The 56,317-nt window shown below is 65.9% G+C and carries 49 protein-coding genes and 1 pseudogene (2 of these 50 cut by a window edge); 23 read left to right on the top strand and 27 right to left on the bottom strand.

The genetic code is table 11. The features are described from left to right. A protein-coding gene (locus ACTHQX_RS10790; protein ID WP_440157507.1) for a DMT family transporter crosses the window boundary here: on the top strand, positions 1-55 show its final stretch. The gene continues 854 nt to the left of window position 1, outside the view; the window shows 55 of its 909 coding nt (coding positions 855-909); its start codon lies off the left edge, out of view; it ends in the stop codon at positions 53-55. 17 nt (positions 56-72) lie between these two features. Here ACTHQX_RS10790 and ACTHQX_RS10785 read toward each other — a convergent pair whose 3' ends face one another. From ACTHQX_RS10785 to ACTHQX_RS10735, 11 genes and pseudogenes are all read right to left on the bottom strand, one after another. Continuing rightward, positions 73-1,155, bottom strand: coding sequence for an SDR family oxidoreductase (locus ACTHQX_RS10785; protein WP_440157505.1), 1,083 nt, complete (start codon positions 1,153-1,155; stop codon positions 73-75). A 130-nt stretch (positions 1,156-1,285) separates the two neighbouring features. Further along, a complete protein-coding gene (locus ACTHQX_RS10780) occupies positions 1,286-1,591 on the bottom strand; it encodes a hypothetical protein (protein ID WP_440157503.1) in 306 nt (101 codons plus the stop codon). Between the two features lie 330 nt (positions 1,592-1,921). Then, complete coding sequence (locus ACTHQX_RS10775) at positions 1,922-2,125, bottom strand: rhodanese-like domain-containing protein (protein WP_440157501.1); 204 nt, start codon at positions 2,123-2,125, stop codon at positions 1,922-1,924. Between the two features lie 428 nt (positions 2,126-2,553). Then, positions 2,554-2,655 (bottom strand): annotated as a pseudogene (locus ACTHQX_RS10770) (TetR/AcrR family transcriptional regulator); the annotation flags it as partial. A 71-nt stretch (positions 2,656-2,726) separates the two neighbouring features. After that, positions 2,727-3,023, bottom strand: coding sequence for a hypothetical protein (locus tag ACTHQX_RS10765; RefSeq protein WP_236806204.1), 297 nt, complete (start codon positions 3,021-3,023; stop codon positions 2,727-2,729). A 79-nt stretch (positions 3,024-3,102) separates the two neighbouring features. Continuing rightward, the gene (locus tag ACTHQX_RS10760; RefSeq protein ID WP_440157499.1) at positions 3,103-4,158 is read right to left on the bottom strand and encodes an LLM class flavin-dependent oxidoreductase; all 1,056 of its coding nucleotides are present in this window, start codon (positions 4,156-4,158) and stop codon (positions 3,103-3,105) included. A 211-nt stretch (positions 4,159-4,369) separates the two neighbouring features. After that, positions 4,370-5,827 carry a family 43 glycosylhydrolase gene (locus ACTHQX_RS10755; RefSeq protein ID WP_440157497.1) on the bottom strand — a complete coding sequence of 486 codons (1,458 nt, stop codon included), beginning with the start codon at positions 5,825-5,827 and terminating at the stop codon, positions 4,370-4,372. Positions 5,828-5,896: 69 nt separating this feature from the next. Then, positions 5,897-6,913 carry a galactofuranose ABC transporter, permease protein YjfF gene (gene yjfF, locus ACTHQX_RS10750; protein WP_440157495.1) on the bottom strand — a complete coding sequence of 339 codons (1,017 nt, stop codon included), beginning with the start codon at positions 6,911-6,913 and terminating at the stop codon, positions 5,897-5,899. Continuing rightward, positions 6,913-7,956: an ABC transporter permease gene (locus ACTHQX_RS10745; RefSeq protein WP_440157493.1), complete on the bottom strand. Its 1,044-nt coding sequence runs from the start codon at positions 7,954-7,956 to the stop codon at positions 6,913-6,915. The genes yjfF and ACTHQX_RS10745 overlap by 1 nt, the downstream gene beginning before the upstream one ends. Next, a complete protein-coding gene (locus ACTHQX_RS10740; RefSeq protein WP_440157563.1) occupies positions 7,953-9,479 on the bottom strand; it encodes a sugar ABC transporter ATP-binding protein in 1,527 nt (508 codons plus the stop codon). Before ACTHQX_RS10740 ends, ACTHQX_RS10745 begins: the two co-directional genes overlap by 4 nt. A 138-nt stretch (positions 9,480-9,617) precedes the next feature. After that, entirely contained in the window at positions 9,618-10,598 is a 981-nt protein-coding gene (locus ACTHQX_RS10735; protein WP_440157491.1) for an ABC transporter substrate-binding protein, read from the bottom strand. A gap of 355 nt (positions 10,599-10,953) precedes the next feature. Here ACTHQX_RS10735 and ACTHQX_RS10730 point away from each other — a divergent pair, with 355 nt between their 5' ends. Both ACTHQX_RS10730 and ACTHQX_RS10725 read left to right on the top strand, forming a co-directional pair. Continuing rightward, the gene (locus tag ACTHQX_RS10730; protein WP_440157489.1) at positions 10,954-13,449 is read left to right on the top strand and encodes an alpha-L-arabinofuranosidase C-terminal domain-containing protein; all 2,496 of its coding nucleotides are present in this window, start codon (positions 10,954-10,956) and stop codon (positions 13,447-13,449) included. 210 nt (positions 13,450-13,659) lie between these two features. Beyond that, positions 13,660-15,897 carry an immunoglobulin-like domain-containing protein gene (locus ACTHQX_RS10725; RefSeq protein WP_440157487.1) on the top strand — a complete coding sequence of 746 codons (2,238 nt, stop codon included), beginning with the start codon at positions 13,660-13,662 and terminating at the stop codon, positions 15,895-15,897. A gap of 124 nt (positions 15,898-16,021) precedes the next feature. Here the strand turns inward: ACTHQX_RS10725 and ACTHQX_RS10720 are convergent, their stop codons facing one another. Beyond that, positions 16,022-16,237: an AsnC family protein gene (locus ACTHQX_RS10720; protein ID WP_236806207.1), complete on the bottom strand. Its 216-nt coding sequence runs from the start codon at positions 16,235-16,237 to the stop codon at positions 16,022-16,024. A 110-nt stretch (positions 16,238-16,347) separates the two neighbouring features. On the opposite strand from ACTHQX_RS10720, the gene ACTHQX_RS10715 reads away from it, so the two are divergent. After that, complete coding sequence (locus tag ACTHQX_RS10715) at positions 16,348-16,881, top strand: GNAT family N-acetyltransferase (RefSeq protein ID WP_440157485.1); 534 nt, start codon at positions 16,348-16,350, stop codon at positions 16,879-16,881. Here ACTHQX_RS10715 and ACTHQX_RS10710 read toward each other — a convergent pair. The 3 genes from ACTHQX_RS10710 to ACTHQX_RS10700 form a co-directional block, all read right to left on the bottom strand. Continuing rightward, positions 16,847-18,148 (bottom strand): MFS transporter, encoded by a 1,302-nt coding sequence (locus ACTHQX_RS10710; protein ID WP_440157483.1) that lies wholly within the window; start codon positions 18,146-18,148, stop codon positions 16,847-16,849. The two genes, ACTHQX_RS10715 and ACTHQX_RS10710, sit on opposite strands and share 35 nt — an antisense overlap. After that, positions 18,145-18,606, bottom strand: a complete 462-nt coding sequence (locus ACTHQX_RS10705; protein ID WP_440157481.1) for a MarR family winged helix-turn-helix transcriptional regulator — start codon at positions 18,604-18,606, stop codon at positions 18,145-18,147. The genes ACTHQX_RS10710 and ACTHQX_RS10705 overlap by 4 nt, the downstream gene beginning before the upstream one ends. Before the next feature lie 138 nt (positions 18,607-18,744). Then, complete coding sequence (locus ACTHQX_RS10700) at positions 18,745-19,827, bottom strand: LacI family DNA-binding transcriptional regulator (protein WP_440157479.1); 1,083 nt, start codon at positions 19,825-19,827, stop codon at positions 18,745-18,747. Between the two features lie 123 nt (positions 19,828-19,950). On the opposite strand from ACTHQX_RS10700, the gene ACTHQX_RS10695 reads away from it, so the two are divergent. The 5 genes from ACTHQX_RS10695 (at position 19,951) to ACTHQX_RS10675 (ending at position 28,655) form a co-directional block, all read left to right on the top strand. Continuing rightward, a complete protein-coding gene (locus ACTHQX_RS10695) occupies positions 19,951-20,883 on the top strand; it encodes a carbohydrate ABC transporter permease (RefSeq protein ID WP_440157561.1) in 933 nt (310 codons plus the stop codon). Between the two features lie 2 nt (positions 20,884-20,885). Beyond that, positions 20,886-21,824: a carbohydrate ABC transporter permease gene (locus ACTHQX_RS10690; protein ID WP_440157477.1), complete on the top strand. Its 939-nt coding sequence runs from the start codon at positions 20,886-20,888 to the stop codon at positions 21,822-21,824. A gap of 43 nt (positions 21,825-21,867) precedes the next feature. Continuing rightward, the gene (locus ACTHQX_RS10685) at positions 21,868-23,211 is read left to right on the top strand and encodes an ABC transporter substrate-binding protein (RefSeq protein WP_440157475.1); all 1,344 of its coding nucleotides are present in this window, start codon (positions 21,868-21,870) and stop codon (positions 23,209-23,211) included. 143 nt (positions 23,212-23,354) lie between these two features. Next, positions 23,355-25,394, top strand: a complete 2,040-nt coding sequence (locus ACTHQX_RS10680) for a beta-galactosidase (protein ID WP_440157473.1) — start codon at positions 23,355-23,357, stop codon at positions 25,392-25,394. Positions 25,395-25,460: 66 nt separating this feature from the next. Continuing rightward, positions 25,461-28,655, top strand: coding sequence for a glycoside hydrolase (locus tag ACTHQX_RS10675; protein ID WP_440157471.1), 3,195 nt, complete (start codon positions 25,461-25,463; stop codon positions 28,653-28,655). Between the two features lie 105 nt (positions 28,656-28,760). On the opposite strand, the gene ACTHQX_RS10670 is transcribed toward ACTHQX_RS10675, so the two are convergent. Then, the gene (locus ACTHQX_RS10670; protein ID WP_440157469.1) at positions 28,761-29,975 is read right to left on the bottom strand and encodes an ROK family protein; all 1,215 of its coding nucleotides are present in this window, start codon (positions 29,973-29,975) and stop codon (positions 28,761-28,763) included. A 10-nt stretch (positions 29,976-29,985) separates the two neighbouring features. Continuing rightward, a complete protein-coding gene (locus ACTHQX_RS10665) occupies positions 29,986-31,272 on the bottom strand; it encodes an FAD-binding protein (protein WP_440157467.1) in 1,287 nt (428 codons plus the stop codon). A 207-nt stretch (positions 31,273-31,479) separates the two neighbouring features. On the opposite strand from ACTHQX_RS10665, the gene xylA reads away from it, so the two are divergent. From xylA to ACTHQX_RS10650, 3 genes are all read left to right on the top strand, one after another. Beyond that, positions 31,480-32,670: a xylose isomerase gene (xylA, locus tag ACTHQX_RS10660; protein ID WP_440157465.1), complete on the top strand. Its 1,191-nt coding sequence runs from the start codon at positions 31,480-31,482 to the stop codon at positions 32,668-32,670. A 37-nt stretch (positions 32,671-32,707) separates the two neighbouring features. Then, positions 32,708-34,180 (top strand): xylulokinase, encoded by a 1,473-nt coding sequence (locus tag ACTHQX_RS10655; RefSeq protein WP_440157463.1) that lies wholly within the window; start codon positions 32,708-32,710, stop codon positions 34,178-34,180. Between the two features lie 204 nt (positions 34,181-34,384). After that, positions 34,385-35,983, top strand: a complete 1,599-nt coding sequence (locus ACTHQX_RS10650; RefSeq protein WP_440157461.1) for an HNH endonuclease — start codon at positions 34,385-34,387, stop codon at positions 35,981-35,983. Positions 35,984-36,036: 53 nt separating this feature from the next. On the opposite strand, the gene ACTHQX_RS10645 is transcribed toward ACTHQX_RS10650, so the two are convergent. From ACTHQX_RS10645 to ACTHQX_RS10615, 7 genes are read right to left on the bottom strand one after another with little or no spacing between them, the layout of a single operon-like run. Then, the gene (locus ACTHQX_RS10645) at positions 36,037-37,170 is read right to left on the bottom strand and encodes a Gfo/Idh/MocA family protein (RefSeq protein ID WP_440157459.1); all 1,134 of its coding nucleotides are present in this window, start codon (positions 37,168-37,170) and stop codon (positions 36,037-36,039) included. Beyond that, entirely contained in the window at positions 37,155-37,856 is a 702-nt protein-coding gene (locus tag ACTHQX_RS10640) for a ThuA domain-containing protein (RefSeq protein WP_440157457.1), read from the bottom strand. Before ACTHQX_RS10640 ends, ACTHQX_RS10645 begins: the two co-directional genes overlap by 16 nt. Positions 37,857-37,905: 49 nt before the next feature. Next, positions 37,906-38,910, bottom strand: a complete 1,005-nt coding sequence (locus ACTHQX_RS10635; RefSeq protein WP_440157455.1) for a sugar phosphate isomerase/epimerase family protein — start codon at positions 38,908-38,910, stop codon at positions 37,906-37,908. Next, the gene (locus ACTHQX_RS10630) at positions 38,907-40,136 is read right to left on the bottom strand and encodes a Gfo/Idh/MocA family protein (protein ID WP_440157453.1); all 1,230 of its coding nucleotides are present in this window, start codon (positions 40,134-40,136) and stop codon (positions 38,907-38,909) included. Before ACTHQX_RS10630 ends, ACTHQX_RS10635 begins: the two co-directional genes overlap by 4 nt. 41 nt (positions 40,137-40,177) lie before the next feature. Further along, complete coding sequence (locus ACTHQX_RS10625) at positions 40,178-41,077, bottom strand: carbohydrate ABC transporter permease (protein ID WP_440157451.1); 900 nt, start codon at positions 41,075-41,077, stop codon at positions 40,178-40,180. A gap of 1 nt (position 41,078) precedes the next feature. After that, entirely contained in the window at positions 41,079-41,996 is a 918-nt protein-coding gene (locus ACTHQX_RS10620) for a carbohydrate ABC transporter permease (protein ID WP_440157449.1), read from the bottom strand. Positions 41,997-41,998: 2 nt separating this feature from the next. Beyond that, positions 41,999-43,318, bottom strand: a complete 1,320-nt coding sequence (locus ACTHQX_RS10615; protein WP_440157447.1) for an extracellular solute-binding protein — start codon at positions 43,316-43,318, stop codon at positions 41,999-42,001. Positions 43,319-43,580: 262 nt separating this feature from the next. Here ACTHQX_RS10615 and ACTHQX_RS10610 point away from each other — a divergent pair, with 262 nt between their 5' ends. The 5 genes from ACTHQX_RS10610 (at position 43,581) to ACTHQX_RS10590 (ending at position 48,478) form a co-directional block, all read left to right on the top strand. Then, the gene (locus ACTHQX_RS10610) at positions 43,581-44,666 is read left to right on the top strand and encodes a LacI family DNA-binding transcriptional regulator (protein ID WP_440157445.1); all 1,086 of its coding nucleotides are present in this window, start codon (positions 43,581-43,583) and stop codon (positions 44,664-44,666) included. Positions 44,667-44,760: 94 nt separating this feature from the next. Continuing rightward, complete coding sequence (locus tag ACTHQX_RS10605) at positions 44,761-46,440, top strand: sensor histidine kinase (protein WP_440157443.1); 1,680 nt, start codon at positions 44,761-44,763, stop codon at positions 46,438-46,440. Between the two features lie 30 nt (positions 46,441-46,470). Continuing rightward, positions 46,471-47,289, top strand: a complete 819-nt coding sequence (locus ACTHQX_RS10600) for an HAD family hydrolase (protein ID WP_440157441.1) — start codon at positions 46,471-46,473, stop codon at positions 47,287-47,289. A gap of 107 nt (positions 47,290-47,396) precedes the next feature. Then, entirely contained in the window at positions 47,397-47,639 is a 243-nt protein-coding gene (locus tag ACTHQX_RS10595; RefSeq protein ID WP_236806226.1) for a DUF2397 domain-containing protein, read from the top strand. 20 nt (positions 47,640-47,659) lie between these two features. Continuing rightward, complete coding sequence (locus ACTHQX_RS10590) at positions 47,660-48,478, top strand: glycerophosphodiester phosphodiesterase (RefSeq protein ID WP_440157439.1); 819 nt, start codon at positions 47,660-47,662, stop codon at positions 48,476-48,478. Here the strand turns inward: ACTHQX_RS10590 and ACTHQX_RS10585 are convergent. Beyond that, positions 48,475-48,888, bottom strand: coding sequence for a hypothetical protein (locus ACTHQX_RS10585; RefSeq protein WP_440157437.1), 414 nt, complete (start codon positions 48,886-48,888; stop codon positions 48,475-48,477). The genes ACTHQX_RS10590 and ACTHQX_RS10585 overlap by 4 nt on opposite strands. A 174-nt stretch (positions 48,889-49,062) precedes the next feature. On the opposite strand from ACTHQX_RS10585, the gene ACTHQX_RS10580 reads away from it, so the two are divergent. The 3 genes from ACTHQX_RS10580 (at position 49,063) to ACTHQX_RS10570 (ending at position 52,418) form a co-directional block, all read left to right on the top strand. Next, a complete protein-coding gene (locus ACTHQX_RS10580) occupies positions 49,063-49,320 on the top strand; it encodes a DUF6480 family protein (protein WP_440157435.1) in 258 nt (85 codons plus the stop codon). 26 nt (positions 49,321-49,346) lie between these two features. After that, positions 49,347-51,221 (top strand): thiamine pyrophosphate-requiring protein, encoded by a 1,875-nt coding sequence (locus ACTHQX_RS10575; protein WP_440157433.1) that lies wholly within the window; start codon positions 49,347-49,349, stop codon positions 51,219-51,221. 72 nt (positions 51,222-51,293) lie between these two features. Beyond that, positions 51,294-52,418, top strand: a complete 1,125-nt coding sequence (locus tag ACTHQX_RS10570) for a glycerate kinase (RefSeq protein WP_236806231.1) — start codon at positions 51,294-51,296, stop codon at positions 52,416-52,418. On the opposite strand, the gene ACTHQX_RS10565 is transcribed toward ACTHQX_RS10570, so the two are convergent. Continuing rightward, positions 52,415-52,912 carry a DUF6328 family protein gene (locus tag ACTHQX_RS10565; RefSeq protein WP_440157431.1) on the bottom strand — a complete coding sequence of 166 codons (498 nt, stop codon included), beginning with the start codon at positions 52,910-52,912 and terminating at the stop codon, positions 52,415-52,417. The genes ACTHQX_RS10570 and ACTHQX_RS10565 overlap by 4 nt on opposite strands. 176 nt (positions 52,913-53,088) lie before the next feature. Between ACTHQX_RS10565 and ACTHQX_RS10560 the strand changes: the two genes are divergently transcribed. Together ACTHQX_RS10560 and ACTHQX_RS10555 are read left to right on the top strand one after the other, a co-directional pair. Further along, positions 53,089-53,988, top strand: a complete 900-nt coding sequence (locus ACTHQX_RS10560; RefSeq protein WP_440157429.1) for an SDR family oxidoreductase — start codon at positions 53,089-53,091, stop codon at positions 53,986-53,988. A gap of 50 nt (positions 53,989-54,038) precedes the next feature. Beyond that, positions 54,039-54,587, top strand: coding sequence for a hypothetical protein (locus ACTHQX_RS10555; protein WP_440157427.1), 549 nt, complete (start codon positions 54,039-54,041; stop codon positions 54,585-54,587). A 40-nt stretch (positions 54,588-54,627) separates the two neighbouring features. Here ACTHQX_RS10555 and ACTHQX_RS10550 read toward each other — a convergent pair whose 3' ends face one another. After that, on the bottom strand, positions 54,628-55,980 hold the full coding sequence (locus ACTHQX_RS10550; protein ID WP_236806235.1) for a uracil-xanthine permease family protein: 1,353 nt from the start codon (positions 55,978-55,980) through the stop codon (positions 54,628-54,630). Between the two features lie 276 nt (positions 55,981-56,256). Here ACTHQX_RS10550 and ACTHQX_RS10545 point away from each other — a divergent pair, with 276 nt between their 5' ends. Further along, a protein-coding gene (locus ACTHQX_RS10545; protein ID WP_440157425.1) for a malonic semialdehyde reductase crosses the window boundary here: on the top strand, positions 56,257-56,317 show its start. Its footprint extends 545 nt past the window's final position; 61 of the gene's 606 nt are visible here — the first part of the coding sequence; the start codon lies at positions 56,257-56,259; the stop codon falls past the right edge of the window.

Below are 56,317 nucleotides of genomic sequence, written 5' to 3'. Positions count from 1 at the left end.
GCTGGGAAGTCTGTTCGTCCTGACGCCCCGGGAGCCCGCCAGCGCGCTCCCCTGACCGCTTCTGTCAAGCGGTCAGGGGATTATCTTCTCTGCGCGGTAACGGTCGAAAAGCCGCTGGAAAGAGTCTTCCGTGCGTCTGTAGCCGGTAAAGCCGGCCAGGCGGCTCTTGCTCATGTCTGCGAGAACCTCCATTTGGCGTCCCAGGTCGGCGTCCGTGTGCCACCACGATGCCACACGTGACAAGTCGGCCTCGGCGAGACCGTGCGTGGCGGCGATTTTGCCCCATTCCTGGTTCATGCTGTGCATCTGTTCCTCGAGCGGCCTTGGTGAACGCTCGTAGCCTTCGGCTGTTACGCCAAAGTAAGCAGCCAGCTTCGGCCACATCCAGCGCCACCTGAAGACGTCACCGTTGACCACGTTGTAGGCCTGATTGCCCGCGTTTTCTGTGGTGGCGGCCCAGATCATGTGCTCGGCAAGGAGTTCACCGTCGGTCATGTCCGTGAGGCCGTTCCATTGCGTCTCGGATCCGGGAAAGACGAAGGGCTTGCCGAGCTCCTTGCATAAGGTTGCCTGTGCCGCCAATGTCAGGCCCATGTTCATTGCGTTACCCACGGCATGACCGATCACAGTGTGCGAACGGTGCACGGACCAACGGAAACCCTGACGTTCCGCTGCCGCCCACAGCTCGTCCTCCTGCGCGTAATAGAAGTTCGGTGCCGGCAACCGGGGCTCTTCCTCGCGGAAGGGGGTGTCCGGAACAGGGCCGGCCCCGTATGACTCGAACGGGCCCAGGTAGTGCTTTAGGCCGGTCATCAGTGCCACGTGTTCGACGGGGGCATCCCTCAAAGCATCGAGCAGGTTGCGAAGCATCGCTGCGTTGACGGCGATGTTTTCTTGCTCGGTGTCCTGCCTCGCCCACGCGGTGAAAAACACGTGCGTGGGTTTCTCATTGCCAAGTGCCATGGCGAGGCTGTCCGCTGACAACAGATCCGCCGCGATGTGCCTGGCGGGCGAACCGGTTACCGGATTCCTGGACAGCGAAAGAACTGTCCAGCCACCATTTCGATTCAGTTGCTCGACAATGGCCGAGCCAGCGATGCCGCTTGCGCCTACAACCAGCGCAGTCCTCTGGTGATTGACGGTGGGGGTGGTCATCGGTACCTGACTTTCATGCTCATGCCCGCCAGTGTAGCCTTCGGGGCACGGCCGCCGCGGGGTCAGTTCCCTTGCCTGTTTCAACCCGTCCTACTTGGATCCCGATAACGGGATTCCGGCGGCTAGAGGATCAGGACGCCATGGTGGTCTGGAGTGCACCCGGCCGCCGAATACAGAGCGCGAGGTGGGGACCGGCCTGGAGGGCTTTCTGCAGGCGCGGAAGGTGGAGTTCGATGTCTCGTGCGACGGCACTTGCGGCGGCCCAGTCGCCCAGTGCCAAGGCCAGCTCAAGTTCACTGCACAGCTGGTTCATTCGTAGCGCACCGACCAGCCACGATTTCGTCTTCAAGTTCAGTGAAGCATCCAGCGCCACATCCCTGTCCCGGGCACGAACGGTGCACATGATCTGTTCAACGAGCCCGGGGAGAAGGGCCATGTAATCAGCGGTAAATGACTCTGCCGCCTCCCGTGAAGCTTGCCCCACGAGTTTCTGGAGGTGCTGTACTTCCAGCGTCAGCCTAACTCCCTCGTTCAGTTGTTTCCCCCTGCGCACTACGCAACTCCTTCCCCGCCCACATCGGGTGTGCGTCACGGCCCCAAAGGTGCCGGAAGCCGTATCACTTCGGCGGCTGTCAGCCTGATGTCCTGCACCCTTGCAGGCTATGGCCAGTGTGCTTGGCCGGCATCAATAATGGCGCAGCCAACGCGCAGTATGAGATCAAGAAATTGCAAGCCTTAGAGCCGGGTGCATCTTGTCCGGCGTGGTTTAGTCGGACTGCCTGCACAGTGCTGCCCAGGCTTGAAAACCGCCGATAAGGTCGGTCGCGCGGGTCAGCCCCAGCCGCTGCAGGGTGTGTGCTGCGAGGCTGGAGCTGTAGCCCTCATTGCAGACGACTACGATGCGCCGTGCGGGGTCGTCAGCGATCGGGAGGCGGTGGGGGCTGGAAGGGTCGAGCCGCCACTCGAGCACGTTCGGTCAATGACGACGGCACCGGGCAGCTCACCGTCGCGGTCTCGCTGATCGGCCGGCCGTGTGTCAACAACAAGGGCGCCCGCTGCCATCTCCCGCTCAAGATCCGAAGCATGAACACGCTCGAGCCCGATGCGGCTCTCAAGCAGCAACTGGTTGATCGTAAGAGTCCCGGGGGAGTGGCTCGGATCTAAACTGCGTTGGCGGGCCGCGTCGCCGTCGTCGGAGATAGGACCCTGCTTCACCGTTTTCCTCGCTTTTTCTGCCGGTCTATCGGTCGTTCCACCATGAAGCGAAATGATGAGCTACTTTGGGCGTCAATTTCAAGGGTATGGAGGGAGTCAGGTCAAGTGGAGATGCGATCGAGCCTCCGGGTTCAAGATTGAAACGGCGACGCTGGAGATGAATTTGCGGTCGGGTCGCGGTGGCGCGAGGACGAGATCGTCCTTGGATGGGAAGTGACGGTAGAACGTCGACTTGGCAACCCCTGATGACTGGATCAATTCGTTGACGCCGACATCCCGTAGACCGCCGGGAGGGTGATTGTGGCATCAGTCAGTGTTGGTGCCTTCATGACACAGCCGACGGCAGGCGCCCGTCCCTAGGGCATGATTTTGTATACGTCGATAACAGTTTCCTCAGGCATGGAGGTAAAACCACCCTCGATTCCCTGCTGGAAACGAGGAAGAAGCGTATTGTCCCGGAACTGTTCCCAGCTCGCCTTGGAATCGTGGACAGCCATAATCGTCCAGCCGCCCGTCGAAGGACCGGCGGCATGAAAGATCTGCCCGGCGGGCAAGCGCCCTTCCCCCGGATGAACAGCGGCAATAGAGGCTTCGTACTGCTCCTTAGTGCCCTCTGCAAAGAAATGCACAATCCCGTATGCGGTGGCGTTCATAGCTGCTCCTCTGGATGATATGAATGGCCGGTGCAACCCATGCTGGACCCTTCCCGACTCCGCGGCAATGGGTACCAGATCATCCACTGCAGGTGGGCAAGGTCCCCGGAGTCCATCCCAGGGCGGGACCCAATTTGCCGGCGATGTCGGTGAGGATCTGGACGTAATCCTCGTGGTCGAAGCTGAAGGGCAGTGCGAAGGCCACCTCGTCGACTTCCCGGAATCCTGCGTGGGCGTACAGCTGCTGGGCGATGTCATCGCTGGTGCCGATGAGATCCGGGGCGAACAGCATGCCCTTTGGCCCCTGCAGCGCCCGTGTGCGGGGAGTCCGCTCATCGACGTACCGCTGGTACTTTTCCCGCTGACCAGTCGACGCTGAATCGGTCGGGATCACCACCAAGCCCTGGGAGACCCGGGCCGGCGCATGCGTGTGGGCTGACGCGGCGGCTTCCCGGAAGGCCCGGATCTGCGATTGCTGAACTATGGCAAAGTCCGGTTCCTGATCCGTGCCGGGAAAGAGCACACTGCTGGAGAGCAGATTGAAGCCGTTTGCCCCGGCCCAGACGGCCGACTTCATGCTGCCCGCCCCGTACCAAAGGCGGTCCCGCAGCCCGGGAGAGTGCGGCTCGACGCGGTTGGAGAATTCCTCGACCACGCCTTGCTTGCCGGAAAAGTCCCGCACCGGTTCCCCTGCGATCAGGCGGGCAAGCCGATCCACGCGGCCGTAGCCGAAGTCCTCCAGCTCTGAGGAATCCGGGTACAGCTCGTGCTTGACTGTGTCGTAGTGCATTGGTTCCCCCACGCTCAGCCCCGGATTGATGCGTCCCCCGGCGAGCAGGTCCACGGTGGCCAGGTCTTCGGCCAGGCGCAAGGGGTTTTCCCAGCCCAGCGGGGTTACCGCGGTTCCAAGCTCGATCCGGGAGGTGCGCTGGCTGGCGGCGGCCATCATCGCAATGGGGGAGGAGATGCCGAACTGCAGATGGCGGTGCCGCAGCCAGGCGCTGTCGAATCCAAGCCGCTCACCAAGTTCGATGATGTCTAAAGTGGATTGGTGGCCCGCGGCGGGAGCCGCCGGATCGAACAGGCCAATAGTCAGGAATCCAAGCTTTTGTAAGGGACGTGAGGCGTCGGGCATGGGCTTCCTTCGGGATCGGAGTACGGCTAATCCTCAGAATATGCGCCCGACCTGGCGGTTCTGCCGGCGGACACAAGAATGCAGGGCCGGCGGATTAACCGCCGGCCCTGCATTCATCGCAACCTGCATCAGGCAATTACCACATCACCAGCGAGTCACACTTACCAACGCGCCCCGGAGCCGGAGTGTGCCGGAGTCTAGGAGCGCAGCCTCAGGAGCGCAGGAAGAACGTGGCCGCAGCCCGCTCGTCCTTCCCCACCTTCGCCAAAACGAGGGCCCCGTTCCGAAGCAGCAGATAGGAACCCGGCATATCGACCGACTCGAACGAGACGCCGGCAGCATCGGAGAGGCCGCCCCGCTGCAGCAAGGCCGACGACGACCCCTCCGTAGTAGCGATCGAAACCGCTGACCCCTGCATCCGGAGATAACGGCCCTTGGTCAGGATCGGTTCGATGACCACCGAGTTCTTTTTGGCGTACCCCGGGGCGAGCCGGAACTGGGACGCGCCCAGCGCCGGGGAAGAAGCGGCGGTGACGGTGACGCCGTCGTGCGCCAGGAAAGTGCCGGAAGCCGAGGCGGGTTCCAGGCGGACCGGCAGTTCGCCGTCGCCCACCGGTACACCGAAGTTTGGTGTACCGTCCGCGTTCCAGTACAGCCGCTGGACCCGGGCGTGCCGGTTGGGGTCGTACAGCGGATCGCCCACGATGTTCCGGTAGGACCGCGCGTGATACACGAGCACGTCGTTGCCGGCCTCATCGACGGTGAAGGAGTTGTGGCCCGGGCCGTACTGCTTCGAGCCCTCGTTGGTGGTGAACACCGGAGTGGGTGTCTTCGTCCAGGATGCTGCGTTGAGCAGGTCGGCGCCGGCGTCGGCCGTCAGGAGGCCCATGCAGTAGTTGGCGTCCGTGGCGCTCGCGGAGAAGGTGACGAAGATGCGGCCGTTCCGCTTGATCACCGCGGCGCCTTCATTGACCTTGTAGCCGCGGGTCTCCCAGTCCAGCGTCGGCACGGCAATGCGGACCGGGGTGCTGGAGAGCGTCGACGGCGACGACATGGAGGCGATGTACAGGCTGGAGTTCACGCCGGTGTCGCTCTGCGCCCAGAGCAGGTAGCGCGTGCCGGCGTGCTCGAACGTCGTGGCGTCCAGGGAGAACGTGTCGGCGTGCGTGTAGACGCGGACCGGTGCTCCCCAGACGGCGTTGGTCGGGTCCGCCGCATCGGTGGAAATCACGTAGATCCGCACCCGGAACACGTCGTTGCTGTCGCCGGCGGCGAAGTAGATGTGCCACTTTCCGTCGAAGTGGTGCAGCTCGGGCGCCCAGATGTGGCCGCCCATGGTTCCGGAAGCGGGCCGGGTCCACACCACCGCTTCGGAAGCGCTGCCCAGTCCGGCAATGGTGGGGGAGGAGCGCACGACGATGCGGTTGTACTCGGGCACCGAGCCGGTGAAGTAGTACTTGCCGTCCGTGTGCTTCATGAGCCACGGGTCCGCCCGCTGCGGCACCACCGGGTTGATCAGCGGAGCCGAGCCGGCAGGAGCTGCGGCGGCTGGGGACGCAGCCGCCAGGGCCCCCCCTCCGGCACCCGCGACAGCGAAGGCGGCGGCTGCGGCGGTTCCGGAGCCGAGGAAGAGCCGGCGGGAGAACGGGCGGTTGACGGAATCATTCATGCTGAAAAACGTCCTTTCGACGTGCGGAGATGACGTGCGGGAAGGTGAGGTGCGGGAAGGGGACAGCAGTTAGCCGGCTTTCCGGGCGAAGAGCCGCTGCAGCAGGATGAAGACGAGGAGCAGGCCGCCGATGACGATCTTCGTCCACCAGGAACTGAGGGTTCCGTCATAGGCGATGAAGGTCTGGACGATCCCCAGGACCAGGACGCCGACGACCGATCCCAGGACGTAGCCGGTGCCGCCGGTGAGCAGTGTGCCGCCGATGACCACGGCCGCGATGGCGTCGAGCTCCATGCCCTGGGCCGCGAGACTGTAGCCGGAGAGGCTGTAGAAGGAGAACAGGATGCCGGCGATCGCCGAGCACAGGCCGCTCAGGGCGTAGACCAGGATCTTGGTGGCCTTTACCGGCAGGCCCATCAGCATCGCGGAGTGTTCGTTGCCGCCGATCGCGTAGACCGTGCGGCCGAAGCGCGTGTGGTGCAGGACGAAGAAGGCCACGGCCACGATTCCGAGGGCCAGCAATACGCCGGGGGAGACGAAGAGGTCCCCGGGCAGCGGGATCTGCGCTTGCGCCATGCCGGTGAAGAATGCCTCGTTAACCGGGATCGAGTCGAGGCTGATGACGTAGCAGAGGCCGCGGGCCAGGAACATGCCGGCCAGGGTGACGATGAAGGGCTGGATGTCGAAGTACTGGATGATCAGCCCCATCAGGAGCCCCAGCCCGCCGCCGATGAGCAGCACCAGGACGATGACAGCCCCTGGGTTCCAGCCCTGCTGCAGGAGCGTGGCGCTCACCATCATGGACAGCGCGACGACGGCCCCCACCGAAAGGTCGATGCCGCCGGTGAGGATCACGAAGGTCATGCCGACGGCGAGCACGATCAGGAAGGTGTTGTCGATGAACAGGTTCAGGAAGACCTGGCCGGAGAGGAAGCTCGGGTACATTCCAGCACCCACGGCGAACATGGCGATGAACAGACCCACGGTGGCAAGCGTCGGCGCATAGCGTGCACCCCCGCGGAGGCGGTTGCGCGCCGGTGAGGGTTTCTTGACGGTCAGGGGCGTAAGCGTGGACAGCGGGGACATCAGATGGCGACCTTTTCCTTTGCGGCTTCCTGAGCGGCGGGCTTGGGTGCCGCCTTGAGGCGGCTGAGCAGGTTCCGCGCCTTCGACGCCTGCAGCAGGCACACGGTGATGACCACGAGTGCCTTGAACACCAGCGTCACTTCCGGCGGGATGCCCAGGGTGTAGACGGTGGTGGTCAGGGTCTGGATGATGAAGGCCCCGACGACGGTCCCCACCAGGGTGTACCGCCCGCCTGCCAGCGACGTGCCGCCGATGACCACCGCCAGGATCGCGTCCATCTCGATGTACAGGCCGGCGTTGTTGGCGTCGGCCGCCGTGACATTGGAGCTGATCATCAGGCCGGCGATGGCGGCGCAGACTGCACTGAAGACGTAGACGATCCACATGATGTTCCGGGCACGGAGCCCGGCCAGACGGCTGGCGACCGGATTGATCCCGACCGCCTCGATCAGGGTTCCCAGCGCGGTCCGCCGGGTGAGGACCGCCGCCAGGGCGAAGACAGCCGCGGTGATCAGAATGGAGATCGGAAGAGTGAACAGGTACCCGGCGCCGATCGACTTGTAGGAGTCGTTCGACACGGAGACGATCTGGCCGCCAGTGATGAGCTGGGCCACGCCTCGCCCGGCCGTCATGAGCACCAGCGTGGCGATGATCGGCTGCACGCCGATGGTGGACACCAGGAAACCGTTCCAGACTCCCAAGACAAGGCCGGCGACGACGGAGATAAGGACCGCCATTGCGGCCGTCACCGGGGATCCGGGCTCGGGGGAAGCGGCAATGTAGGCGCAGGATGCCGCGCCGGCAATCGCCACCACCGCACCCACCGAAAGGTCGATGCCGCGGGTGGCGATGACCAGCGTCATGCCGAGGGCGATGAGGATGGTCGGGGCGCCGTTGCGCATGATGTCGATCAGGCTGCCGTAGAGGTGCCCGTCCTGCATCCGAAGGCTCATGAAATCGGGCCTGAAAACCTGGTTCAGCAGCAGCAGCGCTGCGAGGGCAATCACCGGCCACGCAAGGCGGTGTTTCAATAGGGATTTCACTGTGTACCTCCGGCGATGACCGTCATGACGTCTTCCACGGAGACGCCGTCGTTGTTGATTTCGGCGACCATTGCCCTGTCCTTGATGACCGCAACGCGGTCGCTCACGCGCAGCACTTCCTCGAGCTCGGAGGAGATGAAGAGGATGGACATCCCGCCGGCCGCCAGTTTGTTGACGAGCTTCTGGATCTGGGTCTTGGCGCCGATGTCGATGCCGCGGGTGGGCTCGTCGAGGATCATGAGTTCCGGGTGGGTCACCAGCCAGCGGGCCAGGAGCACCTTCTGCTGGTTTCCGCCGCTGAGGTTGCGGATGAGGGCCTCGGGGTTGGCCGGCCGGATGTCGAGGGCTTCGATGTATTCGGCCACCAGCTCGTCCTGGACGCGGCGGGGGATGCGGCGCGCCCAGCCCTTGCTGGCCTGCATGGCCAGCACCAGGTTGACGCGGACGGTGAGGTCGCCGATAAGGCCTTCCTCCTTGCGGTCCTCCGAGCAGAAACCGATGCGCTTGTCGATGGCCGTGCGCGGGGAGCGGATCTTCTGGCCCGCGCCCTTGATTTTGATGGAACCTTCGTCGGCCTTGTCGGCGCCGAAGAAGAGCCGCGCGATCTCCGTCCGTCCGGCACCGAGCAGGCCGGCCAGACCCACCACCTCACCCGGATAGATGGACAGGTCCACGTTGGAAACCGAGCCCTTCCGGCCAAGGCCCTTGGCCTCGATGAAGGGCGTTACGCCGGCGCCATTGCTGGCGCGCGTCCGGGCGGGGGCCTGGTCCAGTTCCGCCAATGCTTCCATGTCCTTGCCGATCATCTTGGAGATGAGGCTCATCCGGGACAGGTCGCGGGTCAGGTATTCGCCCACGAGTTTGCCGTTGCGCAGGACGGTCATCCGGTCCGAGATCTCGTAGACCTGTTCCAGGAAGTGGGAGACAAACAGGATGGCGACACCGCGGTTGCGCAGGTCCCGAATGACACGGAAAAGCTGACTGACCTCGTCGGCGTCCAGGCTCGACGTCGGCTCGTCCAGGATGAGGACCTTGGCGTTGATCTCCACCGAGCGGGCGATGGCGATCAGCTGCTGGACGGCGATGGAATGGGTGGACAGCAGCGATCCGGGATCGATGTGGTCCAGCTGCAGTTCGGCGAGGACCTCCCGGGTCCGGGACCGCACGCCTTTCCAGTCGATGGAACCCCGACGGCGGGGCTCGCGGCCCAGCAGGACGTTTTCCTCAACGGTGAGGTTGGGGCAGAGGTTGACTTCCTGGTAGACGGTGCTGATGCCGGCCGCCTGGGATTCGCCCGGCGTCGAGAACCGCTTCGGTTCGCCGAGTACCGTGATGGCACCGGAGTCGATGGTGTACACGCCGGTGAGGGCCTTGATCAGCGTGGACTTGCCGGCGCCGTTCTCGCCCATCAGGGCGTGGACTTCACCCTGGAAGAGGCGGAAGTCGACGCCGTCGAGCGCCTTAACTCCTGGGAATCCAATAGCTATGTCGGTCATCTCGACGACCGGAACGATTTCGTTCATCCTCATGTCTTTTCTGTGCGAGGTCTGCCATGCAACTGGCTGCCATGCGACGGGCTGTGTCTTGCCATGCGGCGGTCCGTGCGGCGGCGGTGATCCGCCGCCGCACGGACGAACAGGAGATCGCGGTTCAGTTATGGATCAGTAGGGGCGGCTGGCAAGAACCTGCTTGGCCTGCTCCTGGGTGAAGGTGGTCTCCTCAGTGACCACGCGCTCGGGCACGCTTTCGCCGGCGATGACCTTCTTGGCCAGATCCATGAGCTGGTCGCCCAGCATGGGGCTGCACTCGACGATGTAGTTGATCTTGCCGTTGCTCAGGGCGGTCATGCCGTCCTTGACAGCGTCGATCGTGATGATCTTGATGTCCTTGCCCGGAACCTTGCCGGCGGCTTCGATCGCCTCGATGGCGCCCAGGCCCTCGTCGTCGTTATGGGCGAACACGACGTCGATGTCGGCGTTGTTTTTCAGGAAGGCCTCCATCACCTGCTTGCCGCCGCTGCGGGTGAAGTCACCGCTCTGCGAGGCGACGATCTTCAGGTCCGGGTCAGCCTTGATGGCCTCCGCGAACCCTTCCTTCCGGTCGTTCGCCGGCGCGGATCCGGTGGTGCCCTGGATCTCGACGATGTTGACAGGTTCGCTCGCCTTGGATTGCTCCACAAGCCATTGGCCGGCCTTCTTGCCTTCCTCCACGAAGTCCGAGCCGAGGAACGTCTTGTACAGCGTCTTGTCCGAGGAGTCGACGGCGCGGTCGGTCAGGATGACAGGAATCTTCGCGTTCTTGGCTTCCTTCAGCACCGTGTCCCAGCCTGACTCCACCACGGGGGAGAAAGCGATGACGTCGACCTTCTGCTGGATGTAGGAGCGGATCGCCTTGATCTGGTTCTCCTGCTTCTGCTGCGCATCGGAGAACTTCAGGTCCACTCCGGCCTTCTTCGCCGAATCCTGGACGGACTTGGTGTTGGCGGTGCGCCAACCGCTCTCCGCGCCGACCTGGGCGAAGCCCATGGTGATCTTGTCATCGCCGGAGTTACCGGCAGCACTGCCGGCGCCCGCGGTTCCACCGCACGCAGTGAGGGTAAGCATTGATGCGGCGGCCACCGCAAGCAGGGATTTCTTAAACACAACATCCTCCCGGAAGCGTTAGTTACATGCAGGCGGGAGACTTCAACACCGCCATTGCTGCAAGTGAGCTGATGCGCTCTGTGGATCATTGTGAACGCTAACAATCTGGCCCGTCAAGTAGCTTCAGTCACAATTTCGAAGCACTCGCGGAATGTCTGTCGATTTTGGGAATGCCCTTTACAAGAGCAGAAAGATGTCGAATACTCGACTCCGGTCGGCGATTTGTTAGCGTTCACAAAGGAGGCTGCTTTACACCGCAGCCCGGTCAAGCCCGCGCCGGCGAACCGTTCAATGGAGAAAGGCCTTTCCTTCCATGCCATCAAAACCATCAAGTCCCGCCAGGCGGACCTGCACCATGGTGCTAGCCGGGTCCCTGACGGCCGCGCTGCTGTCCATGACGCCGGCCCTGGGCGCCAATGCTGAAGCGGGTGAGAACCGGACCATCAGCATCGACGCCGCCGGCTCCGGGCCTTCGATCGATTCGACCATGTACGGAGCCTTTTACGAGGACATCAACCAGGGCGCCGACGGCGGCATCTACGCGGAACTCGTCCAGAACCGGTCCTTTGAATTCAACTCCGGGGACAACCGCACTTACACCGCGATGACCGCCTGGGAAACCCTGAAGCGTGGCAGCGACGGAACAGTCGCCGTCGTCAATGACGGCAACCGGCTGAATGAAAACAACCGGAACTACCTGCAGATCGACGCCACCGCCGCCGGCGCGGGAAGCGGCGCCGGAGTGGGGGTGCGCAACAGCGGCTGGAACGCCGGGCAGAAGCTCGAGGCGCACAAAAAGTACAACTATTCGGTGTGGGCACGCACGTCCAACCCGGCCGGATCCACCCTCGCCGTGACGCTGGAGACCCCGGAGGGCACCCGCCTGGACATCGCCACCATCAAGGTCAAGGGCGACAGCTGGGCCAAGTATGAGGTGACCCTGTCGCCCAAGTCCTCCACGGGCGCCGGCCGGCTCACCACCCTCGTCCAGGGAACCGGCACCGTCCGGCTCGACATGGTTTCGCTGTTCCCCAAGGACACCTGGAACGGCAGGGAAAACGGGCTCCGCAAGGACCTCGCCGAGAAGATCAATGACCTGAACCCCGGATTCCTGCGCTTCCCCGGCGGCTGCATCGTCAACACCGGCAGCTACGACACCTACTCGGCGCCTGACTACACGCGGGCTCGCACCTACCAGTGGAAAGACACCATCGGGCCGGTTGAACAGCGTCCGGCCAACCGCAACTTCTGGGGTTACAACCAGACCTACGGCCTCGGGTACATGGAGTACTTCCAGTGGGCCGAGGACATGGGCGCCGTCCCCGTACCGGTGGTCCCGGTGGGCGTGACGGGCTGCGGCGACACCAACCAGGCCCCGGACCAGGCCACGCTTGACCGCTACATCCAGGACACGCTGGACCTGATCGAGTTCGCCAACGGCGACGCGAGCACCGAGTGGGGCGCCAAGCGGATCGCCTACGGCCACCCGGCACCGTACAACCTGGACCGCATCAGCCTGGGCAACGAGGAGTACAAGCCGGCGTTCAAGCAGTACTTCACCCAGTTCTACAACGCCGTCCGGAAGGCCCACCCCGAGATCAAGATCATCGGAAACACCGGACCGTTCAGCCAGGGCCCGGAGTTCGAGGACCTCGCCAACTTCAACGCCACAACAGGCGTGGACCTCGTGGATGAGCACTACTACAACGAGCCGTCCTGGTTCCTGAACAACAACCACCGCTACGACTCCTACGACCGCAACAGCTACAAGGTTTTCCTCGGCGAATACGCCTCCAAGGGAAACAAGCCGGAGAACGCCCTGGCCGAAGCCTCCTACATGACCGGCCTGGAACGGAACGCGGATGTGGTCAAGATGGCGTCCTACGCGCCGCTGATCGCGAACGAGGCCAACACGCAGTGGAGCCCGGACATGATGTTCTTCAACGGAACGTCCGTGCGGACCACCCCCAACTACGAGGTCCAGAAGCTGTTCATGAACAATGTGGGCACCCAGGTGGTTCCGAGCACGCAGGACAACCCTGCCTCCACCGTGGCGCCCATTTCCGGCAAGATCGGCCTGTCCACTTGGGCCACCTCCGCCCGGTACGACGACGTCAAGGTCACCGGGGCGGACGGCGGCACCCTGTTCAGCGACGACTTCTCGGGAACGGCGTCTGCCTGGACCGGCAACGGCACCGGATCCTGGTCCATCCAGGACGGCGGTTACGTCCAGTCCAGCACTACTGCCCAGAACACGATGGTCACCGCCGGAAACGCCGACTGGAGCAACTACACGCTCAGCACCAAGGCCACGAAGCTCGCCGGATCTGAAGGCTTCCTGGTTTCCTTCGGTGTCAAGGACACCGGAAACTACTTCTGGTGGAACCTGGGTGGCTGGAACAACACGAAGTCCGTCGTCGAAAAGGCCGTCAACGGCGGCAAGACGAACGTCATCGAAAAGAACACCACCATCCAGACCGGGCATGAATACGACATCCGGATCGAGGTCTCCGGGCGCACGGCAAAGCTCTACCTGGACAACGTCCTGTGGGGCACGGTGGACGACACCCAGGCCGACCCCGTCTACTCCGTGGTCACCAAGGACGCCAAGTCCGGCGACACCATCGTGAAGGTGGTCAACACGAAGGCCGAAAAGACGCCGGTGGACATCAAGGTGGCAGGCGGAGCCAACATCAGCTCCTCGGCCGCGGTGACCACGCTGACCCAGACGGCCGACGGGCAGAACCTGGCTCCGGCGTCGAGCACCTTCAGCGGGGCCGGAGCGGCATTCACCTACGAGTTCGAGCCCAACTCGGTGACCTTCATCCGGCTCGCCCAAGCCCGCAAGTAGCCGAGCCCGCAAGTAAACAGCACACCAAAGCCATGGCTTTGACCGGGAAGGCCCGGCTGGATTGCACAGCCGGGCCTTCCCCTTTGAGCCAGCCAGTCCGACGTCGTCCGTACCCGATTGCTTTTTCCCACCATTTCAACAGCGTTCCCAGTCCAACAGCCTTCCCATTTCAAGCAGCGGCCTTCGGGCCGCCCGAACGAAAGAGTCTCAATGTCCCCTACCTCCGCACGGGTCCGCACAGGCCCGGCACTGATTGCCGCCGCAGCGCTGGCGCTCGGCGGGCTGGCAGCCGGAGCACCGGCCCATGCCGCCGTCGACGACGGCCTGGTCCTTAAATACAACCTGACAGAAACCTCCGGCACTGTGGCGGCGGACAGCTCCGGCAACGGCCGCAACGGCGTGATTAGTGGTGACGCCACCACGCTGGGCAGCGAAGGGCTGCAGCTCGGCGGCACCAATGCCCACGTCCGCCTCCCGAACGACGTCATGCGCGGGCTCGGCTCCATCACCGTCTCCACGGACGTGAAGATCGCCGCGGACCAGGGCGCCCCCTACTTCATCTGGGGGATGGGCAACACCACCAACGGCACCGGCAACGGCTACCTCTTCACCACCGGCAACGCGTACCGGACCTCCATCGCCAGTGGCAACTGGTCCACCGAACAGACCCTCAGCGCCAACCGCGACCTGGCACGCGGGGCCTGGAAGACCATCACCTACACGCTCAGCGGCGGCACCGCCGTCCTCTACGAGGACGGCACCGAGGTCGCCCGGAAGACCGGCGTCACCATTACCCCGGGAAGCATCGGGGGAGGAACGACGACGGCGAACTACCTCGGGCGGTCCGTCTACAGCGGCGACAAGTACCTCAAGGGGCAGGTCCGCGACTTCCGGATCTACAACCGTGCACTCTCGGCCGACGAGGTGCGGGAGCTGGGCTACGTTTCCCCGGAGCAGCGCGTTGCCCTCGATCTGCAGGACCTGTCGCTGGGGGACACCTCCGCCGTGACCGCCAACCTGAAGCTGCCGCTGACCGGGCCCAATGGCTCGGCCTACACCTGGTCCTCCTCGGACCCGGCCATTGTGTCCGCCCAGGGAGCCGTGACCCGCCCGGCCCACGGAACAGGAGATGCGACGGTGACGCTGACCGCCACGGCCACCTCAGGCGGGGCATCGGCGTCGAAATCCTTTACCGTCACGGTGCCGGAGGACATCAGCGACGACCGGAAGGTTGCTGAGGCCGCCGCAGCCCTGAACGTGTGGGACGCGGATGCGATCCGCGGGAACATCACCCTGCCGACCGCGGGGCTGTACGGCACCAAGGTGGCATGGGAGTCGAGCGATACCGCGGCGATCGCGGCCACGGGCGAGGTAACTCGGCCGGCCTACGGCAGCGCTCCGGCGAAGCTGAACCTGCACGCCACTGTGTCCCTCGGCAAGACCAAGGACAGGAAGAAGTTCCGGGTCACGGTGCTGCCGCTGCCCAAGGCGGAGGCCAAGGAAGGTTATGCCTTCGCTTACTTCACCGGCAACGACCTCGCCGGCGAGAACATCTACATGGCAGCCAGCCGCGGCAATGACGCCCTCAAGTGGGACGAACTGAACGGCGGCCAGCCCGTCCTCAAGTCCGGGCTCGGCACCAAGGGCCTGCGCGATCCGTTCATCATCCGTTCCCCGGAGGGCGACAAGTTCTACATGATTGCCACGGACCTCTCCATCGGCGGCGGCACCAGCTGGGACTCCTCCCAGCGCCAGGGCAGCCAGTACATCGAGGTCTGGGAATCGACCGACCTGGTGAACTGGTCCGGACAGCGGCACGTGAAGGTCTCGCCGGACACCGCGGGGAACACCTGGGCGCCGGAAGCGCACTACGACGAGAAGATCGGCGCCTACGTCGTCTACTGGGCCTCTAAGATCTACGCCGACAACGACCCCAACCACACGGGCGGCACGCACAACAAGATGATGTACTCCACCACCCGCGACTTTAGGACCTTCACCGAGGCCAAGGTCTGGAACGATCCCGGCAACTCGGTGATCGACTCCACCGTCATCAAGGAGGACGACACCTACTACCGGTTTACCAAGGATGAGGGGCAGGTCTCGGGCTGCCTGGACATCATGCAGGAAAAGTCGGGTGACCTGCTTGCCGTCGACGTGCCGGCCACGACCCCGCGCAACTGGTCACTGATGGCTAACTGCATCGGCAAAAAGGCCGGAACGGGCGGAGTGGAAGGGCCCACCATCTTCAAGTCGAACACCGAGGAGAAGTACTACCTGTTCGTCGACGAATTCGGCGGCCGCGGCTACATTCCGCTGGAAAGCGCCAGCCTGGAGAACCCGGACTGGAAGCTCTCCACCAACTACGAGCTGCCGCGGGCTCCGCGCCACGGCACGGTCCTGCCCGTCACCAAGGCGGAGCTGGATAGGCTGCACGCGCAGCTGTAATCCAGCCCGACGATTGGAGTTTTTGTCCAGATAATGGCTTCTGATCCGCCCCCAACCCGCGGTATCTGGACAAAAACTCCCCCGCAGCCAAGGGGCTTCGCCGGTACTGGTGAAGCCCCTTCGTTTATTTCTTGCCGTACTTCTTGTGGACAGCCTGCTTGCTGACGCCGAGGGCATTCGCAATCGCCTCCCAGGACAGACCCGCCAGGCGTGCCCGCCGGACCAGGGCTGCTTCCGCCCGTCCGATTTCGCGATGCAGCTCAGCAACGGCCTGCAGGCCATTCACCGGGTTGTCGCCGTCCATGGATCCCACCAATGTTCTCAACCGGTCCACCTCCATGGCGTCAACCGTAGTTGACGAATCTCGGTGCGTCAATGAAAGTTGACGTCAATCCCGGGCCTACAATCCTTTGTAGTGATTTTCGCCCGCCCGCAAACATCGGAGTTTCTATGATCCGGAAAGCCCTCGCCGGCGATGCTGCTGCCCTGGCTGACCTGGCGGCGGCCACTTTCCCGCTCGCGTGCCCGCCGGGATCCTCGCCGGAGGACATTCGGCTCCACCTCATGCGGACACTCAGCGAGGGCAACTTCGCCGAGTACCTTGCCGACAGCAAGATCGCCATCCTGGTGATCGACGAAGCCGGCCGGCTTGACGGGTACACCCTGCTGGTCGACCGGCAGTCAATGGACCCTGACGTGCTCGGCACCTTGGGTGGACAGCGGTCGGTCGAGCTGAGCAAGTGCTACGTGCATCCGGACCACCACGGACGGGGCGCTGCCTCCACGCTCATGCGGGCCTCTTTGGACTGGGCCGCGGAGCAAGGGGCAGCAAGTGTCTGGCTCGGGGTCAACAGCCAGAACGCCAAGGCCATCCGTTTCTACGAAAAGTCAGGCTTCACCAAAGTCGGGACGAAGTCATTCACCCTGGGCGACTCCGTGGAGAGCGACTTCATCCTGGAGTGCCACCTTCCGCGGAAGGGCTGACGACGGCGCTCCCGTGAGGCGCCCGCCTCCTCGGCAAGGAGGCGAGTAGCTGCTGCCGCAAAGTCAGCCGGCTGCTCCGGACCACCACGATCACTGCGAGCAATCCTGTCAGCAGCACGACGGCGCCGCCGGCCGCCACAGACCAGCGGGCACCGAAGGTGCTGCCGAGCCAGCCCATGAGCGGGGCCCCCAAGGCGGTCCCGCCCTGCAGGGTTGCCAGATAAAGGGCAAGCACTCGTCCCCGGAACTGCGGCTCCACTGAGAGCTGGATGCTCGTATTGCAGCTGTTCAGGAAGGTAATCGAGGCGAGGCCCACCGGGACCAGGACCGCGGCGTACAGCCAGAACGACGGCGAGACGCTGCCGATCAGGGTAAAGAGGCCCAGACCCAGCGCTCCACCAAGCAGGAAACGCAGCCGGGGCCGGGACCGGCGTGCTGCGAGCAGTGCTCCGGCCAGTGTCCCGACAGCCATGATGGAGCCCAGGAGTCCGAATTCCCCGGGCCCCATGCCGAATTCCGCCGTGGCCATCAGGGCATTGGTGATGGGGAAGTTCATGCCGAAGGCCCCCAAGATGCCCACCAGGACGAGGATCAGCACCAGATCCGGGCGGCGGCGGACGTAGCCCAGTCCCTCGGCGACCTGGTGTTTACTGCGGACGGCCGGCGCGGCCGGGACCAGCTCCGCTGCGCGGATCCGGGCCAGCGAGATCAGGACTGCAGCGAAGCTGGCAGCGTTGAGAAGGAAAACGGGGCCGGTGCCCACCCAGGCAATGAGCACTCCCGCGACCGCGGGTCCTGTAAGCCGGGCGGTGTTGAAGGAGGCGGAGTTGAGGGACACTGCATTGGCGATATGGTCCTGTCCCACGAGTTCGGAGACGAAGGACTGCCGTGCCGGCCCGTCAATGGCGCTGGCCAGCCCGAGGCAGAGAGCGGCTGCGTAGACATGCCACAGTTGCGCCGCTCCGGTCACCACCAGGAGCCCGACGACCAGCCCGCACAGCCCCATCGCCGACTGTGTCCACAGCAGGATCACGCGTTTGCGGTGCCGGTCCGCGAGCACTCCTGCGTAGGGGCCAAGCAGCAGCATGGGAAGGAACTGCAGGGCCGTGGTGATGCCGACGGCGGTGCCGGAGTGGTTCGTGAGAACGGTCAGGATCAGCCAGTCCTGTGCGACCCTCTGCATCCAGGTGCCGATGTTGGAAATGAGGGCCCCGCCGGCCCACAGCCGGTAGTTGCGGTTCTGCAGTGCCCGGAAGGTGGTGCTCATCGGCCGCTCATCTCCTGCATGATCTGCGCGGCGCGGCTGAGGGTCAGTCGGTCCTCACGGCTCAGTCCGGCGACCCGGCGGGCCAGCCAGGCCGTCCGCTGTTCCCGCGCCTCTTCCAGGACGTCAACACCGGCAGGGGTGATGCCTACCTGAATTTGGCGGCCGTCCTCCGGATGCGATGACCGGGACACAAACCCCTGCTCCGCGAGGGCGTTCACGATGCGGGTCATCGAAGGCGCCTGTACGTGCTCCCGTGCCGCCAGCTCCCGGGGCGTGCGCGGGCCGTCGCTGTGGAGCTGGGCCAGCACCGTGTACTGGCCAGGGGTGATGATGTCTCCGGTCGCTTCGACCCGGAGCCGGCGGGAGGTCCGCATCACGGCGGTCCGCAGGTCGATCGCCAGGATGTCCGGCCTGATGGATTGTGCGGTTTCTTGGTGTGCCGCTTCGGTCGCAGGCATTGCGGAAGTGCGCCTCCTTTTGGTTGGCGGGTTAGCTAGCAAATTAGTCAGCAGTTTAGTTAGCTAAGCTAATTAGCTCCTCTAATCATCATCCTCCGCGTGCTCCTGCGAGGCAACCCATGGCTCGGCGTATGTGAGCTATTTCGCCTTCGGTGCGGCCGTGCTTGCCCGGATCACGAGTTCGGTGGGCACCAGGGTGACCCCGGGTTCGGTGGTGTTGGTACGGATCTGCTGCAGGATGTTGTCCACGCACCGGTTGCCGACGTCGGCGAAGTTCTGGTGGACCGTGGTCAGAGGGGGAGCGTACGAGGAGGCTTCGGGGACGTCGTCGAACCCGACCAGGCTGATGTCCTCGGGAACTGATTTTCCCTTTTCCCGGAAGGCCCGCAGGAGGCCCAGGGCCATGTGGTCATTCGCCGCGAACACTGCCGTGCAGGCGGGTTCGCCGGCGAGCCGGAGCCCAGCCGCATAGCCGGAGTCCGCTGACCAGTCCCCGCGGAGCACTGGCGGCACTGTTTTGCCGGCGGCGGTAAGGGCGCTGCGCCAAGCGGCGGTGCGCCGTTCGGCGGCGAAGGATTCTTCGGGGCCGGCGACGTGCCAGACCGTCTCGTGGCCCAGATCCAAAAGGTGCCGGACTGCTTTCCGGGCACCGTCGGCCTGGTCGGTGTCCACCACGCTGTACTGCTCGCCGGCGTCGGAGTCGACGACGACGACCTTCACTCCCGGGGGCAGCGTAACCGTCGCTGCATCCAGGAGGTGGACCTCCATGATGGCGATCACCCCGTCGACGGCAAGTTCGCCCATGCGGGAGAACGCACCCTGGATCCCGGCCTGGGTGGGGGCGGTCACCGGGATCAGCGTGATGGCGAAGTCCTGCCGGGCGGCGTGCAGTGCGATGGCCTCAAGGGTGCGCATGTTCCCCAGCGAAGACAGCGAGAACGTGATCACCCCGATGGTCCGGAAACTCCCGCGCTTGAGCGCCCGCGCCGCGCTGTTGGGCCGGTATCCCAGTTCGTTCATCGCCGCAATGACCTGGCGCCGCGTGCTTTCGATGACGTCCGGGCTCCCGTTGGACACCCGGGAGACCGTTTGGGAGGAGACGCCGGCGAGCTTCGCTACGTCGGCCATGGACACCTGCGGCTTGCGTCGCAGCGCGGCACCTGCCGCGCCCTGTGCAGCGGACAGATTGTGGACCGGGGGTTGACCGGGTTCGTGCTCCATGTCACCATCGTACCAATCATGTTTGCGCAAACACTAACAAAAGCTCACATCGATGTTTGCGCAAACAGAACACTTCCCGTCACCCGCCAAGTGACGCAGCCCTACAGAGGACCCTTCATGACAATGACGTCCCCGCAAGTCGCAGCGCGAGCCGGAGAGGCTACGCCGGCTGGCCGGACAACCCGCCGCGCCAACCGCCGTTCCTGGGCAGGCTGGTGGTTCATCGGCCCGTTCATGGCCGTGTTCGCCCTGGTTTTCCTGGCCCCGATCGCCTACTCCATCTACCTGAGCGTTTTCCGCAACCAGCTCATCGGCGGTACGGCGTTCGTGGGCCTGGACAACTACGCTCGGGCCCTGGGCGACGCGCAGTTCTGGTCCGCGCTGGGGCGGGTTTCCCTGTTCCTGGCAGTCCAGGTTCCGGTCATGCTGTTCATCGCCCTCGTTGTGGCCCTCGCCCTGGACAGCGGCCGGCTTTACGGAAGGTCGTTCTTCAGGATCTCGATTTTCCTTCCCTACGCCGTGCCGGCGGTCGTCGCCACGCTCATGTGGGGCTTCATGTACGGCACCCGCTTCGGCCTGGTGGGAAACATCAACCAGGCCTTCGGCCTCAACCTGCCCAGCCCGCTCTCCTCGGAACTGGTGCTGGCCTCCATCGGAAACATCGTCACCTGGGAATTCATCGGCTACAACATGCTGATCTTCTACTCCGCCCTGACTGTCATCCCCAAGTCGCTCTATGAGGCAGCCGAGATTGACGGCGCCGGCCAGCTGAGGGTCATCACCGCCATCAAGCTGCCTGCCATTCGCGGTGCCATCGTGGTGGCCAGCATCTTCTCCGTGATCGGCAGCTTCCAGCTCTTCAACGAGCCCAGCATCCTCAAGAGCCTCTCACCCAACACCATCTCGACCTACTTCACACCCAACCTGTACGCCTTCTCCCTGTCGTTCTCCGGGCAGCAGTACAACTACTCCGCCACGGTGGCGATCATCATGGGGCTGATTACCATGGCCATTGCCTATGCCGTCCAGGTGCGCGGCATGCGAAAGGAGCGCTGACCATGAGCGTTCAGACAACCGCCCGTCCCGGCAGCGCCGGCGCAGCATCCCCGGCAAAACTGCGCACCACGCGTCTGCGGTCCCCCCGGACAGGGCGGCGTTCGCGCCGGAGCGTGGCTCTGACTCTCCTGATGGGCCTTGTCCTGCTCTACAGCCTGGCCCCGCTGTTCTGGCTGCTGGTCAACGCCACTAAAACCCAGGACGGCCTCCTCAACTCCTTCGGCCTCTGGTTCGACGCCGATTTTGCCCTCTGGGACAACATCGCCCGGACCGCAACGTACGACGGCGGGATTTTCCTTCGCTGGTTCGCCAACACGGTCCTCTACGTCGTGCTCGGCGCCGGCGGCGCCACGTTCCTGGCCGTCCTCGGCGGCTACGCGATGGCGAAGTTCGACTTCCCGGGCCGGAAGGCCGTGTTCGCCGTCGTGATTGGCGCGGTGGCCATCCCCGGCACGGCCCTCGCGGTCCCCACGTTCCTCATGTTCAGCCAGATGGGGCTCACCAACACTCCGTGGGCCGTGATCATCCCCTCGCTCATCTCGCCCTTCGGCCTGTACCTCATGTGGACCTTCGCCTCCGAGGCCATCCCCACCGAGATCATGGAGTCCGCCCGGATCGACGGCGCCAGCGAGGCACGCACGTTCTTCCAGGTCTGCCTGCCGCTGCTGACTCCGGGCATCGTCACCGTGCTGCTCTTCACCATGGTGGCCACCTGGAACAACTACTTCCTGCCGCTGATCATGCTGAAGAACCCGGACTGGTACCCCCTCACCCTGGGCCTGAATGCCTGGAACGCGCAGGCCGCCACCGCTGGCGGGGAAGCCATCTTCAACCTCGTCATCACCGGCTCCCTGCTCACCATCCTGCCGCTGATCGCAGCGTTCCTGCTGCTCCAGCGCTACTGGCAGTCCGGCCTTTCCGCCGGAAGCGTCAAAGAATAACGCCCCGTCCACCCTCATCAACAACGCAGTTAGAAGGAAGACCATGATCAAGACCCTGACCCGCCGCGGCCTGCTGCAGAGCTCCGCCGTCGCCGCCGCGCTCGCCTTGGGGCTCACCGCCTGCGGAGGCGGCGGCAACGCGGCGCCGCAGCAAACGGTCAACAGCGACGCCGTCGAGCAAGCCCTCCAGAAGGGCGGCAAGCTGACGGTGTGGGCCTGGGACCAGTCGCTGAAGAAGGTCGCCGAAGGCTTCGAGGCCAAGTACCCCAACGTGGACGTCAACCTCGTCAATGCGGGCACCGGCAACGACCAGTACACCGCCCTGCAGAACGCCATCTCCGCCGGCTCCGGCGTGCCCGACGTCGCGCAGATCGAATACTACGCACTTCCGCAGTTTGCCCTCAGCAAATCGCTGGCAGACCTCGGCCAGTTCGGCGCCGCCGACCTCGACGGCACCTTCACGGCCGGCCCGTGGTCCTCGGTGCAGGCACAGGGCGGCGTCTACGGCCTTCCCATGGACTCCGGCCCCATGGCCCTGTTCTACAACAAGGAACTGTTCGACAAGCACGGCATCGCAGTCCCCACCACGTGGGATGAATTCCTCGAGGCCGGACGCGCGCTGAAGAAGGCGGACCCCAAGGCCTACATCGCCAACGACACCGGGGACGCCGGGTTCACCACCAGCATGATCTGGCAGGCCGGCGGCAAGCCCTACCAGGTGGACGGCACCAACGTCGGCGTGAACTTCTCCGATGAAGGGTCCACCAAGTTCGCCGAGACCTGGCAAAAGCTCATCGACGAGGACCTGCTGGCCCCCATCAGCTCCTGGAGCGACGAGTGGTACAAGGGCCTGGGCAACGGAACCATCGCAACCCTGTCCACGGGCGCCTGGATGCCGGGGAACCTCGTCTCCGGCGTCGCCGACGGGGCCGGCAAATGGCGGGTCGCCCCTCTGCCGCAGTGGGAGAAGGGTGCCACCAGCAGCTCCGAAAACGGCGGCAGCTCCCTGGCCATCCCCGCCGCCGGCAGCCAGGCCGCGCTCGCGTACGGCTTCCTGAAGTACTCCAACGTGGAGGAAGGCGTCCAAACCAGGATCGACGGCGGGGCGTTCCCCGCCACCTCAAGGGACCTCGCGTCCGAGAAGTTCCAGAACACCCAGTTCAAGTACTTCGGCGGCCAGAAAGCCAACCAGATCTTCGCCGAATCAGCGAAGAACGTTCCCGCCGGCTGGTCCTACCTGCCCTTCCAGGTCTACGCGAACAGCATCTTCAACGACACCGCCGGCCAGGCCTACGTCTCCGGCACCAAGCTCAAGGACGGCCTGACCGCATGGCAGAAAGCCTCGGTCAAGTACGGCACCGAGCAGGGCTTCACGGTCAAGGAATAACAGCCCGGGCAAGCCCACCCGGCGGACGCGCCAGCCCGGCGCGTCCGCCGCCATCCCAGCACACAGCCACCAAGCACACGGCCATCCCAGCTTCGCGGCCGCCCAAATGCGCCCTACCCAGCCGCGCCCAAAATAGGAGATCCATGTCCCTCGCCACCAACCACCGCTGGCTGCGCTGGCCGTCCCAGGACACCAAGCGGCTGGCCTTCGGAGCCGACTACAACCCCGAGCAGTGGCCCCGCGAGGTCTGGGCCGAAGACGTCCGCCTCATGCGGGAAGCCGGAGTCAACATCGTCTCCCTCGCCATCTTCTCCTGGGCCCGGCTCCAGCCCACGCGGGATACCTGGGACTTTTCCTGGCTCGACGACATCATCGACCTGCTCCACGCCAACGGCATCGCCGTGGACCTCGCCACGGCCACCGCCTCCCCGCCGCCATGGCTCGCCGCCGAACACCCGGAAATCCTGCCGGTCACCCACAACGGCGAAACCCTCTGGCCTGGCGGCCGGCAGCACTGGCGGCCCACATCGCCGGTCTTCCGCGAGCACGCGTTGACCCTCGTGCGCACCATGGCGGAGCGGTACAAGGCCCACCCCGCCGTCTGCGCCTGGCACGTTTCCAACGAACTCGGCTGCCACAACATCTATGACTATTCCGACGACGCCGCGGCCGCCTTCCGCCTCTGGCTGCAGAACCGCTACGGCACCCTTGAGGAGCTGAACACTGCCTGGGGGACCGACTTCTGGTCCCAGCGCTACGCGGACTGGAACCACATCTTCCCGCCGCGGCAGGCAGCGTCCTATCCGAACCCCACGCAGCAGCTGGACTTCAAGCGCTTCTCCTCGGACTCACTGCAGGACTACCTCCGCGCCGAACGCGACATCCTCAACAGCATCACCCCGGACATCCCCGTCACCACCAATTTCATGGTGATGGGGGAGACAAAGGGAATGGACTACGCAGCCTGGGCCGCCGACGTCGACTTCGTCTCGAATGACCACTATGTGGTCCCGGGCCCGCAGGACCACGACGAGCTGTCCTTCTCCGCGAACCTGACCGGCAACATCGCCGGCGGCAGCCCCTGGTTCCTCATGGAGCACTCGACCAGCGCCGTCAACTGGCAGCCCGTGAACACGCCCAAGAAGCCCGGGGCCCTCGCCCGGGACTCGCTCACCCACGTGGCCCACGGGGCAGATGCGGTCTGTTTCTTCCAGTGGCGGCAGTCGCGCGCCGGGGCGGAAAAGTACCACTCCGCGATGGTGTCGCACGCCGGCAGTGACAGCAGGCTCTTCCGCGACGTCAGCGCCCTGGGGCGGACCCTTGGCGAACTTTCGGCGATCACGGGCAGCCGACGAGAGCCGGCAAAGGCTGCGATCCTCTTCGACTGGGACTCCTGGTGGGCCAGCGAGCTGGACTCCCATCCGACCGACCGGCTCCGCTACCGGCAGGAGGCCCTCGACTGGTACTCCGCGTTCCTGGCCAGCGGCATCCGCGCCGATGTCCTCCCGGCGGCGGCCTCCCTAAAGGGGTACCAGCTGGTCATCGCGCCGGTCCTGCACGTGGTGCCGGCGGAGCTGCGTTCGCGGCTGACGGCTTTCGTCGAAGCAGGCGGGCACCTCGTGACCACCTACTTCTCGGGCATCGTGGACCAGAACGACCACGTATGGCTGGGCGGATACCCCGGCGCCCTCAGCGACCTGCTGGGGATCCGGGTGGAAGAGTTCGGGCCGCTGGCTCCGGGGGAAGAGGCCACACTCGACGACGGGTCAACCGGAACGCTGTGGGCCGACTCGGTGGCCACCATCTCGGGCGACACGAAGGTCCTGCGCCGGTTCACCTCCGGCGACCATGCCGGCGAACCGGCCGTGACCCGGCGCACCGTGGGCAACGGATCCGCGGGCTACGTGGCGACGCGCCTCGGACCCGACGGCCTGGTCCCGGTCCTGCGGGGATTCGCGCACCTGGCCGGCGTCGAGTCTGAACTGCCCGCGGAACTCCGTGGCGCCGTCGAACTCACCGTCCGCACAGGCGAAGACGGGCGCTTCCTGTTCCTGATCAACCGCACGGACCAGGCCGTCGACATCTCGGGGGTCCCCGGAACCGCGCTCACGCGCAAACGTACTGCCGAACGCACCGCCAAGCTTGCCGCCCGCGGCGTGACCGTTCTACACAACCCCCGCTAAACCAAAGCCCCAAATAAAGCAGCAGTCCCCAGAGATCAGCAGCATCACCGCACCGAAGGGAATTCAATGACGAACAGATCCAGACGGCCCTGGGCCGTGACCGCCGCCGGCGTTACCGCGGCGGTCTTCTCCGCAGGGCTCGTGGCCGGCCCCGCGCTCGCCGCACCGGCACCGGCCAAGCCAGCCGATGAAACCGTGCCGGCGGGCGCCGTGACGGTGCGGCCGGACCCGTCCTACCAGGGCGAGGCCTTCGAAGGCTGGGGCACCAGCCTGGTCTGGTTCGCCAACGCCACCGGTGACTATCCGGACGAAGTCCGCAACAAGCTCGCGGACATGGTTTTTGGCGACGACGGGCTGAACCTCAACATCGCGCGGTACAACGTCGGTGGCGGCAACGCCCCCGACGTGAAGGACTACCTCCGTGCCGGCGGCGCCGTCGAGGGCTGGTGGAAGGCGCCCGCCGGCACCACGCGGGAGGATAAGGACTGGTGGGATCCGGCGAACCCGGAGCACTGGAACCTCGACGCCGACCAGACGCAGCGCTGGTGGGTGGACCGGATCAAGAACGACGTCACGCACTGGGAGGCCTTCAGCAACTCCCCGCCGTGGTTCCAGACGGTCAGCGGCTACGTTTCGGGCGGCTTCAACTCCTCGCAGGACCAGCTGCGGACCGAAAGCGTTGACGATTTCTCGTCCTATCTGGTGGGCGTCGTCAAGCAGCTTGAAAAGGCCCACGGCATCAAGATCGACACGATCGATCCCATGAACGAACCGAACACGCCGTACTGGGGAACCAGCCTCAACGCGTCCGGACAGCCCGTCGGCGGCCGGCAGGAAGGCGCCCACATGGGCCCCGAACTGCAGCAGAAGGTGGTTCAGTCGCTGGCCAAGGCCTTGGCCAGCGCGGACACCGGCGCCGTCATCAGCGCCATGGACGAGACCAACCCCTCGACGTTCGCCAACAACTGGAACAGTTACTCCGCAGAAGCCAAGGAGAACGTCGCACAGCTCAACGTCCACACCTACGGGACCGGGCAGCGGACATCCGTCCGGGACATCGCTAAGGGCGAGGACAAGCCGCTCTGGATGAGCGAGACCGGTGGCTCGTGGATGGACGGGCAGAACTTCACGAGTATGCAGCCCGGCCTTGGCCTGGCCCAGCACATGGTCAATGACCTCCGCGAGCTGGAGCCCGAGGCCTGGGTGTTCTGGCAGCCCGTTGAGGACTACAACAACATGAAGCCGGGCGGCGAAAGCGCCATCGGCTCCAACTGGGGCGAGATCCAGTTGCCGTTCGACTGTGCCGCCGGGGACACCCTCGAAAGCTGCCCGATCTACACGAACACCAAATACAACACCGCGCGGAACTTCACACACTTCATCAAGCCCGGGGACCGCCTGGTTACCGTGAACGACCTGAACAGCGCAGCCGCGGTCTCGGACTCCGGCGCCACCGTGGTGCACGTGAACGACAGCAAGCAGCAGCGACCCGTGGCCCTGGACCTCTCCGGATTCGGAGCCGTCCAGGGAAACGCCACCGTGACGCCGGTGACCAGCGACGCGTCCGGCGCGCTGGTGGAGGGCGAGCCGGTCGCCGTCGGAAAGGACCGCACGGCGGTCCTCACGGTGCCCGCCGAGTCCGTCACGACATTCCTGGTCAACGGTGTGCACGGCGTGGCGAAGGACGCCGCCCTCGTGCAGGCGGACCACGTCTACAGCCTCAAGGGTGTGGAAAGCGGAAAGTCCCTTACCCAGGGAACCGGCAGCGCCGCCGTCATCCGTTCCGGCGCCGGCGCGGACCAGCTGTGGAACATCCGCCGCCTCAGCGGCGAAAACAGCAGCCGTGCCCGCTACGCCATTGAAACGGCCGACGGCGGGCGGCAGCTCGCCGTCGTCGACGGAACGCCCGAGCTGGTGCCGGCGGAGGCAACGCCGGCCGAGCCCTCGCAGTGGACCATGTCCACCACCGGCGACGGCACGTACACGTTCGTCAATGCGGCCACCGGCCGGCTCCTCGAGGTTGGCGGTCATGCCACCGCGGACGGGTCGCCGGTGACGCTGTGGACCGCCAACTCCGGTGAGAACCAGCGGTGGCGGGTCATCGATGAAACTGTCCAGGGATTCCAGAACGCCACAGCCTTCACGGTGCCCGGGACCACGCCGCAGCTGCCCGCCACGGTGGTCCCCGTCTACCGCGGTGGCGCCCGCGGCGAACTGCCGGTGACCTGGGCGATGCCACCGGAGAGCCGGTGGAGCAAGTCCGGAACCGTCGAGGTGCGCGGAACGGCGACGGACGTCCTGGGGGCGGCCCATCCGGTGACGGCCAAGGTCACCGTCGACACCCTGGTGGCGACGCTCCCGGCGAAGGCCAAGACCTACGTTGGTGGGACGCCCGCCCTGCCCGCTACCGTGACCGCGCTGACTGCCGGCGGCAGCAAGGTGGAGCGGCCGGTAATCTGGGACGCGGCTCCCGCTTTCACCGAGACAGGCGTGGCCAGTGTGGCGGGCACGGCTGACGCCGCCGACGGCCGGACGCTGCCGGCCACCGTTCGCGTCCAGGTCACGGCGGGAACGGCAGACAACGTGGCCGACGACGGCGGTGCCACGTTCAGCGCCTCCTTCACCGAGCCGGGGTACGGCACGGCCGGACTGGGCAACGGCAACCTGACGGACAAGGCCTGGTCCAACTGGAAGTCGGGCACCAAGAACACCACCGACTCCCTTACTGTCTCTCTGGCACAGCAGAAGACGGTGACCGGCGTGAAGGTCCACTTCTACCGCGACGGATCCACCGACAGCTACGCCCAGAGCCTGCAGGTTCAGACCAGGGCGGTCGACGGCACGTGGAAGAACGCCGGTGCTGTGGTGCCGGTCCCCGGCGGCAGCCCCGCCCCGGCGGTCACGGTTCCGGTGGCTAACGTGGACACCAAGGACGTGCGTGTGGTGCTCACTGCCCGCACCAACACCCACATGACGGTCAGCGAGGTCCAGGTTTTGGCCTCGGCTCCGGGCCAGTCCTCCGACGCCGCCGCAACCCGGATTTCCGTCAACGGCCAGCCGCTGGCCGGCTTCGACCCGGACGTCACCGCCTACCGGTCTGAGGCTCAGGGAGGGCGGCAGGAGGTCACGGCCACCGCAGCAGACCCGTACGCGACGGTCACCGTGCAGCCAGCTGACAGGCAGACGGGAACCGCCGTGGTCACCGTCAAGAGCGAAGACGGAAGCCAGACCCGGACCTACGAGGTGGTGTTCGGCCGGTAGTAGCCTGGCGTTCCTATAAGTCAGGTGGGTGCAGGGCACCGGGTGCGTCCCAACAGGGGCACCCGGTGCCTTCTGCCGTTAAGCCGGCCTCTGCCGTGAACAGGCTTATGCCGTGAGGGCCGCCCCGAAGCCGGTGGGGTCCGCCAGGAACCGGGCGAATCCCAGTTCCGCCGCGCCGATCATCATCAGGTTGGAGCCGAGCGCCGCGGGGTGCACCCTGGCCTGGGCGGCCGGGCCATCCAGAGCCTGGGACAGCAGCAGGTCATCGAGCGTGGACGGCTCGAGGGCGTAGAGCACCCCTAGGAAGCCGTCGAGGATGATCACCTCCGGGTTGAAGGTGTTGACGGCGTTCCGGAGTGCGATGGCCAGGAAGCCCAGCTGCCGGGAGATCTCTTCGGCGACAGCAGGGCTGCCTGACGCGCGGAGGGCCTGCTCCAACTGGGAGGCGTCGCCGCCGGTGAGGCCCAGCAAACCAAAGAGCCGGCCCTGGGACACTTCGGTTTCCAGGCAGCCAACGGCTCCGCAGTGGCACTGTTTGCCGGAGGTGCGGACGAAGGTGTGGCCCAGTTCCCCCGCGTAGCCGGATGCCCCGCGGAGCAGCATGCCGTTGGAAATGATTCCCCCGCCGACGCCGCTGGCCCCGCCGTTGAGGTACACGAGGTTGTCCCGCCCTGCGCCGGCCCCGAAAATCAGTTCCGCCTCGGCGGCGAGCGAGGCGTCGTTGGCGGCCTGGCAAGCGTAGCCGGTGGCCTCGCCCAGCATCCGGGCCACAGGCTCGTCCCGCCAACCCAGGTGCGGCGCGTGGCGCACCGTCCCGTCGTCGGGGTTCACCAGGCCCGGCACCGCCACACCGATGCCGGTGATCCGGTAGGAGTGCTCCAGCTCCGTGCGCATCCCCTCGATCACGGCAGCGGCTATATTGACCGCCTCCCGTGCACTGGGAATCCGTTCGGTGGCGAACCGGATCTTCTTCTGGACGATGCCCCCGAGGTTGACCAGGCCAATGGTGACCGCGTCGATCTCCGGGTAGACCGCGAGCGCCGCAATCGAGGGGCTCGGACGCACCTCGGGGCTCGGCCGGCCCACCTGGGCTTCGCCGGTGGGGGCGGTTTCATAGACGAGGCCGAGCGCAACCAGCTGTCCGATCAGGGTTCCGACCGTTGACCTGTTCAGCCCGGTCGTCTTCGTCAGCTGCGCACGGCTGAGGACACGGTGATGGTGGACCAGGGACGTAATCAGCGCCAGGTTGTTCCGCCGGGAGGGGTCCAACTCGCTGGGCCGGGTGGTCGGGGCGGCCCGTCGGCGAGGGGAAGACATCATCGGAACAATATCAGCTGCCGAAAACCTTGGTGTCGAGGAAATCGTTGCGGAACTTCCCCTCCGGATCCAGGCGGTCCGCGAGGGCCTTGTAATCTGCGAAGCGGGGGTAAAGCGGCGCGAGGCGGGAGGCGTCGCCGTCGAACAGCTTGCCCCAGTGGGGCCGGGCGCCGAAGGGCGCCAGCTCCGCCTCGATCACGGGGAGCACGGCCTCGACGGCGGGCTGGTCCTGCCGCCAGGTGAGGTGCAGGCCAACGCTGTCAGTGCCGTAGTTCGGGCTCAGCCACAGGCTGTCCGCAGCCATGGTGCGGATCTCCGAGACCAGCAGCAGCGGAGTCACCAGGTGGGACAGCCGGCGCATAACCTGGATGGCGTCCACGGCGTGTTCGCGGGGGACGAGGTACTCGCTCTGCAGCTCGTCGCCCTTGCTCGGGGTGAATTCCATCCGGAAGTGGGCCAGCCTGTCCGACCATGGACCGGGCACGCCGAGTTGCTGCGTGCAGGTGGTTCCGGGCACGCCGGCGATGGGATGCCTCGGTTCTTTGGCCGGGCTGCCGCCGAAGAAGCCGGCGCGTTCGGCTATGGCCTCGGCCGGTACTGGCCGGGACTTCAGCCAGGCCTGGCCGATACGGTCCCCGCTCCAGTCGGTGAACAGGCTGACGCTGTACGCGGAGGAGGTGACGCCGTCGAAATTCTCCAGAACCTGGTCCCAGCCAAGGTCCTCGAACACCGTCTGCGAGACCGGAAACGTCGGTTCGATGTCCAGGGTCAGGCTGCTCACGACGCCCAGGGCGCCGAGGTTCACCACCATGCCGTCAAAGTCGGGTTCCCCGCGGCGCACGGTGAGGACCCCGCCGTCGGCGGTCACCAGTTCAAGGCCAGCGACGGCGGTGGCCAGGTTGCCGTTTCGGTCACCTGATCCGTGGGTGGCGGTGGCGACGGCCCCGGCCACCGAGATGTGGGGGAGGGACGCCAGGTTGTGCAGCGCGTAGCCCTGCCGCTGCAGCTCGGCGGCAAGGGTCCCATAGCGTGTGCCGCCGCTCACGGTCACCGTCATCGCGGCGGGGTCCACCTCGATGGCCGGCGCGAGGCGCTCGAGCGAGACCAGGGTGCCGGCGGTGTCGGCGATGCGGTTGAAGGAGTGCCGCGAACCGAGGGCGCGAAGCCTGGTCGCGCCGGCCACCAGGTCCTGAAGTTCCGCCACTGTGGTTGGCTCGAGCACCTCGGCGGCGGCGTACCTGAGGTTGCCCGCCCAGTTGTGCCCCGCGGTGTGCAGCTCAGTTCCTGCTTCGCTGACCATTGCCTGCCCTTCGTTTGGTGTTGCGGAGAACATAACATCAAGGGCGGCCTGACGATAGATGTTTCCGCAGATTGAGACTGCGCATTTAGTTCCGGAAGAACTGTTGACAGGCTGCGAAAAATGAATATGTTTGTTTGTGGAACATATTCAGGATCTACGCTTTCCTTCTTTAGGGGCAGGTCCCTCCAAACCAAACGGGAGCACTCAATGGCGATTCAGCCCACGCGCGACGACAAGTTTTCCTTCGGCCTGTGGACCGTCGGCTGGGAGGCCCAGGACCAGTTCGGTTCTGCTACCCGCCCGCCGCTGGACACAGTGGAAGCCATCAACCGGCTCAGCGATCTGGGCGCCTACGGCATCACCTTCCACGACAACGACCTGTTCCCGTTCGGCTGCTCCGCGGCTGACCGCCAGCGGGAGATCGACCGACTGACCGGCGCGCTGAAGGCCACCGGCATGGTGGTACCCATGATCACCACCAACCTGTTCAGCCACCCGGTCTTCAAGGACGGCGGTTTCACCAGCAACGACCGCGGTGTGCGCCGCTTCGCCCTCCGCAAGGTCCTGGAGAACATCGACCTGGCAGCTGAGCTCGGCGCCGAGACCTTCGTGATGTGGGGCGGGCGTGAAGGCAGCGAGTACGACGCCGCAAAGGACATCCGCGGTGCCCTCGAGCGCTACCGCGAGGCCGTGAACCTGCTGGGCGACTACGTGACGGACAAGGGCTACAACATCCGCTTCGCGATCGAGCCCAAACCCAACGAACCGCGCGGCGACATCCTGCTGCCCACCCTGGGCCACGCCCTGGCGTTCATCGAGACCCTCGAGCGGCCGGAGCTTGTGGGCATCAACCCCGAAACCGGCCACGAGCAGATGGCCGGGCTGAACTTCACCCACGGCATCGCGCAGGCGCTGTACCAGGGGAAGCTCTTCCACATCGACCTCAACGGCCAGCGCAGCATCAAGTTCGACCAGGACCTGGTGTTCGGCCACGGCGACCTGCAGAACGCCTTCTCCCTGGTTGACCTGCTGGAAAACGGAGGCCCGCAGGGCGGGCCTGCCTACAACGGCCCGCGCCACTTCGACTACAAGCCCAGCCGGACCGAGGACATCAACGGCGTCTGGGATTCCGCGGCCGCCAACATGCAGACCTACCTGCTGCTCAAGGAGCGCGCCAAGGCCTTCCGTACCGACCCCGAGGTGCAGGCTGCCCTGGAGGCGTCGCGGATTTCCGAGATCAACGTCCCCACCCTGAACCCGGGCGAAGGCTACGAGCAGCTCCTCGCCGACCGCTCGTCCTACGAGGATTTCGACGCCGACGCCTACTTCGGCGGCAAGGGCTTCGGTTTCGTGAAGCTCCAGCAGCTTTTCATCGAGCACCTGCTCGGCGCCCGCTAGTACTGCGGTGGCTGCTCCTATGTCAACGGCTGTTCCTGTGTCATTGGTTGCCGGTGTCGATTCCTCGACCCAAAGCTGCAAAGTGGTGGTGCTGGATGCGGATACCGGCGCCCTGGTCCGGGAGGGCCGTGCCGGCCATCCGGACGGCACGGAGGTCCACCCGGACCACTGGTGGCGGGCGTTGTCCGAAGCGTTCGACGACGCCGGGGGACTTGCCGGGGTCAGCGCGCTTTCCGTGGGGGGCCAGCAGCACGGCATGGTGCTGCTGGGCCGGGACGGCAACGTGCTGCGGCCGGCGCTGCTCTGGAACGACACCCGCTCGGCAGAAGCCGCCGCGGACCTTACCGAAGAAGTGGGCGCCGAGGACTACGCGAAGCGGACGGGCTTGGTACCGGTGGCCTCCTTCACCGTCACCAAGATCCGGTGGGTGCGCGATAACGAGCCGGACATTGCCGGCCGGGTGGCCGCCGTCGTGCTTCCGCATGACTGGCTGACCTGGCGTCTGCGGGGCTACGGCCCCGCGGACGCCAGCCCGCTCGGGCCCGATCTGGAGCAGCTCACCACGGACCGCTCCGATGTTAGCGGCACGGGTTACTGGAACCCCGCCACCGGTGAATACGACCTCGAGCTGTTCCGGCTCGCATTCGGCCGGGATGCGATCGAGGCCGGTCGCGGGGTTGGCGACGCTGGCGGTGCCGTGATCCTGCCGCGGGTCCTGGAGCCCGGCGCTTCGCCCGGCGCCGTCCACGCCGACATTGCCGGGCAGCCGATTTTGCTTGGCGCCGGTGCCGGGGACAATGCCGCAGCGGCACTGGGCCTGGACGCCCGGGCGGGTGACGTCGTCGTGTCCGTGGGCACCAGCGGGACGGTGTTCGCCGTCTCCGATGAGCCCATCGGTGACCCCAGTGGGACGGTGGCGGGCTTTGCCGACGCGAGCGGCCTGTTCCTGCCGATTGCCGTGACCCTCAACGCAGCGCGGGTGCTGACATCTATCGCCGGGTTGCTGGGTGTGGACTTCGACGAGCTGTCTCGGCTGGCCCTTGAGGCTGAACCGGGGGCCGGTGGAGTGGTGCTGGTCCCGTACTTCGAGGGGGAAAGGACACCCAACCTGCCGCACGCCACGGCCAGCTTCTCCGGGCTGACCATCGCCTCGACCACGCGCAGCAACATTGCGCGGGCCGCCGTCGAAGGGATGCTGTGCGGGCTGGCCGGAGGTCTGGACGCCCTTCGAGCTCTGGGTCATCCTGCCGAGCGCCTCCTGCTGATCGGCGGCGCAGTGCAGAACCCTGCGGTCCAGCGGATCGCCGCCCAGGTTTTCGACCTGCCCGTACTGGTTCCCAGTCCCGGCGAGTACGTGGCCCGCGGAGCTGCCGTGCAGGCGGCGTGGGCGCTGACAGGGGAGCGGCCGGACTGGAATCTAGCGCTGGACGGCAACCCTGAGCCCGACTTCCGCCCTGCCATCCTTGAGCAGTACAAGGTGGACCAGCACAAGGTGGCAAGCGCTGGCTGAGCCTTCCTCTGTTGGTTGAGCTTGTCGAGACGTCTTCCTGCCAGCCCAACTAAGTAGCAGCATAGGGCGTTCTCAGGCCTGGGAACGCCCTGTGCTGCTACCCAGTTTCCGTTCTCGGGCGGATCCAAAAAATGTTTTTGGATCCGCCTCAATCTGGTGCCCGACCGGCACTTTAATGTCGCACCCCCTTGGCAGACTGTGTTTATGGATGTTGTTGGGGAATCGGAGCTGGCTCTGGCAGCGGTGCCGCATGGCGGCGTCCAGCAGGCTGCTGCGTTCCCTGACGCTGATTTTCACTTCGCTGCGTTGCCCGATAATCGGTTTGCGGACGACGGGTTGCCGTATGACGATGATCCCGACGCCGTTTACCCGGCGTCGTTTCCGGAAGACCCGTTTCCCGAGGCCCTGTTTGCCGACCGTCCTTTCGACGACCTCTTTGACGACGGCGTTCTCTGGAGCGCTGCTGCACCCTGGGGCTGGTTTCTCCCGGCGGCTGACCTCACCGCCGACAACGCCGGCCTGATCGACCAAGTCCGAGCGTACGAGAACGTCAAAAGCTGGGCGGCCGGGCAACAGGCACGGCTTTCGGTGACCTTCGAGGCCCGGCTCCGCCTGGAACAAACGGAGGCTGGGACCTACGCGGATCGGACACTGGCCGCCGAGGACCTGGGTAAAGATCGCGGCAAAGACCCGGGCCTGGGCGCGGCCGAGCAGATCGCGCTGGCCCGGGGTGAGTCCCCGAACCGCGGAGGCCGGCTGCTCGGGATGTCCAAAGCTCTGGTCGTCGAAATGCCGCACACCCTAGGCGCGCTGGACACCGGGCAGCTGAACGAAGAGCGCGCCATGTATTTCGTGAAGGAGACGGCCTGCCTGACTGTGGAAGACCGGACCGCGGTCGATGAGGAACTCGCGGCCGACACCGGAACCTTCACCGGGGTCGGGACCCGCGCCGTCATCGCCGCTGTAAAAGCCGCCGCCACCCGCAGGGACCCGCGATCGGTCACCCAACGCGCGAGCCACGCCGCCTCCGAGCGGTCCGTCAGCCTGCGCCCGGCCCCCGACTGCATGACCTATTTCACCGTGCTGCTTCCCGCCAACCAGGGAGTCGCCGTGTACACGGCCCTCACCCGGAACGCCGAAACCCTCAAAGCCGCCGGAGACCCGCGCACGCTGAACCAGATCAAAGCCGACACCCTCGTCCACTGGACCACCGGCACCCCCGGCGGAATCAGCGGGATAGAGCTCAACCTCGTCATGACCGACCGCACCCTACTGCAGGGCGACAGCGAACCAGCCCGCCTGACCGGCTACGGCACCGTCCCCGCCGCCTGGGGCAGGGACCTGGTGACTAGCGAACAGGCCAAGGGAGCTGAGGAGCTGAAGGTTTGGCTCCGCCGACTCTACACCGCCGCGGAGACCGGTGACCTCGTCGCCATGGACTCGCGCAGGCGGCTCTTCCCCGCACCGCTGCGCCGTTTCATCCAAATCCGCGACGACACCTGCCGCACACCCTACTGCGACGCCCCCATCCGCCACCACGACCACATCATCCCTTGGCACAACGATGGTCCAACATCCCTTGCCAACGGCGCGGGTCTCTGTGAAGCCTGCAACCACACCAAAGAACTTCCCGGCTGGGCGGCACAGCCCAGGCCAGGGCCGCGACATACCTTCGAAATCACCACGCCCACCGGCCACACCTACCGCTCCACCGCACCGCCGCTACCGGGAGCAATCGGAACTCCCTCCAGCCTGCGCGAAAACGGCCAGCGGAGTGGCCACGGCCCGCCTCACGACGAATAAGGCGGCGGCGGAAATACCGCCGCCGCCGAATCGGGCGCAACCAGCTTCCAGCCCTACGAGCTGGCCTCCGCGACCTGGGCTGCCAGGGTAGTCAGTTCCACGGCCTCAGGACGTGCCGCTGTGCTGTGAATCTTCACAGCGGCGCCGCTCTTGGCCGAGGCGAGCACGGACTCCATCACCTCGAGGGCGTGGTAGGCAAGCAGTCCACCGGCGCGCGGCTCGGACCCCGGTGGAGTGCCGGCGAGGTCCGCGATCCCGAACCCCCTGCCGGAATCTACGTAACCGGCCGAAACGGGTAGCGTCTGCCAGTCCTCGGCGCCCAGCGCGAACAACTGCACGTCGCCGTCGAAGTGGTTGGGGTCCGGCACGGCAAGTGAGCCGAGCTCGCCGTGGATCTCGATATTGGGGCTCTTGGTTTTGACGGCGTCGAAGCTCATCACCAGCGTGGACAGTGCTCCTGAGGCGTGAACCAGCACGCCGGTGACGTGGGTGTCGGTGGTCACGGGAACGGTTTCGCCCTCACGGGGACCTGAGCCGATGGTGCGTTCTGAGCGCGTATGGCTGGCGGCGCCCATTACGGAAACGACGGGTCCCAGCAGGGTGACCAGGGCCGAAACGTAGTATGGGCCCATGTCCAGCAGGGGGCCGCCGCCGGGCTGGTAGTAGAAGTCGGGGTTGGGGTGCCAGCGTTCGTGGCCCGGAGTGACCATAGTGGCGGTGGCGGAGATGGGACGGCCGATCAGGCCGTCGTCGATTGCCTTGCGGGCTGTCTGGATTCCGGTACCCAGCACTGTGTCCGGAGCACATCCGACCAGGACGCCGGCCGCCTCGGCGGCCTCAAGCACTTCCCGTGCCTCCGCGGTTGTCGCTGCCAGCGGCTTTTCGCCGTAGACGCTCTTTCCGGCGGCGATGGCTTTGAGGGCGACGTCGGCATGGGCAGCGGGGATGGTCAGGTTCAGCACGAGTTCGACGTCGTCTGCCGCCAGGAGCTCCTCGACTGTGAGGGCGCGGACGCCCTCGTAGTCGTCGGCGACCGCCTGCGCGCGTGCAGGGTCCAGGTCTGCGACGGCCACGAGGCTGATGAGGTCCTGAAGGCGGCGGAAGCCGGCCAGGTACTGCTCAACAATTTTGCCGCAGCCGATGATTCCTACTCGTGTGTGCTCTCCTGCGTCTAGCGAGTTGCCCACAGCATGCCCCTTTCGATGATTGTGCGGACGTTGGTGTCCTGGAGAATTTCCACGCGGTGCCCGGGCGTGGCGACGAAGATACGCCCCTTGCCCCACTGGCGGGTCCAGATGGCAGGCGAGGTGACTTCACGGTTCCACGGGTCCCATTCGCGTACCTTTTGGGTGGTGGTGGCCAGGACGTCGATGTAGTCGTCGGCCAGGACCCAGTATTGTTCGGTGACGAGGTCGAAGTCGCCGATGCCCTCGGTGATGGGGTGTTGTTCCGCTGCGGGCAGCATGTTCACGGTGTAGGGAACATAGTTGTCCGCCTGCTCACCCTTGCGCTCGTCCGGGTGCTTGCCCGGGTGGCAGGCGAACTGTCCGCCGATCAGGTGCAGGTAGTCAGAGCTGTTGCGGTAGGAGTCCGCGATCCCGCCGTGCCAGCCGGCCAGGCCGGTACCGTTCTCGACGGCGGTCCGCAGGCCCTCGAACTCGTCTTTTTCGATGGTGGACATGGTCATGCACTGGACGATCAGGTCCACGCCGGCCATGTATTGGGCATCGGCATAGATTTTGGGTGATTCCTCCACCCGCACCTCGTAGCCTTGCTCTTTCAGGTATGGGATGAACAGCTCGGTGGCCTCAATGGGCTGGTGTCCGTCCCAGCCTCCGCGCACCACCAGGGCGGTCTTGTTCTCGCTTGTCATGGTTTCCTTGCAGTCTCGTCGGGTGAGGCGTTGGATTCTCTGATACAGCTCAGCGGGTGCTGAAGGCCGCGTCGAAGGCAGCGGCGGGCGGGCTGATGGCAGCAAGGTCTTTCACCATGGCCAGAGCCTGGGGTGCGCCCACGAGCCGGTCCATGCCGGCGTCTTCCCATTCGATGCTGGTGGGGCCGTCATAGCCGATCGCGTTCAGCGTGCGGAAGATCGGTTCCCATTTGACGTCGCCGTGTCCTGCGGTGACGAAGTCCCAGCCGCGGCGCGGGTCCGCCCAGGGCAGGTGCGAGCCGAGCCGGCCGTTGCGGCCGTTGAGCTGGCGGACCGACTCCTTCACATGCACGTGGAAGATCTTGTCGGCGAAGTCCTGCAGGAACATCACCGGGTCCAGGTCCTGCCAGATGAAGTGGGAAGGGTCGAAGTTCAGGCCGAAGTTTTCCCGGTGGCCGATGGCCTCCAGAGTGCGCTTGGCGGTCCAGTAGTCGTAGGCAATTTCGGAGGGATGAACCTCGAGAGCGAACCGGACCCCGACCTCGTCGAAGACGTCGATGATCGGATTCCAGCGCTCGGCGAAGTCCCTGTAGCCGCGTTCGATCATGGCATCCGAGGCGGGTGGGAACATGGCCACGCATTTCCAGATCGACGAACCGGTGAAGCCGGTGACGGTCTTGACGCCCAGCCTGGCGGCTGCCCGTGCTGTTGTCTTCATGGCGTCGGCAGCCCGGGCGCGGACGCCGTCGGGATCACCGTCGCCCCAGACCGTGGGGGAGAGGATGTCCCGGTGCCGTTCGTCGATGGGGTCATCGCACACCGCCTGGCCGGTGAGGTGGTTGGCGATGGCGTGGACTTTGAGGCTGTGTTTGTCGAGGATGTCGAGTTTTCCCTGCAGGTAGGCATCGTCCTCGACGGCGCGCTCCGGGTCCAGGTGGTCGCCCCAGCAGGCGATTTCCAGGCCGTCGAAGCCCCACTCGCCCGCGAGCCGGGCCACCTCTTCGAAGGGCAGGTCGGCCCACTGGCCGGTAAAAAGGGTGATGGGACGGGTCATGGCTGCACCTTCTGCCAGCGGCTGTCGTCGGTGGCGCTGGCTTCCACGGCGGCCAGTACCTTTTGCACCTGCAGTGCCTCGGCGAACGACGGCGATGGCTGGCGGCCCTCGCTGATCGCGTTGACGAAGTCCACCACCTGATGGGTGAAGACGTGCTCGTAGCCGAGGCCGTGGCCGACGGGCCACCAGTTACCGGTGTAGGGGTGTTCCGGTTCGGTGACCTGGATCCGGCGGAAGCCGGCGTCGGGCTCTTGGGCGGCGTCGTAGAAGGACAGGGAGTTCATGTCCTCGAAGTCGAACGCCAGCGACCCCTTGGTGCCGTTGAGTTCAAGACGCATGGCGTTCTTCCTGCCCAGGGCGAAGCGGGTGGCTTCGAACACTCCAATAGGCCCGTCATCGGAAGCGCCGCCGTCGGAAACGCCGCCGTCGGAAGTGCCGCCCTCGAAGCGGGCGCTGAAGATTGCCGCGTCATCAACAGTGACGGAACCCAGCTCCACGTCCTCGCCGGTGGCGCCGTGCCCGCCGAGGCCCACGAAGTCCCCGCCCACGGGGCGTTCCTTGACGAAGGTCTCGAGCAGGGCGGAGACCCCGGTGATCCGGCGGCCGGTGATCCACTGGGCGGCATCGATGCTGTGGGCGCCGATGTCCCCGAGTGAACCGGATCCGGACATTGCCTTGTCCAGCCGCCAGGTGAGCGGGGCATTGGCGTCGCTGAGCCAGTCCTGGAGGTACTGGGCGCGGACATGGCGGATCTGTCCCAGCCGCCCGGCGTCGACCATTCGCTTGGCGAGGGCCAGTGCAGGGGTGCGGCGGTAGCTGAAGCCGCACATCGAATACACACCGCGGGCTGCTGCCGAGTCCGCGGCCGCGGTCATCAATTCGGCCTCCTCCACGGAGTTGGCGAGCGGCTTCTCGCACAGCACGTGCTTGCCCGCTTCCAGTGCCGCGATGGCGATCTCGGCGTGGGTGTTGCCGGGGGTGCAGATGTCGATCAGGTCGATGTCGTCCCGCTCGATCAGCCTGCGCCAGTCGGTTTCGACGCCGTCCCAGCCGTATTTGCCGGCAGCGGTCCGGACGCCCTCGGCGTTCCGGCCGGCCACCGCGGACAGCTCCGGCTGAAGCGGCAGGTCGAAGAAGCGCGGGGCCGTCCGCCAGGCGTGGGAGTGCGCGGCGCCCATGAAGGCGTAGCCCACCATCCCGACGCGCAGGGGCTTACGGTCACTCATTGGTTTGTTCCTTTCATTCTTCGGCTCAGTTGCGGAGCTGCTCACTTGCTGAATCCGGCGGTCAGGCCGCTGAGCAGCTGGCGGCGGGCCATCACGTAGAGCACCAGCAGCGGCAGCGTGGCGAGGACCACGGAGGCCAGCACTGCGGGGATGTTGGCGGTGAACTCGTCCTGGAAAGTCCACAGGGAGAGCGGCAGCACGCGGGTGGAAGGGCTCTGGGTCAGGATGAGCGGGAACAAGAAGCCGTTCCAGACGTGCAGGGCGTTGTAGATGCCCACCGTCACCACCGCGGGGCGCATCAGCGGCAGCGCAAGGCGCCACATCATGGTCCAGTCGCTGCATCCGTCCAGCCGCATGGATTCGAACAGGTCATTGGGAACATCCCGCATGAAGTTGGACAGGATCAGTACCGAGATGGGGATGGCGAAAGCGATCGAGGGCAGGATCAGCGCCAGGAGGGTGTCGTACATGTGGGCACGGGTGATCATCCAGTAGATCGGGATGATCGTGGCGTGCAGCGGGATGGCCAGGCCCAGCAGGAACAGCTTGCTGGTGGAGGTGATGAACCAGCCGCTGCCACGCACGATTGCATACGCGGCCATGAAGGAGACCAGCAGGGCGGGAATCACACTGCCGGCAGTGACGATCAGGCTGTTGGCGAAGTACTTCGCGAAATCCTTTTCCAGGACAAGCTTGTAGTTGTCCAGCGTCGGCTCGGTGGGCGGCATCATCGGGTTGGTTGTGAAGAACCCGGCCTGGTCCTTCAGGCTGGTGATGATGACGTAGTAGACGGGCAGGATGATCACTGCGAGCCAGATCCACCCCCCGAGCGACCCGATGAGATTGGGACGCCGGCCGGGGCCCTTGCCGCCGCGCGGTGCGGGCTGCCGCCTCGTGGCCGGGGCCACGGGAGGAACTGCGAGCTCAGTGGTTGAGGCCATGTCAGGCTCCTTCGAGTTGGCTTGCGCTGCGGTTGCGTCCGCCGAGCCGCTGCAGGAAGAGGGCCAGGACCAGGCCGATGACGACCAGGATGACGCCCAGCGCGCTGGCCGCGCCCATGTCGTTGGCTTTGAAGCCGGTGAGGTACATGTGCAGCGGAAGCAGGCGGGTCGAATAGCCGGGACCGCCGGCTGTCAGGACGAAGACCAGGTCGAAGTAGGCAAGGGATCCCACGACCATCAGTGTGGAGGAAGTGATCATGGTGTACTTCAGCTGCGGCAGGGTGACGTGGAAGAACTGCTTGACCCGGCCTGCCCCGTCGATCTGTGCCGCCTCATACAGCGAGGCGGGGATCTGGCGGACACCGCCTTGATAGATAAGGGTGTGGAAGGGAACGAACTGCCAGGCGATCACGAACACCACCACGAACAGCACGAGGTCCGAATTGCCGAGCCAGTCCTGGGCGAGGGCGGGGATGCCCAGCCCCGGCCCCATCCCGAAGTTGGGGTCCAGGAGGGCCTTGAATGCGATCGCGACAGCTGCGGACGAGAGCAGCAGTGGCACGAAGTACAGCACCGCAAGGGCCGCCCGGTACTTTTGCGCGCCCGAGGTGAAGACGCCCAGCAGCAGGCTGATGGGCGCCTGGACAACGAACGAATAGACGATGATCTTGGCGGTGACAAGCAACGCGTTGCCGGTCACCGGATCGGTGAGGACGGAGGCCCAGCTGCCGACGCCATCCAGTCTGATTTCACCCAGGCCGTCCCAGCTGGTGAAGCTGAGGAACAGAACCCCGGCCAGCGGGATTACGGCGAAGACCAGAAAGAAAACCAGTGCCGGCGCGACGAGCCACCCCGACGGACCCTTGCTCAGGCTTCGCCTGCTCAGGGTCCGCCGGGAGGTGCTTGTAATCGAAGCCACGGTTACTTCTCCACCGTCGCGTTCATGGTGTCCACAAACTGCTGGGGGGTGATCTTCTTCAGGAAGATCTGGTCCAGGTTCGAGAGCATGGCGTCTCCCTGGGCGGGGCTAAGTGCCTGGTCCCAGGACATGGTGAACGTCGGCGCGTCCTTGGCCAGGCCATAGGCGAAGGTCAGGAAGTCCTTGTCCGGGGATGCCTCCAGCTTGGACTCGATGCCCTTGACCACCGGCACGGCACCGGAGTCGATCAGGTCCTGCGTGTTCTTTTCAGTGAACATGCCGTCCTTGATGTAGTTCAGTGCCGCTTCCTTCTGGGCGTCGGTGGCCTTGGAGGACACTGACCAGAAGTTGGAGGGGTTGCCGACGACGTTGCCCGGGTCACCCTTGCCGCCGGAGACGGTGGGGAACGAGGTGAAGCCGAGCTTGCCGCTGCTCACAAAGTTCCCGGCGTCCTTCTTCATGCCCTGGTAGATCCAGCCGCCCTGCAGGATCATGGCAGCCTTGCCCGTGTACAGGAGGGCCTGGTCCGCGCTGCTGTCGGCGGCGATGGAGGAGAAGCCGTTGATGAACCCGCCGGCATCGACCAGTTCCTGGATCTTGGTCAGCGCCTCCGTGACGGCCGGGTCAGACCAGGCATTGGGCTTGTTTGCGGCGATGTTTGCGAAGACTTCAGGGCCGCCGATGCGCTCAACCAGGTATTCGAGCCACATCAGGTTCGGCCACTTCGACTGGCCGGCCAGCGAAAACGGGGCAATGCCCGCGGCCTTGAACTTGGGCACCAGTGCCATCAGCTCGTCCCAGGTCTTGGGCGGCTGTGCGCCCACCTTCTCGAAGACTTCCTTGTTGTAGTACAGCACCACGGGCTGGGCGTTGTTGTTGGGGACGGCGTACGCCTTGCCGTTGATCTCACCGTTCTTCAGCACGGCCGGAAGGTAACGGTCCTTCACCTGCGGATTCTTCTCGAGGAACCCACTCAGGTCCTCAACCTGCCCCGCATCGACATAGGACTTGAGCACGCCGCCGCCCCAGCCGTATATGAAGGTGGGGCCCTGTCCGGCACCAATCGCAGTGCGGACCTTGGTCTTGTAAGCATCGTTGGCAAAGAACTCGACCTTGATGCTCTGGTCACTGTGCGCGCTGTTCCAGGCATCGACAGAGTTCTGCAGGGATGCCTGGTTCCCGCCGGTGAGACCCCACATTGACGCAGAGCCGGCGCTCACGGAGCCGCCGGCCGGACCGCTCGAGCCGCAGGCGGCGAGGGAAAGGGCCAGCGCACCGGCTGTGAGAGCTGTACCTGCAGTACGCAGTTTCAGAAATTTCATTAGTCTTCCGTTCATCCTTCGGGGGCGTCATTGGCTCCCAGGCTTGAAACCCCATCTCCGCTGCGAGACGGGAACGAATTGCAGTGCGGCTCTCGAAACTTTTCGATAACCGTTCGATACGATGTAAAGGTACTAGTGATCGCCATCACGGTCAAGAGCCTGCATAAAGCCGCGTATTGCCGGAAATTACCGCCGATAGTTGACGTGAGGGCGGCGGTAGGCAAGACTTCTAATCGCGAAACATTTCGAAAGGCGGTTGGTTGTGTCCCTCTCGACACCCCCGAAGAAAATGACCCTGGCAGCCATTGCCAGACTGACGGGAGTCTCCACGCCTACCGTCTCCAAGGTGGTGAATGGCCGCGAAGACGTAGCGGAAGAGACCCGCGCAAAAGTGCTCGCCGCGCTGGTGGACGCCGGCTACCAGTCCCCTATGCAGCGCCGGATCGCCTCCCCCGAGCCCTCAATCGTCGAAGTCTCCTTTGATGCCTTCACGCCGGCCTACTCCACAGCCGTCTTGAATGGGATCCTGGAATACGCGGCATCCGTGGGCGTGGAGGTCCTCATGAGCACCTCCAGCAGCGGGGCAGTTCCCGGTTTGAGCCCGGAAAAGCGGGCCGAACGGATGGTTGCCCACGGCAGGATAGGGCTGATCCTCGTGACTTCTGATTTCAGCGAGGCCCAGCTGACAGCCCTCAGGCGGCGGAACATTCCGGTGGCCGTGGTGGACCCTCTCAATCCTCCGCCGCCGGACGTTGTTAGTGTCGGCGCCACCAACTGGGCAGGCGGCAAGGCTGCCGCGGAGCACCTGCTCAAACTCGGGCACCGGGACATTGCCTATCTCGGCGGGCATGAGACGGCCGAGTGCAACCAGGCCCGGCTGCACGGCTACATGTCCGCCCTGGCCTCCGGCGGTGTGCAGGTGAATCCGGAATACATCATTCACGGAAAGTTCCGGACCCATCACGGCATAGAGGGACTCAGGCGACTGATTGCCCTGCCAAAACGGCCGACGGCGATCTTTGCCGGCAGCGACAGTGTTGCCGTTGGCGTGCTGCGGGAAGCCCGCCATCACGGCATCCGCATCCCCGAAGACCTCAGCCTGGTGGGCTTCGACGGGACAACGCTGGCGGAGGATGCCGTTCCGTCCCTGACCTCGGTTTCCCAGCCGCTGCACGAAATGGGAAGGGCGGCCCTGCGGGCTGTCCTGAGCCAGGCGCGGGGAGAAGAGCTTGACTCCCACCGTGTGGAGCTTGCCACCCAGTTGGTGGTCAGGGAATCCACCGCGCCGCCGCGAGAAGATGAACCGCGGAAAAATGTGCCTCGTAAAGATGGGATTATCTCGAGCTAGCCTCGGTCCGGCCACTTCCTGCGGGTTAGGCTGTGACCAGTGCCCTTCAAGCAGCCGGAGGCCTTACTTCATGCTGCTCCGGGGGAAAAGGCTGATGAGTCATTTACGGGCACCGGACGTGCGGCCGGAGCTACGGCCAGGCGGCGGCACCGGCGCTGAACTGGCTGACAGGGTGGATGCTTTTTTTGGCCGCCTTGGGGAGCGGGGCCGCGTCATTGTCCGGCAGTTGCCTCTTTCGGTGACTGTGGTGCTGGTGGTTGTAGCCGCCAAGGTCTTCCACCCTGAAACGCTGGCCGATCCACGCTTCCAGCTCGCCTTGCTGGCGCACACCGCCCTTTTTGTCCTCAGCGTTGCGGTGCCCTGGGGCAGACTCCCTAGGGGAGCCTACGCCGTCATTCCCGCGCTGGACTGTGTCGCCGTCGGTTTCACGCGGGAGGCCGGCGGTCCCAACTTCAACGTTTTGAGCCTCCTGCTGGTCTTTCCCGTGATCTGGCTGTCCGTGGACCGCAACCGGGCCGGCGTGGTCCTCGCCGTGGCAGGTGCCACGCTCAGCACTGTGCTGCCCGCGGCGGCGTTCGGAGCGGCGCCCACCCAGGGCTCTATGATCCGGACCATTTTCTTGCCCCTTGTCATGGCGGCCATCGCCGTCACCGCCCACGTGGTGGCGGGTGCCCTCTACCGCCAGCGCCAGACGCTGGTGAGGAAGGACGAGGCGCTCGCCGACACCGTCGCCGAGAGCATGCAGCGGCAGCGGCTCCTGGACGCCGTACTCTCCACCGTCAATGTTGGCGTGTGGGTGGTGGACCAGAACGGACAGGACGTCCTGACCAACAAAGCCCTTCGGAGCGACGCGGCGCTGTCCGGGCTGGCACCGTCAGCCAACCGGCCGCGGCTGTTCCAGGCTGATCGCGCTACTCCGCTGCCGCCGGAACGCTTCCCGACGGCGCGCGCGGCCGCCGGCGAGACGTTCACCGACGAGCTGTGCTGGGCAGGTGAGGGTGAGGATATGCGCGCGTACTCCGTCACAGCCCGCACCATGGTTTCCACGAACGGAACCCACGCCGGCGCGGTGATCACCTTCGCCGAAGTCACGGCACTGATCCGCGCCCTGTCGGCCAAGGACAACTTCGTGGCCACCGTCTCCCATGAGCTCCGTACCCCGCTGACGTCCATCCTCGGCTACCTCGAACTGGTCCTCGACGAGCCCGGCCACGGGGACATCGAGGAGGAACTGCGGATCGTGCAGCGCAACGCCAACCATCTGCTCGGCCTTGTGAACGATCTGATTGCCGTTGCCTCGGAGCGGGTGGAACTGACCCTGCAGGAGGCCGACGTGGCCAGCCTGCTGGCTGGCGTGGTGGCCTCCTCGCATGCGAAGGCCACCGTCAGCGGTGTGGAACTGGTCCTCGACCTCGAGGAGCCCCTGAACGCCCGCATCGATCCCGGCCGGATCAGCCAGGTTTTCGGCAACCTGGTGTCCAATGCGATCAAGTTCTCGCCTGACGGGGGAAGGGTCACGGCCCGTGCCCACCGGGCCAACCGCCACGTTGTCTGTTCGATCGCAGACACCGGCATCGGCATGGACCGTCAGGAGCAGGAGCAGGCGTTCACCAAGTTCTTCCGGTCCGCGCGCTCGCGTGAAACGGCCATCCCCGGCGCAGGCCTGGGACTGCCGATCAGCAAGACCATCGTCGAGGGCCATGGCGGCTCGATCAGCCTTAGCAGTGTGCCGGGCAGAGGAACCACGGTGACGGTGAGCCTCCCCGTCTCCTGAGCATGCGCACGGCCCACGTAAACTGGCAGCATGCGGTTGGTAGCGAGTGACATAGACGGAACGATCCTTGGGCACGACGGGAAAATCAGTGACCGCACCATCCGGGCCTTCCACGCCTGCCGGAAAGCCGGCGTCGAACTTGTCTTTGTCACCGGCCGCCCGCCGCGCTGGCTGCACCCGCTCGAGGAGCAGCTGGGCCACACCGGCACCGTGATCTGTTCCAACGGCGCCGTGGTGTGGGACCTCGAGGCGGACAAGGTTGTCTCGGCGCAGACCATGGCCATCGACGACATCTTCGAAATCCGGCGGATCATCAAGAAGGTGCGCCCCACCGCCCTCTTCGCCGCCGAAACCCTCACCGGCTTCCACCTCGAACCCGGCTTCATCGAAAACGGCTCAGGCGAGCTGCTCTCCGAGTTCACCCCGGCCCCGCTGGCCTCGACGCTCACCGCGGAAGACGCCGTCGTCAAGTTCCTGGCCATCGTCCGCGAAGGCACCGCCGACGACTTCCTCGCAGAGGTGGGCCCCGCCGTCGGAAACCTGGCCTCGGTGACGCACTCGGCGCCCACCGTCGCCATGCTGGAGCTCGCGGTGCCGGGGATCAACAAGGCCGTCACCCTCGCCGACTACGCCGCCTCGCTGGGCATTGATGCCGCGGACGTCGTGGCGTTCGGCGACATGCCGAACGACATTGAGATGCTCCGCTGGGCTGGCCACGGCTACGCCATGGCCAGTGGACACCCGGAAGCGATCCGGGCCGCCGGCCAGCAGGCGCCGCATTTTGACGACGACGGCGTGGCCCAGATTCTCGAGGAAAAGCTCGCCGCGCTGGGCCTCCAGCTGCCGTAAGGCTGCCGTCGCCCGCCTGCCACCGAACTCGCGGCTGGCGGTCAACTGGCGTTCATGTCAGCACCATAGGGTGTGGCCTGTTGGGTGAGTGACCGATAGGGGACATCGTGGCCAGGAAAAAGACCAAAAATACAGTCGAGGTTCCGCTGCGTCCCGTGGAGCCGGCCCCGCACTGGTCGGCCCTGCGTGAGGGGGACCGGGTCAGCGTGTTGCTTGCGCCGGGATTCGAAACCGGCGGCCGCGTCTCGGCCGTCACGCCGGACCGCACCGTGGTGTGGGTGGATCTCGACGGCGGCCGCGGCCGCACCCTGCTCCACTGCAGCGACGGCGTGGAGATCCTGCCCGCCTGAGGCTGGTCTAAGCTTCGGGGATGACGGGAACCTTGCCTTACTTTTCCGCGCCCGGCCCTGAACCAGGGGCGGGCCGGCCGGTGGCCATGGCCCACAGGGGATTCTCCCTGGCCGGTCTGGAGAATTCGCTGGCAGCATTCCGGGCCGCCGTCGAGCTTGGCTATTCCCACCTGGAGACGGACGTGCACACCACGTCCGACGGCGAGCTGCTCCTCTTCCACGACCGCACCCTGGACCGGGTTACGGACGGCCACGGCAGGATCCATGACTTCATGGCGGACGACTTGCGGCGGGTGCGGATTGGCGGGACGGAACCCGTGCCAACGTTCGACGAACTTGTGGCGGCGTTTCCGGAGGCGCGTTTCAACCTGGACGTCAAGGACTGGCACTCCGTCCCCAGCATCGTGGCCGCGATCGAGCGCCACCAGGTCCACGAGCGCGTGCTGATCGCCAGCTTCTCCGACCGCCGGCGCCGCGCGGTCCTGCAGCAGCTCAGCCGCAGGACCGCATCATCGGCTGGGACCTTTGCGAATGCCCTCTTCCTGGTGCTGGGGCCACTGCTGTCCGTTCGCGGGCTGGCCTTCCCGGCGCGGACGGTGCTGCGCCGGGCGTTGCGCGACGTTGACGCCCTGCAGGTGCCGGTCCGCTACCGGGCCGTGCCCGTCGTCACGGCGGGATTTGTCCGCCGGGCGCATGAGCTGGGGCTGTACGTGCACGTCTGGACCATCAATGACCCCGCCGAGATGAGCCGGCTGCTGGACCTCGGCGTGGACGGCATCGTCTCCGACCGCGCCGACCTGCTGAAGGAAGTCCTGCAGGCGCGCGGGCAGTGGCGCTAGCCCTGTTCCTCCGGATCCGGTTCGGGCAGCCCGGCCGGGCCGGGTACGCTGCGCGCTGCCTCTCCGGCGTCCGTGGTGCCGGCCGCGCCGATGCGGCCGGACGTCGCGCTTCCGGCTGAGTCCTCGGCTGACTCGTCCGTTCCGGACCCGCCGGAGGCGCCTGCCGCGCCTTGCCCCCCGCTCGCCTCGGTGCCCGGGCCCTGCGGCGTGTAGGTCGTGTGCACACCTGACCGCGGGCCGGCGTCGCCATCCCTGGCGTTGGAGCCTTCGCTGATGGAGGAGTGCACCTGGATGTCCTCGTCGGACGCTCCTGGCTCGGGCGCGTGGGCGTCGTCCGTGGGATCGGACGTCTGCCCCAGGTCCTCCATCGCGTTTTCCGCTGCTTTGCCAATGCTGTCGCCGATTCCCATCAGTTTGCTCCTTCGAAACGTTCCGGCCGGGCCGGACTGTGCGGCATCTGACTGTTCCAGAATTATCAGTATGCTTACAATTAGTCCAGTGTTGCCGGGGCCCCGGCAGCCTGAGCCCGTTACCTAAGTCCGTCGCCACGCCGGCGCACCTGTTCCAAGGAGGACCGCAGGACCATGAGCACCTACCATCCCGAAAATGACCCGGCCAATCCGGACCGCGACGCCGCCAAGACAGGTGAAGCCGGAACAGGCGAAGCCGGAACCGGCGAAGCCGGAACCGGTGACGCCGCCCGCGGGGACTCGGCCGCCACGCCCAACCCCGACCCGTTGAACGGCAACGTCACGGGCCTGGAGCCTGGTGGGGGAGTGCCGCCCGGCGAGACGCCTCCCGCAGAAGACCAGATGAGCGGGGACCAGGGGCACGACGAATAGCGGAACAACTATAAAAGGAGTGTGCGATGGCTGACCGGCTGGTTGCCGACGTAATGGTGGAGCGCCTCAAAGCCTGGGGCGTCAACAGGGTCTTCGGCTACAGCGGGGACGGCATTAACGGTTTCATGGGCGCGCTGCGCCGTAGTACGCAGGGCGACGGCGGAACCGACAGCGGCGACAGCGCCGACGGCGGCGGCAGGGAAACCGGCGTCGAATTCGTTCAGGCGCGGCACGAGGAAACGGCGGCATTCATGGCCGTCGGGCACGCGAAGTACACCGGTCGGGTGGGCGTGGTGACGTCCACCCAGGGGCCGGGCGCCGTGCACCTCCTCAACGGGCTCTATGACGCCAAGCTGGATGGTGTCCCCGTGGTGGCCATCATCGGCCAGCAGAGCCGCAGCGTGCTGGGGTCGGCCTACATGCAGGAAATCGACCTGCTCACACTTTTTAAGGACGTGGCGGCGCAGTTCGCGCAGATGGTCAGCACCCCGGAGCAGCTTCCCATGGTGCTGGACCGCGCCTTCCGCACCGCCCTCGAAACCCGCACCCCATGCGTTGTGATTGTCCCGCACGACATCCAAAAGGCCCCGGCCCCCGAGCTCGACCAGGAGCACGGCATCATCGTCACCGCGCCCGAATGGCAGCCCGCGCGGGTGCTGCCCCACGATGACGACCTGGCCAGGGCTGCCGAGGTGCTGGGAGCCGGCAGTAAGGTGGCGTTCCTGGTGGGCCAGGGCGCCAAGACCGCCCAGGCCGAGGTGGTGGCCCTGGCGCAGCAGCTGGACGCCGGCATCACCACCAGCCTCCTGGGCAAGCCGTACATGGATGAGACGCTGCCATTTGCGGCGGGCACCATGGGGCATCTCGGGTCCACCGCCAGCGCTCACCTGATGGGGAACTGCGACACCCTCCTGATCGTCGGCTCCAACGATCCCTGGACCGAGTTCTATCCGAAACCCGGGGCCGCCCGGGCCGTCCAGGTGGACATCGACGGGCGGAAGGTCGGCAACCGGTACCCCGTGGAAGTTGGTCTCGTTGGCGACGCTGCCGAAACCCTTGCCAGGCTGGCGGAGCTGCTGAAGGGCGCCGGCGGGCAACCGGATGGGAACCCGCAAGCTCAGGCCCGCAAGCAGTGGCGGACCGAAGTGGAGGAGGAGGTCCGCAGCTGGCGCGACCTTTCCGAGGAGCGTTCCCGCGTCCCGGCCAGCCCCGTCAACCCTGAACTCGTGGTCCGCGAGCTCAGCGGCAGGCTCCCGCACAACGCCCAGGTGAGTGTCGACGTCGGGAGCTGCGTCTACTGGTACGCGCGCCAGCTGACCCTGCCGGCGGGAGTCCCGGCGCACCTTTCGGGGACGCTGGCCAGTATGGGCTGCTCGGTCCCGTATGGGATCGCGGCCAAGCTGGCCCGGCCGGACAGACCCGTCGTCGCCCTGGCCGGCGACGGTGCCATGCAGATGGCAGGCATCGCCGAGCTGGTCACCGTGGCGCACCGGTGGCGGCGGTGGTCCGACCCCCGCTTTGTGGTGTGCGTGTTCAACAACAGGGATCTGGCCGAGGTCACGTGGGAGCAGCGCGAGACCGAATCCGAGCCGCGGTTCCCGGACAGCCAGGAAATCCCCGACTTTCCCTACGCCGGTTATGCGGAGCTGCTGGGGCTGACCGGCATCCGCGTCGATTCCCCGGAGCAGCTCGCCGATGCCTGGGACCGGGCGCTCGGCGCGGAACGTCCGGTGTTGATCGAGGTCCTGACCGACCCGGACGTGCCCCTCCTGCCGCCGTTCCCGGCGGGCGCCGAAAAGCTGGACGGCATGCGCTCCGCGCTCTCCGAGGAAGGCGAAGCCGGGAAGGGTGCGGCGGCGCTGCTGGACATCTACGCGGGGCAGGAGGAGTCGCGCAGCTGACCGCCCGGACTGTGTGACTTCCATTACGCGTCCGGCAAGCGTATTCCCGATTGGAAATGGCAGGATGGGGGCATGCGAATCCTCATTGCCCCGGACAAGTTCAAGGGATCACTCACCGCCGTCGAAGCCGCCGCCGCCATCGCCGAGGGCGCACTCCGCGTCTACCCGGACGCCGTGACCACCCAGTTCCCGGTGGCCGACGGCGGCGAGGGAACCCTGGAAGCCGCCGTCGCCGCCGGCTATGAGGAGCGGATCAACGCCGTCGTAGGTCCCATTCTTGCCCCGATCGGCGCGGCCTGGGCCCTCCGAAAGGACCGGTCCGGAGCCACCACCGCAGTGATTGAAACGGCGCAGGCTTCCGGCCTGGCCCACATGGAGCCGACGCCGGAGAACTCGCTGCGCGCGCACAGCTACGGCTGCGGGCAACTCATCGCCGCCGCGCTCGACGCCGGCGCCACCGAAATCGTACTGGGCGTCGGCGGCTCGGCCATGACCGACGGCGGCAGCGGCGCCCTGCGCGCGCTGGGCCTCAAGCCGCTCGACGCCGCCGGGAACGTGGTGCCGCTGGGCGGCGGGTCCCTGGCTGACGCCGTTTCCCTGGATGTCTCCGGGCTGGATCCGCGGCTGTCCGCCGTCACGTTCCGGATCGCCGTCGACGTCCAGAGCCCGCTCTACGGCACCACCGGTGCCGCGCACGTCTTCGGCCGCCAGAAGGGCGCAGACGACGACGCCATTGAGAAGCTCGACGCCGGCCTGCGCAACTGGGCATCCCTCGTCCGGGAGGCGACGGGCCGCGACGTGAACGTTCCGGGCGCCGGTGCGGCCGGCGGCTTCCCGGCGTCGTTCCTTGCCTTCACCCAGGCCACGCTGGAAGGCGGCTTCGCCTTGGTGGCCGCGCTCACGGGACTGGCCGAACGGCTGGCCGACGCCGACCTGGTAATCACCGGCGAGGGTTCCATGGACTCGCAGTCGCTCACGGGGAAGGCGCCGATCGCGCTCGCGGAGGCCGCCCGGGACCGCGGCATTCCGGTGGTGGCCGTGGCGGGACGGATCACGGTCACGCCGGAGGAACTGGCCGAGCATGGTGTGGTGGCTGCGGCGCAACTGCTGGACGTCGCGCCCAGCCCGCAAGATGCCATGTCCGACGCCGGCAAATACCTCGCGTGGGCCACCCGGCAGGTGCTGGAAGGGGCCTAGCCGCCCTCTTTGGCGGCCCTCCGGTGCAGGTGCACGGGAACGTAGGCCAGGAGGATGGCCAGCACAGCGAGAAGCACGCCGCCGGCGATAAGGCCCACCGTGCGGCCTGCCGTAACGTCGAACACCAGCGCAGCGGTTCCCACGCTGAGGGTGGCCACCCCGCCCAGGGCGATCTTGGTGATGTTGTCGGCGCTGGTCACGAGGGTTGCTTTGAGCCGTTTCCGGAACAGCCGACGGTGGACGCTGACGGGCAGGAGGATAAACGCGGTGGTCAGCGCGGCAAGGGCCACGTTCACAAGATAGAGCGTGACCTGGAAGTCATCGAGAGACTCAAAGCGCTGCTGGAACGGCAGGGTCAGCAGGAAGCCGGCAAGGATCTGGACGCCCGTCTGGAGGACTCGCAGCTCCTGGATCAGTTCCATCCAGTTCCGGTCCAGCTGCTCCTCGCGCGTCTCATTTCTGCCGCTGCCAGCCGGGGCGTCCGGATCGGTCATGAGCCCTCCTCTGTCTGGCCCGCAGCGGGCGTGCTTGCTCCAACCTAGGCTCAAGTGCGTCCCTATTTCAACAAATACTAAGTTTGCTGACTAGTTTTGCGTCGGGCGGTGGACTTGCTCCTCAAACCTGCGTTAGGTTCGAACAACCCGCAGCCGACAACGTGAGCAGGTGGAAGATGACCGACCCAGCCAAGCAGTCCGACCAGCCCGGTGACCCCCGGGGAACGTACCACTCAGGGCCCTTTCCGGAGCAGGAGCAGAAGCAGCCGGGCCTGACCGCGCCTATGGATCCGCAGCCGGACCATGGCGAGCTGAGTTACGAGGGAAGCGGGGCGCTGGAGGGCAAGGCGGCGCTCATCACGGGCGGCGACTCCGGAATCGGCAAGGCGGTGGCCATCGCCTTCGCACGCGAGGGGGCCGACGTCGCCATTTCCTATCTTCCCGAGGAGGAGGACGACGCGCAGGACACCGCCGAATGGATCCGCAAGACCGGCCGGCGGGCACTGCTCCTCGCCGGTGACGGCAGGAACGAGGACTTCAGCACATCGATCGTCGAGGACGCCGTTGCCGAGTTTGGCCGGCTCGACGTGCTGGTGCTGAACGCCGCGTACCAGAAGAACCGCGACAGCCTTGAGTCCCTGCCCACCGAGGAGTTCGACCGCGTCTTCAAAACCAACCTGTACTCGCTGCTCTGGACAGCCCGCGCAGCGGTGCGGCACCTGGAGGCCGGCGCCTCGATCATCACCACGGCCTCCATTCAGGCATTCAATCCGTCTCCGGGGCTCATTGACTACGCCATGACCAAAGCGGCCCAGGTGGCCTTCACCAAGGCCCTCGCCCAGGAACTGGGACCCAAGGGAATCCGCGTCAACGCCGTGGCGCCCGGGCCCATCTGGACCCCGCTGATCCCAGCCACCGAATGGCCGGACAAGCTGCCCAAGTTCGGCCAGGACACCCCGTTGCAGCGCGCCGGACAGCCCGCCGAGCTCGCCCCCGCCTACGTTCTGCTGGCGTCCGACGCCGGTTCTTACATGTCCGGGGCGGTGGTTCCCGTCACCGGTGGCAAGGGCCTTTGAGTTTCCAGTAATTCCCAGCCAAGCAATTCCCCACCAAGCAGGAGGAACAGATGAGCCAGGACAACCAGCACGCAGCCCCTGAAGAGGAAGCGGGAGGCTACGGAACGCCCACCGCGGAGCAGGAAGCCGGCGGCCAGCAGTTTGCCCAGCCCCGCGAGGAGGAAGACTTCGACGCCGCGGGCCTGAACCAGAACAGCCCCGAGGGAGAGACCTTCCAGACCGGCACGCCGAACCTCAGCCACTTCGCCGAGGAGGACCAGGACAGCTCGGGCGAACCCGGGGCCGGGCGTTTCGGCGGAACCGACGACCAGCTCCACGCCGAGGGTGAAAGCAACGTGGCTGGCTTTGACCCGGTCCCCGGTGAGTCGCCGCTGCCGCGCGATCCGGACGCCTCGCCCGGGGCCGGCGCCGAGGACGGGGACACGGCCGTGCCCTCGGCGGACGCTGAGATCGACGAGGGCAACGCCGACAACTCCGGCGCCGGGCAGTTCTCCTCGGAGCCCGGGCAGGAGGCGGCGGGCATTCCGGACGGCAGTGGCAACGATCTGCCGAAGGAACAGTCACCAAACGACGACGACGAAACGTTCGACGCCGGGTAAGTACGTCGCAGACTGTTTTCGGAGGCAGTCCGGGAAGCGTTTACCGCTTCTTGGGCTGCCTCTTTGCTGCGGCGTTGATGGCTGCCTTGGCGGCTGGCGGCAGGCCCTGCTGCTCGGTCTCGGGCTCGGCAGCGGTGCCGCGTGCCTTCGCGATGGCCTTCATACCGTGGTAGATCACCAGAGCCGCGGCGGATCCGAGCGCGATGCCCGTGAACTTCAGGTCACCCACGGCCCAGGTGTAGTCCGCTATGCCGATGATGAGGGAAACTGCGGCCGTGGTCAGGTTGACCGGGTTCGAAAAGTTCACCTTGTTCTGGACCCAGATCTTCACGCCGAGGATCCCGATCATGCCGTACAGCATGGTGGCGGCGCCGCCCAGTACGCCGGGCGGGACAGTGGCGATCAGTTCGCCGAACTTCGGCGAAAAGCTCAGCAGGATGGCGAAGATGCCGGCCACCCAGTAGGCGGCGGTGGAGTAGACCTTCGTGGCCGCCATGACGCCGATGTTTTCCGCGTACGTGGTGGTGCCCGAACCGCCGCCGAAGCCGGCAAGCACCGTGGCGGCGCCGTCTGCCATCAGGGCCCGGCCGGAGACGCCGTCCAGGTTCTGGCCGGTCATGGCGGACACCGACTTCACGTGGCCGATGTTCTCGGCCACCAGCACCAGGACCACCGGCACGAACAGGCCCAGCACGCCGATGTGGAACTCGGGCGTCTGGAAGTGGGGGAGGCCTACCCAGGCGGCGGCGTCCATCTTGTCGTAGCTCACCTCGCCGCGGAGCATGGCCACCAGGTAGCCCACCAGCACGCCCACCAGGATGCTGAGGCGGCCGATGATCCCGCGGAACAAGACGCTGACCACGATGATGGTGGCCAGCGTAATCAGCGCGGTCACGGGGGCGGCGTCGAAGTTGTTCTTGGCGGCAGGAGCCAGGTTTAGCCCGATCAGGGCCACGATGGCGCCCGTCACGATTGGCGGCATCAGCCTGTTGATCCAGCCTGCGCCGAACTTCTGCACGATCGCGCCGATCACCGCGAGGCCGGCGCCGGCCAGCACCACGCCGCCCAGCGCCCCCGGCACTCCGAACTGCTGCTGGGACGCCGTGATGGGCGCGATGAACGCAAAGCTCGAGCCAAGGTAGCTGGGAACGCGGCCCTGGGTGATCACGAGGAACAGGAGTGTGCCGATGCCGGAGAAGAAGAGCGTGGTGGCCGGCGGCATTCCGGTGATGATGGGCACCAGGAAGGTGGCGCCGAACATGGCCACAACGTGCTGCATGCCCACGCCGATGGTGATGGGCCACGCGAGCCGTTCGCCGGGAGCCACCACCTCGCCCGGACGTACGGCTTTGCCATTGCCGTGCAGCTTCCATTTGATTCCGAGCATGCTCATTGGCGGGGCCTTTCGGAGGGGAGTGCGCCCGCTCGCCGGGCTGGATCTTCAGGAGCAAGAATACCCCGCCGGACGCGGGCATGAGAGGGCTTCCGGCCAACAGCCGCTGCGGCACTGTGCAGCCAGCAAAGGGACGCCGCGGTGTGCGGAACGTCACGCCGCTGATTTGCCCGTTCCGGGAAGAGCGCGCCTCCCAAGTCGGTTGAACCCAACGAAAGCAACCAGGACTGCCCGACGCCGCCCGCCAGGGATGTCGGCCTAGTGAAAGGGGCGCGAATGACAATCGCCCACGAAGAAGCAGTGATCGATTCCGCCGCCGTGGATGCAATCTTTGCCG

Source organism: Arthrobacter sp. SAFR-023 (genome assembly GCF_051965295.1).
Classification (GTDB): Bacteria; Actinomycetota; Actinomycetes; order Actinomycetales; family Micrococcaceae; genus Arthrobacter.
This window is presented reverse-complemented; position numbering and strand designations above follow the sequence as displayed.

What these genes read in the sequence shown, in the direction of transcription:
- ACTHQX_RS10670 (WP_440157469.1), bottom strand. Translation starts at nt 29,975, where the DNA reads ATGATGTCTTCCCCTCGCCGACGGGCCGCCCCGACCACCCGGCCCAGC.
- ACTHQX_RS10635 (WP_440157455.1), bottom strand. Translation starts at nt 38,910, where the DNA reads ATGACCCGTCCCATCACCCTTTTTACCGGCCAGTGGGCCGACCTGCCC.
- ACTHQX_RS10695 (WP_440157561.1), top strand. Translation starts at nt 19,951, where the DNA reads ATGACGTCCCCGCAAGTCGCAGCGCGAGCCGGAGAGGCTACGCCGGCT.
- ACTHQX_RS10755 (WP_440157497.1), bottom strand. Translation starts at nt 5,827, where the DNA reads ATGAATGATTCCGTCAACCGCCCGTTCTCCCGCCGGCTCTTCCTCGGC.
- ACTHQX_RS10725 (WP_440157487.1), top strand. Translation starts at nt 13,660, where the DNA reads ATGTCCCCTACCTCCGCACGGGTCCGCACAGGCCCGGCACTGATTGCC.
- ACTHQX_RS10715 (WP_440157485.1), top strand. Translation starts at nt 16,348, where the DNA reads ATGATCCGGAAAGCCCTCGCCGGCGATGCTGCTGCCCTGGCTGACCTG.
- ACTHQX_RS10575 (WP_440157433.1), top strand. Translation starts at nt 49,347, where the DNA reads ATGGCTGACCGGCTGGTTGCCGACGTAATGGTGGAGCGCCTCAAAGCC.
- ACTHQX_RS10705 (WP_440157481.1), bottom strand. Translation starts at nt 18,606, where the DNA reads ATGCCTGCGACCGAAGCGGCACACCAAGAAACCGCACAATCCATCAGG.
- ACTHQX_RS10625 (WP_440157451.1), bottom strand. Translation starts at nt 41,077, where the DNA reads ATGGCCTCAACCACTGAGCTCGCAGTTCCTCCCGTGGCCCCGGCCACG.
- ACTHQX_RS10565 (WP_440157431.1), bottom strand. Translation starts at nt 52,912, where the DNA reads ATGACCGATCCGGACGCCCCGGCTGGCAGCGGCAGAAATGAGACGCGC.
- ACTHQX_RS10785 (WP_440157505.1), bottom strand. Translation starts at nt 1,155, where the DNA reads ATGACCACCCCCACCGTCAATCACCAGAGGACTGCGCTGGTTGTAGGC.
- ACTHQX_RS10680 (WP_440157473.1), top strand. Translation starts at nt 23,355, where the DNA reads ATGTCCCTCGCCACCAACCACCGCTGGCTGCGCTGGCCGTCCCAGGAC.
- ACTHQX_RS10550 (WP_236806235.1), bottom strand. Translation starts at nt 55,980, where the DNA reads ATGAGCATGCTCGGAATCAAATGGAAGCTGCACGGCAATGGCAAAGCC.
- ACTHQX_RS10600 (WP_440157441.1), top strand. Translation starts at nt 46,471, where the DNA reads ATGCGGTTGGTAGCGAGTGACATAGACGGAACGATCCTTGGGCACGAC.
- ACTHQX_RS10630 (WP_440157453.1), bottom strand. Translation starts at nt 40,136, where the DNA reads ATGAGTGACCGTAAGCCCCTGCGCGTCGGGATGGTGGGCTACGCCTTC.
- ACTHQX_RS10665 (WP_440157467.1), bottom strand. Translation starts at nt 31,272, where the DNA reads ATGGTCAGCGAAGCAGGAACTGAGCTGCACACCGCGGGGCACAACTGG.
- ACTHQX_RS10640 (WP_440157457.1), bottom strand. Translation starts at nt 37,856, where the DNA reads ATGACAAGCGAGAACAAGACCGCCCTGGTGGTGCGCGGAGGCTGGGAC.
- xylA (WP_440157465.1), top strand. Translation starts at nt 31,480, where the DNA reads ATGGCGATTCAGCCCACGCGCGACGACAAGTTTTCCTTCGGCCTGTGG.
- ACTHQX_RS10590 (WP_440157439.1), top strand. Translation starts at nt 47,660, where the DNA reads ATGACGGGAACCTTGCCTTACTTTTCCGCGCCCGGCCCTGAACCAGGG.
- ACTHQX_RS10765 (WP_236806204.1), bottom strand. Translation starts at nt 3,023, where the DNA reads ATGAACGCCACCGCATACGGGATTGTGCATTTCTTTGCAGAGGGCACT.
- ACTHQX_RS10605 (WP_440157443.1), top strand. Translation starts at nt 44,761, where the DNA reads ATGAGTCATTTACGGGCACCGGACGTGCGGCCGGAGCTACGGCCAGGC.
- ACTHQX_RS10690 (WP_440157477.1), top strand. Translation starts at nt 20,886, where the DNA reads ATGAGCGTTCAGACAACCGCCCGTCCCGGCAGCGCCGGCGCAGCATCC.
- ACTHQX_RS10570 (WP_236806231.1), top strand. Translation starts at nt 51,294, where the DNA reads ATGCGAATCCTCATTGCCCCGGACAAGTTCAAGGGATCACTCACCGCC.
- ACTHQX_RS10710 (WP_440157483.1), bottom strand. Translation starts at nt 18,148, where the DNA reads ATGAGCACCACCTTCCGGGCACTGCAGAACCGCAACTACCGGCTGTGG.
- ACTHQX_RS10585 (WP_440157437.1), bottom strand. Translation starts at nt 48,888, where the DNA reads ATGGGAATCGGCGACAGCATTGGCAAAGCAGCGGAAAACGCGATGGAG.
- ACTHQX_RS10555 (WP_440157427.1), top strand. Translation starts at nt 54,039, where the DNA reads ATGAGCCAGGACAACCAGCACGCAGCCCCTGAAGAGGAAGCGGGAGGC.
- ACTHQX_RS10730 (WP_440157489.1), top strand. Translation starts at nt 10,954, where the DNA reads ATGGTGCTAGCCGGGTCCCTGACGGCCGCGCTGCTGTCCATGACGCCG.
- ACTHQX_RS10700 (WP_440157479.1), bottom strand. Translation starts at nt 19,827, where the DNA reads ATGGAGCACGAACCCGGTCAACCCCCGGTCCACAATCTGTCCGCTGCA.
- ACTHQX_RS10580 (WP_440157435.1), top strand. Translation starts at nt 49,063, where the DNA reads ATGAGCACCTACCATCCCGAAAATGACCCGGCCAATCCGGACCGCGAC.
- ACTHQX_RS10615 (WP_440157447.1), bottom strand. Translation starts at nt 43,318, where the DNA reads ATGAAATTTCTGAAACTGCGTACTGCAGGTACAGCTCTCACAGCCGGT.
- yjfF (WP_440157495.1), bottom strand. Translation starts at nt 6,913, where the DNA reads ATGTCCCCGCTGTCCACGCTTACGCCCCTGACCGTCAAGAAACCCTCA.
- ACTHQX_RS10780 (WP_440157503.1), bottom strand. Translation starts at nt 1,591, where the DNA reads ATGGCCCTTCTCCCCGGGCTCGTTGAACAGATCATGTGCACCGTTCGT.
- ACTHQX_RS10675 (WP_440157471.1), top strand. Translation starts at nt 25,461, where the DNA reads ATGACGAACAGATCCAGACGGCCCTGGGCCGTGACCGCCGCCGGCGTT.
- ACTHQX_RS10760 (WP_440157499.1), bottom strand. Translation starts at nt 4,158, where the DNA reads ATGCCCGACGCCTCACGTCCCTTACAAAAGCTTGGATTCCTGACTATT.
- ACTHQX_RS10740 (WP_440157563.1), bottom strand. Translation starts at nt 9,479, where the DNA reads ATGAACGAAATCGTTCCGGTCGTCGAGATGACCGACATAGCTATTGGA.
- ACTHQX_RS10720 (WP_236806207.1), bottom strand. Translation starts at nt 16,237, where the DNA reads ATGGAGGTGGACCGGTTGAGAACATTGGTGGGATCCATGGACGGCGAC.
- ACTHQX_RS10685 (WP_440157475.1), top strand. Translation starts at nt 21,868, where the DNA reads ATGATCAAGACCCTGACCCGCCGCGGCCTGCTGCAGAGCTCCGCCGTC.
- ACTHQX_RS10560 (WP_440157429.1), top strand. Translation starts at nt 53,089, where the DNA reads ATGACCGACCCAGCCAAGCAGTCCGACCAGCCCGGTGACCCCCGGGGA.
- ACTHQX_RS10650 (WP_440157461.1), top strand. Translation starts at nt 34,385, where the DNA reads ATGGATGTTGTTGGGGAATCGGAGCTGGCTCTGGCAGCGGTGCCGCAT.